We start from the raw sequence: 55,807 nt of genomic DNA, 5'->3' as shown, positions 1-55,807 counted from the left end.
TCATTTTCACCCTCTTTTACCTGTCGCTTTCCCAGAAGCTCGCAGCGAGCGGCAGCCAGTATTCGCTGGTGCTTTTGGGGCTCATCCTGCTTCTGGTCGTCCTGTTTGTCCCGAAGGGGATCATCCATTCGCTGTTTGAAATTATCGACCGGAAAGTGGTCCTGCCCCTCAAAAACGGCAAAGCGCAGGCGGGAGGTGCCGCAGAATGAAAAACCTGATTGAACTTCAGCACGCGAGCAAGCATTTCGGCGGCCTCAAGGCGGTCGACGACGTCAACCTTTCGGTGGAAGAGGGCGCGCTGCACTGCCTGATCGGGCCGAACGGCGCGGGCAAAACCACCATCTTCAAGCTCATCATGGGCATCTATCCGCCCACGACCGGAAAGGTGATCTTCGACGGGCGGGACATCACCAAAATGCCGACCTATCGCCGCGTGCGGGAGGGGATCAGCATCAAGATGCAGATTCCCGGCGTCTATCTCGACCTCACGCTCTACGACAACATCCGTATCGCCGTGCAGAAATATGTGGACTATAAGCAGATTCCGGCGGAGATCGACCGGCTGATCGAACTGGTCGGTATCCGGGACATCGGAAACCCCCTGGTGCGCAACATGCCGCACGGCCAGCAGCAGTGGCTTGAAATCGCCATGTCGCTCGCTTCAAAGCCGAAGCTTCTGCTGCTCGATGAACCGGCCGCGGGCCTCGGCCCGGAGGAGACCGAGTTCACCGCAAATATCGTGCGCCGGATCAACGAACAGGGCACCACGATCATTTTCATCGACCACGATATGGATTTTGTGGCGCAGATCGCCCGCCGGACGACCGTGCTGCACTATGGAAAGATTTTCGCGGAGGGCACCTTTGAGGAGGTCCACAACAACCAGGACGTCGTCAACATCTACCTGGGCAAGGTATAAATCGGCAGTCACAAAGGACGGTGTTAGTATGTTACGTATTGAGCAGCTCACTTCCGGGTATGGGGAAATCTCCATCATCCGGGATATCTCATTTGAAATCCGCAAGGGCGAAATCGTCTCGGTGATTGGCCGCAACGGCGTGGGCAAAAGCACGCTGATGAAAACGCTGATTGGGCTCATCCGCAATAAATCCGGGAAGATCTATTTTGAGGAAAAGGACATCACCGCCGCCAAGGCGCATGAACGCGCCCAGATGGGTATCGGCTACGTCCCACAGGGGCACGGCGTGTTCCCGCTGTTGAGCGTGGAGGAAAACCTGCGCATGGGTTCGATGATCAACCGCGCGGAACTCGACAAGAGCCTGGACATCGCCTATGAATATTTTCCGCGCCTTGGCGAACGGCGCACCCAGAAGGCGGGCACCCTCTCGGGCGGCGAGCAGGCGATGCTTTCGATCGCCCGCGCGCTGGTCGGACGGCCGAAGTTGATCCTGCTCGACGAGCCTTCGGAGGGCATCCAGCCGAACCTTGCGCAGCAGATCGGTGAAATTGTGCAGCGCTGCAGCCAGGACATGGGCTTTACCATCATGCTCTGTGAACAGCATATGGGTCTTATTCAGCAGGTTTCCCAGCGCTGCTACGCGATCGACAAGGGTACGATTGTCGGCACAGTCGAAGGGGAAGAGATTAAGGACTACAACAAGATCAAAAAATATCTCACAGTATAAAACAAACGCAAAATGACAAGGAGGATTCGTTATGCGCGTTATCGAGCAGGTTGGGGAACACAGTTTTGCATTCAACCGTTATCTGGAACCGATCGCCCATGTCAAGCCGGGCGAGGAGATCATGCTTTACACCGAGGACTGCTTCAAGGGCTTGGTCAAATCTGAAAGCGACCTGCCCTGCGAGGTGCTCACCAACGCCGGATATTTAAATCCGCAGACCGGCCCGATCTACATCGACGGGGCCGAGCCGGGCGACACGCTGGCGGTGCACATCCTTGCGATCGAACCAAACCGCGACTGGGCGGTCAGCTGCATCCAGAAGCCGCTGGGCGGTCTCACCCCGAATAAGTTCACCCGTATGCTCAACGAACCCATCGGGGAAAAGACCTGGATCTACAAACAGGATGAAAACGGCAACTTCACCCACGACAAATATCTTTCCTTCCCATGGGAGCCGTTTTTGGGGACAATTGCGACAGCTTCCGCCCTGGAAGTTATTTCCGCGTTGACACCGTACGAACAGGGTGGTAATATGGACACTCCGGACACCTGCCCCGGAAACATCATCTACCTGCCGGTTGAGGTCGATGGCGCCTATTTCTTCACCGGTGACGTCCATGCCAAGCAGGGGCAGGGAGAGCTGTGCGGCGTGGCGCTCGAAATCGCGGCGAAGGTAAGCCTTCGGTTCGAGCTCATAAAGGGAAAGAAGATCAAATGGCCCCGCATCGAAAGCCCGGAGGAACTGATGGTTGTGGGCAGTGCGAAGCCGATGGAGGACGCCGCGCGCATCGCCTATGCTGAGCTGATCGACTGGATGGCCGAATACGGCTGGGATAAGCTGGAGGCGTATCAGGCGCTCACCCAGGACGGAAAACTTTACTGCGCCAACATGGTTGACACCGTCTATTCGATGGTGGCCAAGGTCAATAAAAAGCTCGCGCGCCGCGAATAAATCGGTGGAAACCGAAATACATATCCCATTGAGCTCCCTGCCGGCCTTCGCCGACGGGGAGCTGCGGCATTGCTGGAGATCCTGCGGATGCCGCGGCTGTTTCAAATGTACGGACAGATTGGAGGGAACACATGTATACCCTTTTCATTGTGGATGACCGGGAAATTTTCCGGCGGCAGTTTAAGCGCTTTCGCATCTTCCAGGACAACAGCCGGTTCCAGGTGCGTTTTGAGGCCCAGAACGGACAGGAGGCGCTGGAAATCCTGCGCCGGGAACAGGTGGACATCATGATCACCGATATCCGCATGCCTGTGATGGATGGGCTGGAGCTGCTCAAAAAAGCGCGGGAGGAAGCGCTTTGTCCCTGTATCATCCTGCTGAGCGAATATGCGGATTTTGCTTACGCCAAGCAGGGGATCGTGCTGGGCGCGTTTGATTATGTGGTCAAGCCGATCAATCAGGACACGCTCACTGAGCTGCTCGACCGGTGCGCCGCGCATCTCGCGTCGCTGGCGCAGGGAGCGGGGTACGACAACAACGCCCTGCGCATTCTGCCGTCGCTCATCCTCAAAAACGACGACTACTCCGCGACAATCAGCCGGCAGATTGCCGGCCGGGTTTGCAGCCTGGAGGGGGAGGAGCCGGAAAAGGCATGGGCGTCCTTGGAATCGGTGCTGACGGAAATACGGCAGCAGGTGCTGAAAACACAGCCGCATATGGAGGATTACTGTGATTTCGACGCGTTGTTTTCACTCGATAAGACAGCGGCGCCGGAAAAGATGGCGGACAGCTTTTGCGGCAAGGTGGCGGAAATTCAAAAGGAGATCAACAAATTCTCGGTCAGCACCAAAAGCGAGCTGATCCAGTCGGTTTGCAACACGGTTGTCAAAAATATCGAAAACAATCTTTCGCTGCAGGGGGTGGCCGACCTGCATTTTGTCAACAAGGCGTATCTCAGCCACCTGTTTAAACAGGAGCTGGGGATGAGCTTTGTGGATTACCTGACAATGGTGAAGATGGAACGCGCCAAGATCCTTTTGGGACGCAGCAACCTCAAAATCTATGAGATCAGCGCGCGGCTCGGCTACTCGGACACCGAATATTTCAGCCGGGTGTTCAAGCAGTTCACCGGACTCACCTCCACCGAATACCGCCAGCTTTGCTCAAACGGGGAGGAGGATGCCTGATGCGCGCGGCATGGAAGGAGCTCCAGCCGAAAAAGGTGGCCGTTGCGCTGTTCTGCGGGTGGCTCGCCCTGCTTGCGACACAGTTCCCCATTGTGCTCGACAATGTGTACGACACGCAATTCATCTGGCAGCTCGTCTTTCCCATGCTGGTTGCAACCGCTTGGGAACCGGTTTACGCCTACATCACCGGGATCGGCGGGCTGGTGTTCCTGCTGCCTTTTGGGGAAATGCCCGGACGCGGGCTTGGAAACCTGCTCATCGGGCTGCTTTACCTGTTGCTGCTTCTGGTATGCGGGCACTTTTGCAACCGCGGCAAACGGCGCTGCAACTATTACCTGGTGCATGTGCTTTACGCGGCTTTTTATTTTGTTGTCATCGTACTGTTTTATAAGGAAGCGCTGCTGCACAATCCGCCGGGGCGGTATCTGGACCGCTTCATCTCCCCGGTCATCCTGCGGGTGCAGGCAATCACCGTGGTGTTCTGCATCCTGGCGCTCGCAGCCTTTGTCAAGGTGCTGATTTCCCAGCCTGCGGTGCGAAAGCTCCTGTGGATGCCGCCGCTTGCCTATTCCGACCGCAATAGCTCCCTCTTTTTTATTTCCTTTATGGTTGCGTTTGGGTTCTTTATTGTGGACGGCTTTTTCGAGGCTTTCTATTTTGAAAGCCGCGGAATTCACACCTCGCTGCTTTCCAGCAGTTTTGGGCAGATCATCAAGCTGCCGATCGTTTTTGCGGTCGCCTGTATGATTTGCGACGCAATCATCAGCAGCACCATGCGCAGCCAGGAGTCCCACGATAAGCTGATGAAGAGCGAAGAACGCTATCGGATGATCTTTCAGCATACGGCGGACGCCTATTTTGAAATCGATGCTGACGGCGTGGTGCTCAATGTGAACCCTGCCATCTACACAAATCTCGGTTTTACGCCAGGATATATTCTGGGGCAGCATATCAGCCTCCTGTTTCATGACAAAGAGGAGATCAATGGCCTGCTCACCCGCCTGTTCACCTCGGAGCAGGTCACCAATATTGAGATCAAAGGGATGCTCAGCAACCGGATGAACTGCAGCCTGCTGGTGTCCGGAAATGTGATGCGCCTCGGGAAACAGCGGCTGGCGGTCATCACCGCCCGCAATATCTCCGATTATAAAAAGGCCGAGGAGAAACGCTGGGAGCTTTCCGCGCTGCTCAACGCGATTTTTGAAAGCAACAAGGATTTCATCTGGACGGTCGACTGCCGCACCTTTGCTCTGATTTCCTTCAACCAGGCGTTCAGCCATTATATCCGGGACAATTTTGGACGGGCGATCCGCCCGGGCAGCGCGCTGGAGGAGGTCTTTTCCGGGGAGGACCAGGTCCTGTTCGCGCATTATTACCGGCAGGTGCTGGAAAAAGGGGATTTTTCAGTGGAATATACCGCGCTGGGCGGCGCGCTTATCCTGAATCTCAATTTTTATCCGGTTAAACTGAACCGGGATATTGCCAGCATTGCGGTCTTTACCAAGGACGTCACCGCCCAGAAGCGCGCGGAACGCAAGATTGTGGAGCTTAACGCGGGCCTCGAGCAAACGGTGGAGGAGCGCACCCAGGAGCTGCGCACCGCCTACCATGATCTCGAATCTTTCAGCTACACCGTCACTCATGAATTCAAAACCCCGATCCGCGAGATCGACGCCTATCTGGAGATCATTCAGGAGGACAATTACGACACGCTCACCGCACAGTCGAAGGAAGATATCCTCTCGGCGAAAAAGGTCTGCACCCAGACGCTTGATATGATCCAGAAGATGATGATCTACACCAAGGCAGGCTTCGTGGTGCTCAATATCGAAAAGATCGACATGAAGAAACTGGTGCTCGAATGCTTTAACGATATCCAGCAGGCCAACGAATCCAAAAACCTGGAGTTGGAGCTCTACGAACTGCCGTCCCTGTATGCGGACCGGTTCCTGATGCGCGTCGCGGTCATGAATGTGATGTCCAATTCAATCAAGTTTTCGCAGACACGCGAACGGATTGCGCTGGTTGCCGGTTATATGAGCGGGGGCGGGCAGGTCACCTATTACTTCAAAGACAACGGCGTGGGGTTTGAACGCGCGCTTGGCAACAATCTGTTTGAGCTTTTCAACCGCGCGCACAACAGCAGCGAATATGAAGGCAGCGGGATCGGCCTGGCGCTGGTCAAGCGAATCCTCAACCGCCACGGCGGACAGGTTGGCATTGTGGGGGAAGCCGGACGGGGCTGCGTGGTATTCTTCACCTTTCAGCATCCGGCAACCCCACGGCTGCCGGATTCATAAAAAGAGCCGCTCATTTTTGAGCGGCTCTTTTGACAGCGGCAGTTTCTATTGATGCAGCAGGCAGGAATCGATGACGGAGAGCAGCTGCTTTGCAGCCTCATCGGGGCCGAGCTGTCCGGTTGCGGTTTTGCGCAGGAGGGGAAAAGAACGAACTTCCAGCGCGTGCGAATCGATGAAATTCCAGACCTCGCGCCCGCAGCTGCGGGATATGATTTCGGGAAGCTGCTGGTACCATGGGAAAAGGCTGAGAATATTGGGGTTGCGGTAGATTTCAGCATGCGGTGACAGGCCGCCCAGTGTGGTGAAAAGCTCGGCCTGCTGCGCGCCGCAAGCCCAATGGATGTACTGTTTGGCAGCTTCAGGATTTTTGCAGTTGGCATGAATCGAGAGGGCTCCGCCCGTGATGTAAGTGTTGCCGCCGGGCAGCGGCGCGAAACCGAGGAGCCCTCCCACGGTGTTGGTGTGCAGCTGCACAATATTGGAGGTGTAGTTGAGAAAGACCTGTTCCATCGCCGTCTGGCCATGGATGAAATGATCGAGCGTGGCGCCGATCCAAGCTTTCTGGCGCATGGGAGCGGCATGTTTCCCGTAGGCATGCAGCGTCCGCAGGCTTTGGAGCACCGCGTCCGGTTCGATCCGGGCGCCTGGCCGGGAAAAATCCGGATTCTCCGCATGGTTGAGATAGAGCAGGATAAAGTTGGAACAAAGCTCGGCGGCGGAACCGAGCGGGACGCTTGTGCCAGCCCGCAGGGGGGATTCCGGGTTGGCGGCCCGGTCGAAGAACCCGGCGATCCGGACAAATTCCATATAATTCTGCGGGGCGGCCAGTGCCGCCCCATATTTTTCATAATAGGTGCGCCGCAGGACGAGGTCCTCGAACAGGTCGCGCCTGAAGAAAAGCATCCCGGCGCCGATGTCGAAGGGAATAGCCAGCCGTTTGCCTTCGATGCGCGAAAAATCCCGCACGACCCGCGGGAACATCCCGGCGGTCAGACTGGAGAACTCCTCTTCAGTAAACGGATAGAAAAGCCGGGCAGGCAGCAGCGAAAGGATGCTCATATTGTTGCGCACAAGATCGAACTGCTCGTCCGCCCCGGAAGCAAGCACCGTTTCGAGCATTTCGCTGGGGATCTGCTGGATGTATTCCACTTCAATTCCGGTGCGCCGGGTAAAATCCGGCGTGATGCGCAGGAGTGCGTCAGTGGTCTGCCCCTTGGTGATCAGCACCCGCAGGGTGACGGGCTTTGCAAGGCGCGGCGTCGATACGACGGGTAGATCACGGCCGAATCCGCGTGCGGGCAGCAGCGTGCGATGCCGTCCGTTCGGCCGCGTATTCCGCCTGAGAAGCTCCAGCATACGTGACGCGGCCGCGATCCCGGCCCCCAGATAATCGAGGCAGTAGCGGGCTACCTGCGGCGCCTGCAGATGCAGGCCGTCCCGGGACAGGACAATGACCGGCGGACAGTCCCCGGTCGAGCCGACCCGCGCCGCGAGCTGGACATGCGCAAGGTAGCTGCTGTTGGTCAAAACGAGCGCGTCCGGACGCCTGCCGTCGCGGAAAAATTCGAACGGCGCGGTGGAGGAAGCCGTGCGATCGGCATAGATATACTGGATTTCGATCGGTTGCGCATCAGGGAGGTTGACGGCCTGCTGAAGCCCCCTTACGAGTTCCCGGTCGTCCGGATAGTAATGCGGGCCGGCCAGGACGCCGGCGCAACGGTAGCCCTGCGAGAGCAGGTAACGGCCAAGCTCATGCCCGACCCGCCGCAGGTCAAAGCCGATATATTCATCCGCGCCTTTCACCTCACGCAAGGCGTGTACGACCCGTCCCCCATTGACCAGCACCGGTTTATAAAGTGTGGGATGATCGATGCAGCAGGAGATGGTGATCGCGCCGGAAAGACGCAGGGCAGCGATCTGGCGGACGATCTTTTCTTCGGTGTAAGGGCAGCTGTCGGTCAAAAAAAGCTGCACGGAATAACCCTGCTGTTCAGCATGGGTTTTTGCGCCGGAAAAAAAGGCCGCATAGCGCTCATCCTCGATATTCGGGAGGATGACGGCGATTTCGGGGGAGAGCGGCGCGTCCTTGCGCAGCTGCTTGGCCTGGGCGTTTGCCACATAACCGAGTTCACGCGCGGCTTTTTGTACCGCTAGGATCCGTTCCACGCTGACATTGCCGCGTTCATTGAGCACATTGGAGACGGTACCCTGGGAAACCTTGGCCAGCCGGGCAATATCTTTGATGGTCGCCATGCGATCCCTCCTCAATGCCAAAAGCATACAATAGATTTCCTTTCGCGTCAACCACAAACGCCCGACTCATGCAAAAAATTGAAACGTTATATTGACACGTTTCAATTATTGTGTTATTGTAAAAAAACATCAGCGGTTTAGCAGGACAAAGCATCCCGGCCGCTCATAAAGGAAGGTGCAGCATTCATGGAACAGGATATCGTCCGTATCGCACAGGACGCCATCATGACCTATTACAGCACGGATGACCCGGAAAACAAGGCGTATGCGCTTGCGGTCAACGCGCAGGTTTCGGATGAGGCCCGGCGGATACATAAGGAATCAACCATCATCGATATGTGCAGCTTCTATCTGGAGGCTGACAACTGGCATCTGCGGGAATCGGGCGTCACAGCCCTCAATCTCACCGTCCCCGGCGTCTTCGACGGGATGGAACAGGCGCTTTCCAACATGATCTACCACTATGAGGTCATCAAGAACAGTCCGAACCTCTTCGCGCTGATGGAGCGCCCGGACGATATCCGAAATGCCAAGAAAGCGGGCAAGATCGGCGTCATCATCGGCGCGCAGTCCTGCCGCTTCATCGAGCATGCGGATCTCGAATCCGCGTGCGAAGTCTTTGCAAAAGTCGGCCTGCGCGTCATGCAGATCGGTTACAATATGCGCACCTTTGCCGCGGACGGCTGCCTGTCAGGTACCGACGCGCCGCTGAGCCGGGAGGGCAAAGTCCTCATCAAGGCAATGGAAAAGGCCGGCATTACCGTCGACTTGAGCCACATCGGCGCGCGCTCCTCGCTCGACGCGATCGAAGCGTGCGAGAAACCCCCGATCTTCAGCCATTCGAACCCGCTTGAGCTCTTCAAGCATCCGCGAAACATCACCGCCGAGCAGGCAAAGAAATGCGCGGCCAAGGGCGGCGTCATTGGCGTTTGCTCGTATGTGCCGATCCTGTGGGATGAAAAACATCATCCGAGTATCGAAAATTTTGTCGACGCGATCTCCTATTATGCGGATCTGGTCGGTATCGACCATGTGGGCATCGGCATCGATTCGAATGCGGAGCCGGCTGCATATGACCGGCATGACACCCGCCATCTGATGCAGCTCGTTTCCCCGAACCGGGAGGTCTATCTCGCGGGCGCCGAAGCGAGACTCGGCAAACGGTGCGCTTTCCCGGAAGGGCTTTACAGCCTGGCGAACATTGTCAACATCGTCGAGCATATGCTGAAACGCGGTTTTGGCGAAGCGGATGTGAAAAAGGTCATGGGCGAGAACTTCCTGCGGGTTTTTGACCAGACCTGGCGTAAATAAGCGGAAACCCCGCCTCTTTTTGACAAAGATGTCCATCCAAGAGGTTGTCCAATTGAACAGCTTTCCGGATGGACATTTTTATACCCGGAAACTCGGCGTACATCTGTACACGACCCAAAAACAGTTTTAGGAGGATTAAAACATGCGAAATCTGAACACTTTGAAGAAGTGCCTGGCCTGCCTGCTGGCAGTCGTGCTGTGCTTTGGCATGGCGTCCTGCTTCGGCCCCAGCTCCGGCTCGAACAGCACGGCGGGGACCGCGTCCGGCGGTGCGTCCGGAGATGCGTCTGCTGTGCGCACCGACGTAAACTATGGACTGACCAGTGACATCGCGTCCCTTGACCCGACTTACGCGACCGACCAGATCACCACCATCGTCTACCGCCAGCTCTACGATACGCTGGTCGACAAGGACGAAAACGGCAATTGGGTCGGCAAGCTGGCCGAGAGCTGGGAGATTTCCGAGGATGGGAAGACCTATACGTTCCATCTGCGCCAGGATGTCATCTGCCACGACGGCAGCAAAATGACCTCCAAAGACGTTGCCACCTCGATCAACCGTCTGGTCGAAGCGCCGGCGTTTGGCGCCGCGATGGTCAGCATGATCGACTGCACCGAAGTGGACGACTATACCGTCGAAATCCACCTCTCCGCTCCGTATGCCCCGACCCTTGAGGTCCTCTACGGCTTCGGACGCATCAGCAGCGCGAACACCACCGACTACGACAGCGCGCCGATCGGAACCGGCCCGTATAAATATGTCTCCCGCAACTCGGGTGACAATATCGTTCTGGAGGCTTTTGACCAGTATTATCTGGGCGAAGCCGCAATCAAGAACCTGACCTTCAAAGTCATCACCGACACCACCACCCAGATCGCCGCCCTGCAGAAGGGTGAGATCGACTTTTTGACCCACTGCCCGCTGACCGCGAAGGCCACCGTCGAGGATGACGGGAATCTGGTCTGGCAGGAGACGATGTTCCGCGGGAACATCTGGGTCAGTATGCGTGAAGACAAAGCCCCGTTTGATAATATCCTGGCCCGCCAGGCCGTCCAGTACGCGGTTGATAAGGACGCGATGCTGATCGGAGGTTCCGAAGGCCTCGGACAGATCCTGAAAACCATCTATCCGGCAAGCGTCGGCGCTTCTCCGGAGGAGGAATATACCCAGCCGTATACCTATGATGTGGAAAAGGCAAAACAGTATCTCGACCAGTACAAGGCCGAAACCGGCGTCAGCGATGTGAAGATCTCGATTCTTGCCCCGGATACCGCCATGTACCTCAACCCGGCGATTACCCTCGAGGGCATGCTGCGCGAGGTCGGATTCGACGTCACCACCGAGCAGATTGACCGCGCCACCTTCTGGGCTTCGCTTTATTCCGGCAACTTCCAGATCGCGGTCAGCGGAACCTCCTGGCCGGTTGCGGATTCGGATGCGAACTATCTGTATTTCCACAGCACCGCTGGCCAGAACTATTTCGGCGTGAAAGACCCGATCATCGATGAAAACCTCGAACTGGGCCGCTCCTCCAGCGATGAAAACGAGCGTCGGGAGGCTTATAAGAAGATTCAGGAAGAGATCGACGCGCAGGCCGTCTGCGTGCCGCTGCTTCAGCCAGCGAACGCCGTCGCTTACAGCGCCAACCTGAAAGGTGTTGACAAGACGAACGATATCTATCAGCACTATGTCTATGACTGGTCCTGGTAAATCCGGCTCCGGCTCTTTGCAGACAGAATTCTGAACACTTTGGATGGAGCCGCATGTTTTTTGCGGCTCCATCCTGCATATAAGGGGGAGAACCGTGCTTAAATATATTGCCAAAAGGCTGCTGATCCTGATCCCGGTGCTTCTCGGCGTGTCCTTCCTGGTGTTTGGCATCCTGGCGCTGATGCCGAGCGAGGTCGCCGCGGTGCAGCTGGGCGTTTCCGCCACCCCGGAGGGGATTGCGCAATGGAATCTGGATCATGGGATGAACGATCCGTTCCTCATTCGGTATTTTAACTACATGAAAGACCTGCTGACTGGAAATCCCGGCATCTCCTGGTCCACAAATACGCCGATTGCGGTGGAGTTTGCGCAGCGCATTCCGGCGACGATTTCGCTTGCCGTGGGCACCATCGTACTGGTCATTCTGATCGGCGTGCCGGTCGGGATTATCTCTGCGGTCAAGCAGTACAGTATTTTCGATAATGTCACCCGTCTGCTCGCCATGCTGCTCACTTCGATCCCGGCCTTCTGGCTCGGGCTCGTGCTGATTTTGAAATTTTCTCTCGACCTCAACATCTTCCCCGCGACCGGGGGAGGGTCGATGATGCATTTCATTTTGCCCTGGATCACCTTGTCGGCGGCGATGTCGGCACAGATGATCCGTATGACCCGGTCCACCATGCTGGAGGTCATCCGGGCGGACTATGTGCAGACCGCGCGTGCCAAAGGCGCGAAACCGATGCGGGTGGTTTTTGTGCATGAGCTGCGCAACGCCCTGCTGCCGATGATCACTGTCGTCGGCATCATTCTGGGGCAGACGCTGGGCGGCGCGATCGTCACCGAGACGATCTTCGCGCTGCCTGGCGTGGGCACCTACCTTTTGCAGGGCATCAACAAATACGATATGCCGGTCGTGATGATCAGCGTGCTGTTTATCGCCGCGATGATTGGGCTCATCAACCTGGTGATCGATATCCTTTATATGTATGTCGATCCGCGGCTGCGCAGCCAATTTGTCAAGAATTGAGGAGGGCTATATGAAAAGAAAACAGGAGAACCCCCTCGCCGCCCCGAAACGCAGGGGGCAGTTTGCATCGATCTGCCTGCGCTACAAAAAAAATAAGATGGCCATGTTCGGGCTGGTGGTCTTTTTGATCGTGGTCTTTTTCGCGGTTTTTGCGGACGGTTTTGCAAACTATGAGACCGATGCGATCAAACAGAATGTCGTCGAGCGCCTACAGGCGCCGGGCGGTGAGCATCTGTTCGGGACCGACGCTTATGGGCGCGATTTATTCGCGCGCATCATTTTCGGCGCGCGGCTGTCGCTGATGATTTCGCTTTCGACCGTTACCCTGTCGCTTGTGGTCGGCTGTTTGCTCGGCGCGGTCTGCGCCTACTATGGCGGCTGGCTTGACAGCATCGTCATGCGGCTGGTGGACGTCTTTCTGGCAGTCCCGATGACCCTTATGGCGGTCACGGTGGTGGCCGCGCTCGGCACCAGTATCCCGAACCTGATCCTTGCGCTGACCATCTCGATGATCCCGCCGTTCGTGCGGATCGTGCGCTCGGCGGTGCTGCAGGTCAAAGGCTCCGACTACATAGAGGCGGCTTTCGCCTATGGTTCGAAGGATTTGCGGATTATCTTCTCGCATGTGCTGCCCAACGCCATCGGGCCCATCATCGTGCAGGCGACGCTCAACCTTGCCTCGGTGCTGCTTTCGGTGGCGGCGCTGGGTTTCATCGGGCTTGGCGTGCCGAGCCCCCAGCCGGAATGGGGAACCATGCTGGCGGAAAGCAAGTCACAGATGCGGTATTACCCCTACCTCGTCATGATCCCCGGCATCGCGATCGCGGTCACTGTCCTGGCAATCAATCTGATCGGCGACGGCCTGCGTGACGCGCTGGATCCCAGACTGAAAAATTGAGGTGCGGCTGATGGATAATTTACTCGAAATCAAAGATTTACATGTCGAATATAAAACCGACGACGGCCATGTTTACGCGGTCAACGGAATCGACCTTTCAATTGCCAAGGGCGAGACGCTCGGGCTGGTTGGGGAGACCGGCGCGGGCAAAACCACCACGGCGCTTTCGATTCTGCGGCTGCTGCCCGACCGGATCGGTTCGATCAAACAGGGAAGTATCTTCTTCGACGGGCAGGATGTCACAAAGCTGAGTGAGCCGCAGATGCGTGAAATCCGCGGCAACCGCATCTCGATGATCTTTCAGGATCCAATGACCTCTTTGAATCCGATCCTTCCGGTCGGCCAGCAGATAGAGGAAGCGGTGCTTCTGCACACGAATATCTCGAAAGAGGAACGCGGCCGCCGGGTTGACGAGATGCTTGAAGCGGTAGGCCTGCAGCCCTCGCGCAAGAACGAATATCCCCACCAGTTTTCCGGCGGTATGAAACAGCGGATTGTCATCGCGATCGCGCTGGCCTGCAGCCCGGAACTGCTGCTCGCCGATGAACCGACCACCGCGCTCGATGTTACCATCCAGGCCCAGGTGCTGCACATGATGAACGAGCTCAAGGAAAAGCTTGGCACCAGCATGATCCTGATTACCCATGATCTTGGTGTGGTCGCACAGACCTGCGACCGGGTCGCGATTATGTATGCGGGCCGGGTTGTGGAGGTCGGTACAGCCAAAGACATCTATGAATCGGAGGAGCACCATCCCTATACGATCGGTCTGTTCGGTTCGATCCCGGAGATGAACCGGGATGCGCGCCGCCTTAACCCGATTCCCGGCCTGATGCCCGACCCGATGGTGAAACCGGCCGGATGCAGCTTCGCGGAACGCTGCGCCCATTGTACCGAGCGGTGCAGGACCGAGCAGCCCGGAGCCTACCGGAACGGTTCGCACACGATCAGCTGCTTCCTTTACGACGGCCTGTGGGAACCGGTTACGGAAGCGGACGAAACAACGGAGGAGGGGGATCATGCCTGAAGCGAACACACCGATCATTGAAACACGCGGCCTTGTGAAATATTTTAGAACCAAGCGCGGCCAACTGCACGCGGTTGATCATGTCAACCTTTCGATCCCGCGCACCAAGACGCTCGGTGTCGTGGGCGAATCGGGCTGTGGTAAATCGACCCTCGGCCGCACCATTCTGCGGCTGATCGAACCGACAGGCGGCGAGATCCTCTATAACGGGGAAAATATCGTCGGCTACAGCGCCGAACAGATGCGCGAGATGCGCAAAAAGATGCAGATTATTTTTCAGGACCCGTACGCGAGCCTCAATCCGCGCAAAACGGTCAGCGACCTGATCGCGGACCCGCTCAAGGTCTACCATGTCCCCGCGCAGGAGCGGCGGGAGCGGGTATCTCAACTGATGGAGACAGTCGGGCTTGCCGAACGTTTTGCGCAGGCATATCCGCATGAACTGGACGGCGGCCGCCGCCAGCGCATCGGCATCGCACGGGCGCTTTCGCTGCGGCCCGAGTTCATCGTCTGCGACGAACCGGTTTCGGCCCTTGACGTATCGATCCAGGCGCAGATCTTAAACCTGCTGATGGATTTGCAGGAGCAGCGCGGACTCACCTATCTGTTTATCACACACGACCTTTCGGTCGTGCGGCACATTTCAGATGAGATTCTGGTCATGTATCTTGGCGTGGTGGTCGAACGAGCGCCTTCGAAGGAGCTCTTCGCAAATCCGATGCACCCTTACACCAAGGAACTCATCAAGGCGATCCCGATTCCGGATCTGAAGCCGGAGCACAAGCTGGTAAATTCCCTGCGCGGCGAGGTTTCCGACCCGATCGAACCGCCAGCACGCTGCCGGTTCGCACCGCGCTGCAATTACTGCACCGAAAAGTGCATGCACGCGAATCCCGCGCTCAAAGACATGGGCGGCGGACATTTTGTCGCATGCACCTTGTACCATGAGGAATCGATCAAGGAATAAAAGAGAAAGCGCCGCCCGCGGGCGGCGCTTTCTTATGTAGGTTCCCTTCAGACAGGCTTCGCAGGCTGTTTCGTGGATATGGTGCTATTATGACAATGGGGGGTGCCATTGCGGCCCCCATATTGTTTGCGTCGGTGATGCCAAGGTCTTCGATCGTGCCGACGGTAGCGGCGCGGATAAACGGCGGGGAATCGCCCTTTTCGAGGACGGCTGCACCGGCCGCTGTGGCGGTCCATTGGGCGGTTGGGGTGCGCTGCCCGCCATATTCAAGCGGGAGGCGGAACTGACGCTCGGCGGAACAGAAGTGTGAGGAAGTCACCGCCACGCCCTTGGTGATCGCGCCCGCATCGAGAAAGACCGACGCGACTTCGAGCGATTCCGCCATGGTGGAACAGGCGCCGTAAAGCCCGACAAACGGGATGCCGAGCGAACGCAGGCCGTAGCTGCTGCCGGTGCACTGGTTGAGCAGGTCACCCGCGAATACACATTCGATGTCGGCGGTGGAGAGCTGCGCCTTTTCGAGCGCTTTGGCCACCACCTGGCTCTGCATCTGGCTTTCGGCTTTTTCCCAGCTGGCCTGCCCAAAATAAGCGTCGTCGTTGATCACATCGAACGAATCTCCGATGGGGCCTTCCGCTTCCTTTTTGGTGCCGATGGAAGCCGACGCGCGTACACTCGGCGGGTCATCGAACACGATGGTATATTTTCCTTTTCTCTGAGCCATCTGACAGCCTCCTTTAATACAGCCCGAACAGGTAGATAATGAGTCCGTAAATGATGCTTGCCGAGGTGCCGTAGACGATGACCGGCCCGGCAATGATAAACATTTTGGCGCCAAGCCCAAGGATCAGGCCTTCGCTTTTGAATTCCATTGCGGCACAGGCCATCGAATTTGCAAAACCGGTGATCGGCACCAGGGTGCCGGCGCCGGCAATTTTTGCGATATCGTCGTAAATATTGAGGCCAGTCAGCAGGACTGAAAGAAATACAAGGCTCACTGAAGCGGCGGTCGCGGCGACTTCCTTGTCAAGGCCGGCGTTCTGGTAGATCATCACGAAAACCTGACCTAGCATGCAGATGAGCCCGCCGAAGAGAAACGCCATCGAAACGTTTTTGAGAAACGGCGAGGGCGGGGAAGCTTTTTTTGCCAGCTTGTCATATTCTTCAGGCGTCATATTCATATGGAATCCCCCATTTCATTCTGGATTGTAAAAGTCACATCGATAGGGTTTGCACAAAAATAAATATTATACAGCAGTTGCTATTCGACAATGTTTTTGCTATACTAAATGATGGCTTTTTATGGGGCTTGGGAATTTACAGAATTTTTTGTGAAAAATAGACAGGAGGTCTGCAGCATGTCTGCTAAAGTAGTCGTCGGTGTCCAGTGGGGGGACGAGGGAAAAGGAAAGATCATCGATATCCTGGCTTCCCGCGCCGAAGTGGTGGTCCGCTCACAGGGCGGCAATAACGCCGGCCATACGGTGGAGAATAACGGCGAGGTTTATAAGCTCCAGCTTATCCCGTCCGGCATCCTTTACCCCAATACGCTGTGCCTTCTGGGCAGCGGCGTCGTCATCAATCCCAAAGGCATCCTTGGGGAGATCGATGGGCTCACTGCCCGCGGCATCTGCTGCGACAACCTGCGGATCGACCCGCGCGCGCACATTATCATGCCGTGGCATCTGGAGATTGACGGCCTGAGCGAAAAAATGCGCGGCAAATCCGAAATCGGCACCACAAAAAAGGGCATCGGCCCCTGTTATATGGATAAGGCAGAACGTTCCGGCCTGCGCATCTACGACCTGGTGCATCCCGAAGTGTTTGCGGAGAAAGCCCGTCTGGCCGGTGAAATCAAAAACCGCCTCCTGACCGATTTCTATAAAGCGCAGCCGCTTGACCTCGACGCGATCATTGCGGAATATACCGAATACGGCAAACGCCTCAGACAATATGTGGCCGATGTTTCGGTGCTTGCCTACAACGCGATCCGGGAGGGGCGGGAAGTGCTCTTTGAAGGCGCGCAGGGAACCCTTTTGGACATCGATTACGGCACCTATCCGTTCGTCACCAGCTCCCACCCGATTTCGGGCGGCGTCTGCGTGGGCAGCGGCATCGGCCCCACCCTGATCGATGAGGTTTATGGCGCGGCAAAGGCCTACACCACCCGTGTCGGCGCGGGTCCGTTCCCGACCGAACTGTTCGACGAGATGGGGGACACCATCCGCAACCTTGGCCATGAATTCGGCACCGTGACCGGCCGTCCGCGCCGCTGCGGCTGGTTCGATTCGGTTATCATGCGCCATTCGGTCCGTGTGAACGGCCTCACAGCGCTCGCAATCAACAAGATCGATACCCTCTCGAACCTTGGCAGCCTCAAGGTCTGCGTCGCCTACAAAAAGGCGGACGGCACCATCACCCGTGATTTTCCGCCGACGATCGAAGAACTGGCAGAATGTGAGCCGGTTTATGAAGAGATCGAAGGCTTCTCGGGCGATTTGGAGAACTGCAGGAGCTATGATGAACTTCCCGATTCCTGCAAGCGTTATATTGAGAAACTGGAGGAGCTCTGCGAATGCCCGATCAAGATGGTTGGCGTTGGCCCGGCCCGCGACCAGAATCTTGAACGCTGACAAATAGAATGAAAAGGCCCGGCAGCTGATGCTGCCGGGCCTTTTTGACTGTTCATTCCCCGATCTGGAAGTCCTCCGAATGGAAATTCGCGTAATACCGTCCGTCATAAGCGGTGAACCGCAGGACGCAGTAATCCGGATCGGTCACGCCGCCGGGATAGTAGAGGGTGTCTCCATCCCGCCAGATGAGCTCCTTCGCGGCGGGGTCCTCCAGCACTTCCACCGTGCCCCGCAGCATCACGCCGCGGAAAAAGCGCCGGTCGCAGAAATAGATGCAGGCTTTTGGGTTTTCCCGGAAATGTGCCGTCCGGCGGGAGGAGGTGTTGGTGGTGAAATAAAAGGTTTTGATCCCCTCGCGCAGACGCGGTGCAAGCATCGCCTTGGTGTTTGGAAAACCCTGTTCATCCACCGAGGAAAGATAAGCAGTGTTCTGCTTATCGATCAGGTTGCCGATGCTCTTATCCGGGTCCCGCATCATATGCAATTCCTCCTCACAAAAATGAGAGCGTTTCAAGCGCGTGCTCAAAATATTTCTGACAGGCCTCCAGGCGGCTTGCCTCAAAGCAAAATACAATGGAAACGCACAGTTCCGGACTCACGACGACATGCGCCATCTGGCCGTCAAGCGTGTCACCCACGCCGATGCGGGTCATCCGGTCCTCCTCCGACAGAGTGATGTCCCCATACTGGAACGGGATCTCCTTCATCACCTGCGCGGGAGTTTTACCATCGGCATTTTTGTAAGCGGTGACGGTGCAGACGAGGTCGCCTTTTTCACTTTGAAAGGACGCCGTCCCGTCCGACTCCGTGAGTGCTTTCAGTTCGGTCGGGATCTCCAGGGAAAACCCCGGGCCGCCGTCGTAAACTTCGTACTCCTCAACCGCTGGCGCGAACTGTCCGCTTTCCTCGGAAATGGGAGCGGTGCCGCGTGTTTCAGAGCTGCACGCGATTGCGCCGAAGATCAGAACGGCGATTGGGAAAATTGCGGTCCAACGTTTCATGTCGTATGTACCTCCGTAAACGCATGGTAAGTTTTCTATAAAAAAGTTCCACGCTGAAATGGACGCAGAGGTATTGTACCACACTCCAACTGTAATGTCCAATCGAAAGATGACAAATCCCGCCGGGCAATCGAGCCGCAGCGGGATTTGGATGTTTTTTCGATTTTGATTTAGAATACAGGAATCACAACGCCGCCGTAGGTGTTTGTGATGTAGTCGCGGATGGTGTCGCTCTGGAGCGCTTCGATCAGTTTCTGGATTTCCGGACGGCTTTCGTCTCCTGTGCGCACCGCGATGATATTCGCGAATTCCTGCGCCGCTTCGGATTCTTTATCCTCCGCGTCCAGTACAGTGTCGGCAATGCCTGCTTCGACCGCGTAGTTGCCGTTCACGACCGCGATATCGACGTCGGGCAGCAGGCGGGGGAGCTGTGCGGCTTCAATTTCCTGGATGTCAAGGTTCTTTGCGTTCTCGATGATGTCGAGCTTGGTGGCATTCAGGCCAACGCCTTCCTTGAGCTTGATGAGGCCGAGCTTTTCGAGCAGCTGCAGGGCGCGGGCTTCGTTGGAGGGGTCGTTCGGGACGGCCACCACGCCGCCGTCAGGCAGGGCGTCGAGAGAAGCGGTCTTGCCGGGGTAGACGCCGAGCGGTTCAAAATGGATGAAGGCCGCGGCAGCGAGATCGGTGCCGTTTTCGGCGTTAAAGTTGTCGAGATAGGGTTTGTGCTGGAAGTAGTTTGCGTCGATTTCGCCCGCGTCAAGGACCTTGTTGGGCATGACGTAATCGGTGAATTCCTTGATTTCGAGCTGGATGCCTTCGGCTTCGAGCAGCGGTTTCACCTGCTCAAGGATTTCCGCATGCGGAGCCGGAGACGCGCCAACCGTAAGAGTGATGGTCTCGGCGGGCGCGGAGGACCCGTCTGTCGCCTCAGAGGAAGCCGGGGCGGACGCCGCCGGAGCTGCGGAAGAAGCGGGCGCGTCGCTGCCGCCGCAGGCGGCGGCGCTCAGGCAGAGAGCCAGCGCAAAAACAAGCGCCAGAGATTTTTTTAAATAGTTCATGGTTATTACCTCACTTTTTAAACTTTAGATCTATGTGAACAGGGTTTGTGGCCACAAACCCCGCGGGGAGTTCCCGGATGGGAAAACCGCGTATCAGCGGTTTCGTTTGTCGATGTGGTTGGCCGTATGGTCGAAGATGAGCTGGATGAGACAGACGATCACGATGAGCAGAACGATGGTAATCATCATCACATCGGTCTCGTAGCGGTGCAGGCCGTAGCGGATGGCGATGTCGCCCAGTCCCCCGGCGCCGACCGCGCCGGCCATGGCGGAATAGCCGATCAGGGTGATGGTGGTGATCGAAAGCCCACGCACCAGCGACGGAACCGATTCGGTCAGCATGACCCGCAGGATAATCTGGCCGGTGGTCGCGCCCATGCATTTGGCGGCCTCGATCACGCCGGCGTCGATCTCAGCGAGCGAGGATTCCACCAGCCGCGCGACAAACGGCGCGGCGGCGATGACCAGCGGGACGACCGCGGCGGTCGGCCCGTAGATTTTTCCCGCGATGAGCCGGGTGAAAGGTACGATCGCAATCATCAGGATCACGAACGGGAAGGAACGCAGGATGTTGATGATCCAGCCAAAAACGGTATTGAACGGGCGGTTTTCCAGGATGCCGCCCTTGTCGGTGATCGAAAGCAGCACGCCCATCGGCAGGCCGAGCAGATAAGCAAAGAAGGTGGAAAGCACCGTCATATAAAGGGTGTCGACCGTGCCTTCCCAAAGCATGGGGGCAAGCTCTTTTAACATCTCCATCATTATGAAATCACCTCATATCCCAGCAGAAGTTTGGTAATGTCGCTCTTGGGCGCTTCGAAGATTTCCCTGGTGCCGCCCCATTCGACAAAATTCGCGGCGTCGATGACCGCGACCTTATTGCAGATCGATTTGACCACCGAAATTTCATGGGTGATGATGACGATGGTGACGCTCATCTTCTGGTTGATATCCTTGAGCAGCTCTAGCACCGCCTTGGTGGTCAGGCTGTCGAGCGCCGAGGTCGGCTCGTCGCAGAAGAGAACCTCCGGGCTGGTGGCGAGCGCCCGCGCGATTGCAACGCGCTGCTTCTGGCCGCCGGAAAGCTGGGAAGGATAGCTGCCAGCCTTATCGCCAAGCCCCACCAGATCGAGCAGTTCGGCCACCCGCTTTTTGATGGCGGCTTTATCCGCGCCGGCCAGTTCGAGCGGGAAGGCGACATTCTGCGCGACGGTGCGCTGCATCAGCAGGTTGTAGCCCTGAAAAACCACGCCCATTTTTCGGCGCGTCTCGATGAGCTGCCGCCCGGCCAGGCTGGAGAGGTTCACGCCGTCGAGCTCCACCGTGCCGGATGTTGGGGTTTCCAGGGTGGAAAGGCAGCGCAGCAGGGTGGACTTTCCAGCGCCGCTCATGCCGATGATCCCGAAGATATCCCCTTTTTCGATGGTGAGGTTCACGTCGTTCAATGCGACGACCTCACCGGATTTGTCATGGAACCTTTTACACAGATGCTTGATTTCGATCACGGCTGAATCCCTCCTGTAAATTTAACCTTCCCAATAAAAAAACCCCCGCCATTGGAACTGATCCAAGGACGAGAGCCGAAGCTTCGTGGTACCACCTTGCTTTACCCGAATCTTTACAGAAACGAGCCTCAATGACGGCCGGCTAAAATCCGAACGCCCGGCACTGTAACGGGTGCGCCCGCCGCAGACTAAAGACTTTCGCCTGCGGGACTCCAAGACCATGTTCGGCAATCTTTGCTTTACCCCTTTTCAGCTGCCGGGGCTCTCTGCAAAAGCATCCAAAGCTTACTCTTCTTTTCAGCGTCTTTCACAAGTATGTTAAAAAGATTATGTAAAAATATTATAGCCTAATTTTTGAAATAGTCAATAGCAATTCTTTCAAATTGGGCAGGATATACATTGCACCCGGGCACGGACTGTGCTATAAATAAATAGAATTGACAAAACTGGGAGGGAAAATCATGACGCAACGGGAAAAAGCGCTTGCACGGCTGGACGAAGCCGGGGCGCCGTATGAATTGATCGAACATCCGGCGGTATTCACCATTGAGGAGATGGATAAACTCGGCATCACGCTTAGCGGGGAGGTATGCAAGAACCTCTTTCTGCGCGATGCAAAAGGCCGGCGGCATTTTCTGGTCGTGGTGCAAAAGGATAAGCACGCGGACCTGCGCGCTCTGGAAAAGGAGCTGGAATCCACCCGGCTGAGCTTTGCATCCGCCGAACGGCTGGAAAAATATCTGGGGCTGCATCAGGGGGAAGTCACGCCGCTTGGGGTGGTAAATGACGCGGACGCGGCGGTGGAAGTCGCGTTTGACAAGGATCTGGTAGGAAATCCAAAGCTGGGCGTGCATCCGAACGACAACACGGCGACCGTTTGGATTGCATTTGACGACCTTCGCAAAGTGATCGAAGCGAACGGCAATGCCATCCGGTTCGTAACGGTTTGAATGGAAAAAACACCGGGCGTCACGTTTCGTGGCGCCCGGTGTTTTCTGTTTCCGGGATATGAAGCGCGACCCGCATGGCGGAAACGCATTCCTCAAAGGAATTGGAGGGATCTTCAATCAGTTGGAAAAAAAGCTCGAGGGTTTCGAGCAGACCGCTTTCCTGCACATACACAAGCTCTTCCGGCGTAAGCTGTTCGTTGGCAGGGTCCATAATCGACATGACCAGTTTCACAAATAATTTGACTTCCATAGCTTCCTCCGGACGCGTTATTAAATGACAAATGCGATTTATTATATCGATTTGCGATTATAATAGTAACATAAGTAATTTAAAATTGCAATATATGAGGGCGAATATGGGAACGATTGTGAATTTCGGAATAAAACTGAAAAAACTGCGTACTACGCAGGAATTGTCACAAGATGACCTTGCAAAAAAGCTGGGACTCAAACGTGCGACAATCAGTTCCTATGAACGCGGCGCGATGCTGCCGTCGGTCGAGGTGTTGCGCGACCTGTGCAATTTTTTCAACGTCTCCGCCGATTATCTGCTCGACCTCAGCGATGTGGAACATATGGACCTCGACCACCTGGAGGACGACCAGATCGTCCTCATCAACGAGCTGGCGGAACAGTTTAACTTCCTCAACCGCCGCGCGAAGGGCCTCGAAAAGCCTTGAGCCCGGATCGCCGCCCTTCGGCGGCGATGACGCTATCGTGTCCTGCTGGACAACGGGAAATGTAACGGCATCTGATCCCGGCGCGATATGCCCGGTGCAAAACAATTGCTATAAAAAATGCGCGGCCCGCAGGGCCGCGCATTTTTTCATCGGTTTGTCCTTATTCGGCGAAGCCGGTTTTCGCAATGGTTGCGAAAACCCGTCCCGCGTTCCTTATCCCGAATCCGCCGCCAAAGGTGGCGGGTCGTCGCAGACGACTCTTTACCGGGGGACACAGGGGCGGAAAGCCCCCGTGAGCAGCCGTCGCGCGTTAGCGCGCTTCGCCGCCAGGCGAGCAGGCTACCAAACGCGGCAAGCCACGTTTTGTCTCAGCGGACGTTCCCACAGGGGATTTTCAAGGGGGCTGTCGGAGGCCCCCTTGAACGTCCTTCTTTGGTGACTTTCTTGGACGCGCAAAAAAGTCACATCAGGATTTCTCTACAAGCTCGCCGGCTTCATTGAATTCCAGCTCGATCACGTGCGAACGCGTGTAACGGATGATGTTGTCGAGCCGCTTGCGGTCGTCCGGACCATAGAAAACATAGGCGGTGCCGGCCTTTTTCGCGCGCCCTGTGCGCCCGATGCGGTGGGTATAATATTCGTTTTCCAGCGGGATTTCATAGTTGAAAACCGCGTCTACGTCGGTTACGTCGATGCCGCGCGCCGCCACATCGGTGGCAACCAGGATTTCAATTTCGCCCGCCTTGAATTTCGCCATGATCCTGTTGCGTTCGCCCTGCTGCATATCTCCGTTGAGGCAGGCCGCGTCGAAACCGCGGTCGGTGAGTTGCCCGGCAAGGCTGGCGGTGGAATATTTTGTGTTGCAAAAGATAATTGAACGGTGATAGTCGTTCGCGCGCAGAATATAAACCAGGTCGGCCAGCTTTTGGCGGCCCACGCTTTCGATCATATACTGGGAGATTCTCGGCTCGCTGTCCTGCACAGGCTCGACGGTCAATTCCACAGTATCACGCTGATAGATCCAGCCAATGTCCATGACTTCGCGGGAAATGGTGGCTGAGAACATGACCATCTGCTTTTCCTTCGGCAGCGCGTCAAGGATTTTGCAGACATCCTTATAAAACCCCATATCGAGCATCTCATCCGCCTCGTCGAGTACGGCGATTTTGGCTTTGGAGATATTGATTGTGCGCCGGTGCATGTGGTCGAGCAGACGTCCCGGCGTGGCGACAACAACCTGCGCGCCGCGTTTGAGCGCGCCGATCTGCTTATCGATCGGCTGGCCGCCGTAGACCGCAACCACCTTGAGCCCGTGTTTGAAAAATGCCAGGTTGCGCAGATCCTCTGTGATCTGGGTGCAGAGCTCACGGGTGGGGCAGAGGACAATCGCCTGTACCTGGAGCAGGTCGGGATCGACCTTTTCAATGAGCGGGATGCCAAAGGCACAGGTTTTTCCAGTGCCGGTGGGCGCTTTGGCGATGATCTCGTGCCCTTCGAGCATGACAGGGATTGCCTTTTCCTGAATTTCGGTCATTTCTGTGAAGCCCATCCGCTCCACCGCCTGCAAAATTTCAGGCGACACATTTTGAAGTTCGCTGTAGTTAGCCATTTATCGATTCTCCTTCATTTTAAACAGAAATATTATAACATAGGAAGCCTGTCCGCGTAAAGGGGCATTTGCCGGGCTTTCCTGTGAAAATGCGGATGCATGGCGCGCCGCCGTCGCTGGAAACAACAATTTACAAAAAAACACGGAAAAATTCGGCGGAACGTGCTATAATAAACCCCATAAAGATTCTATCGAAACGGAGTGCAAACCCTATGAAAGATTCTGCGGAAATTTTATGTATCGGCACAGAAATCCTGCTTGGGAACATTGTCAACACCAATTCGGCGGAGATTTCCCGCGGGCTTGCCGACCTTGGGATCAACCTGTATCATCACACGGTGGTTGGGGACAACCCGGAACGGCTTAAAGATGCGTTGGAGATTGCCTTTGCCCGCAATAATATCGTCATCACCACCGGCGGCCTCGGCCCAACCTATGACGACCTGAGCAAGGAGACAATCGCCGCTTATTTTGGGCTGCCGCTCGAACTGCATCAGCCGTCGGTCGAAGCGCTCGAACGCTTCTTTAAAAAATTTGGCCGCAAGATGACCGAAAACAACCTCAAACAGGCCATGATGCCCAAGGGCTGTATCGTACTTGAAAATCCAAATGGCACCGCGCCCGGCGCGATCATTGAAGGTAAGGGGAAGATCGCGATTATGATGCCCGGACCGCCGCGCGAGATGGCCCCGATGTTCCAAAACCAGGTCATGCCGTATCTGGCAAAGCGTTCGGACCATGTACTGCGTTCCCACTGCGTTTATTTCTTCGGCATCGGAGAAAGCACGCTTGAGGCACAGCTGCGCGAAGAAATGCAGACGATGGAGAATCCGACCCTTGCGCCGTATGCAAAGGACGGCGAAGTGATGCTGCGTGTGACTGCCGCGGGGAAAAGCGCGGCGGAAGCCGAGGAATTGATGGCGCCGGTATTGCGGATGCTCCGTGATCGTTATCCGCAATACATCTACGGCGTGGATGTCGATAATCTCCAGACCGCAGCTGTACAGGCGCTCAAAGAGCGTGGGCTCACGGTCGCCACGGCGGAAAGCTGCACCGGTGGATACCTTTCCAAACGGATCACCGAAGTTCCTGGCAGCTCGGAGGTGTTTGGCTGCGGCGTGACTAGTTACGCAAACGGGGTGAAGGAGAAGCTGCTCGGCGTGAAGCGCGAAACGCTCGAAAAATACGGCGCGGTTTCACCTGAAACCGCAAAGGAGATGGCCGACGGCGTGCGCCGGATTTCCGGTGCGGACATCGGTATCTCCACCACCGGGATCGCGGGCCCCGACGGCGGAAGCGACGAAAAACCGGTTGGGCTTGTGTATGTGGGAATCAGCAGCGCATGGCATAATGAAGTGGCCGAACTGCGTCTTGCGCGCGGATACCGCGACGGCCAGCGGGAACTCATCCGCTATCTTGCCGCGTCGAACGCGCTGTCGCTGCTGCGCAAAACCGCCGAAATGAAATGATGGATTTGCGGGAAAAATTCCTGGAAATGGAGGGATTCCCATCGCTGAAAAGCTCATCCACACCATCTCCCCGGTCTACGACGAAAATTCCCGGGTGCTGATCCTCGGGAGCTTCCCTTCGCCAAAATCGCGGGAATATGGCTTTTTTTACGGGCATCCGCAGAACCGCTTCTGGAAGGTGCTCGCGGCGGTACTGGAGAAACCGCTGCCGCGGACAAACGAGGAAAAACATGCTTTTCTTCTGGAAAACGGGATTGCCCTTTGGGATGTGCTGCATGCCTGTGAAATTGAGGGCGCGTCGGATGCGAGCATCGCGGCCCCGGAGCCGAATGACCTTTCCCCGATCCTTTCGGCGGCGAAGATCCGTGCGGTTTTCACCACCGGCGGGACGGCTGCGAAACTTTATAAGCGCCATATCCAGCCGGCTGTGGGGAGGGAGGCGATCCCGCTGCCCTCGACCAGCCCGGCAAATTGCGCCCGGTCGTTTGAATCGCTCTGCGAAAGCTACCGGGTTATCCAAAATTATCTGGAGGACTGAAGATGAAACGGATCGCCAGCTTCTGCGTTGATCACACCAAGCTGAAAAAAGGCCTTTATATTTCCCGCGTTGACGGAGATGTTTTTACCTATGATATCCGCATGTGCACCCCGAATGCGGGCGACTATCTGCCAAATGCCGCGTTGCACACAGTGGAGCATCTTTTTGCAACCTATGTGCGCAACGGGGTATTCTCCGACCAGATCCTTTATGTCGGGCCAATGGGCTGCCGAACGGGTTTTTACCTGCTCACGCGGGACAGCCTTTCAAAGGAGGATGTGATCCGGCTGCTGCAGGATACCTTTGCCTTCATCGCGGGTTATGAGGGGGAAATCCCCGGCAGCACCGAGCCGGAATGCGGGAATTACCGGGAGCACGACCTTGCCGGCGCCAAAAAAATCGGAGCGGACATGTGTGGGGTGCTGTGTGGCTGGACACCTGAAAAAATGGCCTACGAGGTGTGAGCCATGACGCGGCGGGAATGGATTGATCACTGCCTGACCTATGCGGATGCCTATGAGGACTATCCGTTCGACGCCGTTTCGGATGGGGAGGCCTGGACGGTTATGCGCCACAAAAGCAACCGCAAGAGCTTTGCGCTGATTTATGAACGCGATGGTCTCTGTATAAACCTCAAATGTGAACCGATGCAGGCGGATTTCTGGCGCAGGGTTTACCCCCAGGTCACACCCGGCTACCACATGAATAAGTCGCATTGGAATACGGTGCGGCCAAACGATGGGCTGGATGATCAAATTATCCGGGAAATGATTGACCACAGCTTTGCGCTGACCGCGCCGAAGGGAAGGAAAAAGCAATGACTGAAGCGGAGTATCAGGAACTGGCAGAGCGCCTGCGGAAACTGGCCGATCCGGCTTTTAAAGCGTTCCATCAGAAGCTGGTGCCAGGGGAAGAACACCTGCTCGGGGTACGGCTGCCGGTGCTGCGTAAAGTTGCCAAGGAGCTGGCCAGGGAGGATTGGCGCGGGTATCTGGCGGCGGCCAAAACCGGCACCTATGAGGAAACGATGCTGCAGGGGTTGGTGCTCGGCTATGTGAAGGCGTCGGCTGATGAACTTTATGAACGGCTTGCGGCGTTTGTCCCGAAGATCGCCAATTGGGCAATCTGTGACAGCTGCTGCGCAGGCTTCAAATTCCTGCAAAAAGACCGGGAACGTACGCTGGAGTTCCTTGCTCCGTACCTCGCCTCACAAAAGGAGTTTGAAACGCGGTTCGCAGTGGTGGCGCTGATGGATTATTTTGTGGATGAGCAGCATCTGCGGTATCTTTTCAGCCAATTCGAACGGCTTGCAGGGCGGCAGTATTATGTGCGCATGGCGGTTGCGTGGGCGATTTCCGTGTGTTTTGTGAAGTTCCCGGACGAAACGATGCGGTATCTGCGTGAAAGCAGACTGGATGCGGACACTTATAACAAAGCGCTCCGCAAAATCGTTGAATCCGATCGGGTGGACGGGAAGGCCAAGACAGTGATCAGATCGATGAAACGTACAGCGTAAATAGAAAAAGCCGCTTCAAAGCGGCTTTTTTGTTTGGCATATTCAATGTTCCGTATTTTGGCGGGTGCGGAATTCCGCGAGCAGTGTCCGAAGAATTTCCTGCTGGCGCTCAGATATGCCGTCAATCAGCAGCAGCGGGCGGTTTTCGATGCCAAGCAGGTAGTCGGTTGAAACGCCGTAGAGACTGGACAGCTGAATCAGGGTGTCCACCGAAGGGGTCTTGGTGTTGTTCTCATAGCCGCTGATGGTGGTTTTGGAAAGGTTTAAGCGGGAAGCTACCTGCGTCTGGGTAAGCTTTTTTTGTTTTCGCAAAGCACGCAAACGATATCCGAAGTCGAAAACCATCAAATCACCTCCTCATAGAGTGTACTGGAAGGAAGTACCTGTACGGAGGAATTTTGAAATATTTTGACGACTAAAAGTTTACAAAGCGCGGTAAATATGATAAACTGAAATAAATTGTTGGTTTATAAAGATTTGATCGGGGTGAACCGGATGCAGGAGAGTATGCTTGAGACGCTGTCACAGCAATGCGGCTGTTATATCTCGTCCCTGCCGGCAAAAGCGGATACGCAGGAACTCATCCAGATGGTGCTGGACTTGGACCGGGAAACCTATAGTCTTGCGGAATGGGCGTATTGTCTGTCCTATCTCTATCGGGAGGACATTGCGTTTTCCAGTTACGATGAGATTTCCGTTTTTCTCAGCCGAAAAAAAAAGAAGGATTAAACACCGGGCTTGCCTGGTGTTTTTGTTTTTGCGCTTGTGGTATAATGGTTTCATCGGGAAACATCGATATCGGAGGAATTGGAAGATGCAGCAGAAAAAAATAGAACGGATCAATGAATTGACGCGGCTGGCCGGACAGCGGGAACTGACCGACGCCGAAAAGGAGGAACGGCTCGCGCTGCGGCAGGAATATCTCGCGGCGATCAAGGCAAGCCTGCGTTCGTCACTCGACAATACCTATCTTGTGGATGAGAAAGGCAACAAGACAAAATTGCAGAAGAGGAGAGAATGATGAAGATGGAAAGGAATATTAAATGAAAATATTACGACTAGTAATCTCTTTGTTCGTGATTCTGACTCTGTTGGGTGGCTGTGCCGGGAATCCGCAGGCACATATTTCGCAGCTTGAGGAAAAGGTTGCCGCGCTGACCGCGGAGAATGACGCGCTCAGGCGGCAGGTGCAGGAGCTGGCCGCTGCGGCGGAGGAGCCGCCATCACAGCTGGAAGAGGCTGACCCTGCAAAGGCGGAAAAACTGGAAAGTCTGCTCGCGCGCACCGATCTCATCCCGGTTGAAGCGGCGCTTGGCGGAACGATGCGATATTTTCCGGGAGAAGCGAAGCTGCTCGGCACCGATCTTGCCTATGCTTATGCGGAGGATGGGCACAATGCGGTCGAGATGCTTTTGCGCTGCACCGGCGGCCCGGCTTATGACTGGACGCTGATCGCTTACGATGCGGGAGGCGGCTGGCAGCTTCAGAGCTGAGGGAGGTAAAATGGATGCGGGAAGCAGAAGCTTTACAGGCGTTGATTGACGAAAGCCGTCATATCGTCTTTTTTGGCGGGGCGGGTGTTTCGACCGAAAGCGGTATCCCGGATTTTCGCAGCGTGGACGGTCTTTACCGGCAGCGTTGGAAGTATCCGCCGGAAAGGATGATCAGCCACAGATTTTTTGTGCACAACACCGCAGAATTTTTCGAATTCTACCGGGCGAAGATGCTCTGCCTTGATGCAAAGCCGAATGCCGCGCACAAAAAACTGGCTGAGATGGAAGGGGCGGGACGGCTCGACGCGGTAATCACCCAGAATATTGACGGGCTGCATCAGGCGGCGGGAAGCAAAGTCGTCTATGAGCTGCATGGTTCGGTACACCGCAATCACTGCACCGCCTGTGGAAAGTTTTATGATGCGCACTTTATAAAGGAATGCACAGGTGTGCCGCGCTGTACCTGCGGCGGGCTTGTGAAGCCGGATGTGGTGCTATACGAGGAGCCGCTCGATTCTGATACGGTCGGCCGGGCGGTTCGCGCACTCGAACGGACGGATCTCCTGATTATCGCAGGCACCTCACTGGCGGTCTATCCGGCGGCCGGGCTGATCGATTACTGCCGCGGCAAAATTGTGCTCATCAACCGTTCCGCCACGCCGATGGACAGCCGTGCGGATCTGCTGATCGCGGGCAGTGTCGGAGAAGTGATGGCGCGGATACGCGTCTGAAAAATCGGAGAAAACCGGGTCAAAAGGCCCGGTTTTCTCATTCACAAAAAAGACACCGTTTTCCATAAAAGATATGGTATACTTTAGATGCAGGAAGTTCCTGCTTTTCCAGCACTCTATAGATGTACAGGCTGTGATACATCCGGCTTTAAAGCCGGTGGTGATACCCCTGTCTGCAGGAGCGGCTCTTCCGCTCCGGAAGGAGGTTTCCTTATGAAAAAATTTGCAATGCTTTTGGCTCTGCTTCTGGCGCTGGCCGGCTGCGATACTGTGTCTGTAAACGGGCCTGTCGGCGCGGGATCTTCCGCGGAGGCGCCGTCCGCATCAGGGTCGGCTGATGCGTCCTTAGAATCGAACGATCCGGCCGGCTTGCCCAAGACAAGCGCTTCCGCCGCGGTCGAAGCGCCGATGCCTGACGCCCCGCCGTCAACGACCGTGGGCGCCATTGAGCTGCCAAAGACCCTTTACACCACTTCGGGCGACTATTCGCTTGAATTGCTCACCCCCGCGCAGTATGATATGTATCTGCCGCTCAACCGGGGCGGCCCGCGCGGCTATCTGACCTGTGACTATTTTGCACCCGCGCAGGGCGGCAAATATGCCATTGCCAACCCGAACGGCAAGATCGTGACCGATTTTGTGTTTACCTCGGACGATTCGGGCTGGTACACCGCATTTGGCGATGCGCTGGCGTCGGTGCAGAAGGATGGCAAATACGGAGTGGTCAACACGCTGGACGGTACAGTGGTGATCCCGTTCGAATATGACTCCACCTGGCCGCTCTACGGCGGAAAGCTGATCGAATGCACCACCGGCGACGACACCGAGCTCAAAGACCTTTCCGGCAAGACCGTCTTTACGGCTGAGCGCGGCGACGATGTTCTCGCACTCAGCGAAACCCTTGCGATTCTGCAGAACGACATGATCAAGTTCTACAGTCTCAAGGACTTTTCCCCGATCCAGAATTTCGGCTGCGACGAGGCAAAGATTGGCATCCGTTCCGAAATTTCGGCGCAGGAGGACCGCGTCGTTTTCACGGTGGACGGTCGTTACGGCATGGCCGACGGCAGCGGGAACATTATCGTCGAGCCTTCGTATGACGAGATCGGATATTTTAACAAAAGCAACGAATTTACCGATTTCTCCCAGGACGGCAAGAAAGGGATCATGGACATCTTTGGGAAAATCACCTGCAAGGCCCAGTGGGAGGATCTGGTGATGGGTGAGACGAGCGCGAGCGTCTGCAAAGACGGCCGCTGGGGCGTGATCACCGGGCTTGACAACGGCAAGGTCGGAATTGAACCGTTTTACGACTATGTCACCCCGTTTTCGGGTGAATATGCCTGTTTTGAACGCAACGGCCGGTATGGCCTGATCGACCGGGAAGGCAACGAGATCATGAACTCGAAGTACGAGGGGTTGCTCACCGGAGACGCCGCGCATCTCGACAAAGGGTACGTACTCTTCGACGGGGACAACGGCCCGGGTTCCTATGGGATTATGACCACCGGAGGCAAGGTGATCCTCTCCTCCAGCAATTATATTACGCGGGGCGAGGATCAGCAGTATATGCTCGTGATGACCCCGCAGGAAAAATGGGGTTACATCGACCGGACCGGAAAATTTGTGATCGACGCGAAATTTGACTACGCAGACAACTTTATGCCGGATAAGGATCTTGCATTTGTCGAGCGTGACGGCAAGATCGGCCTCATCGACCGCAAGGGCAACATCGTGCTCGAAACGGTGTTCAGCGACCTGATTGGCTACAATCCGGAAACGATGGTCTGTGCGATGGAATATACCAACGACAAGGGCGAAGTCAAGAGCTGCCTTGTCAAATTGAACCTCTGAACCACCAAAAAAACAGGGTCGTCCGAAGAGGATGGCCCTGTTTTTTGGTTAATTTCCCATTCCCGGGGGCATCCTATCTGTGAGGTGAGTGCCATGTCCTATGTTTCCGATCAGGTCCGTCCGCAGTTTGAATCCCTTTCGATCGATCTCAAAAATGAGATCCTGCGGAGGGATGTGCAGATCCATTCGCTGACCGACTTGATGCGCTGCCTGCAGGAAATTATTGACGAGGGAGAACGCTGACCCCTGCGGGGCGTTCCCACAGACGGAACCCTAATCCCGGAGGTGAAAATATGCCGAAAGATTCGCAGCCGGACAAGAAGGAAGTCCGGGAACAGAAATGCAACGGTCAGACCCCGTTGACCCGTGAAAACCAGAACCAGAATAAAAACGCGAAGAAACAATCGGTCAAACGGAACGACGTATGAAAAAAGCCGCCCAATTGGGCGGCTTTTTTCATGGTTTTTTAGCTGTTGAGGATCTGCATGAATTCTTCTCCGGTGATGGTTTCTTTTTCGAGCAGGTATTCCGCAAGCTCGTGCAGCTTTTCAGCGTTTTCCTTGAGGATACCGACCGCCTTTTCGTGCGCCGCCTTGATGATCCGGAGCACCTCTTCATCGATCTGCGCCGCCATTTCGGGGGAGCAGGCGAGCGAAGCGTCGCCGCCAAGGTACTGATTCTGGATCGTCTCAAGCGCCATCATGTCGAATTTTTCGGTCATGCCCAGCCGCGTCACCATTGAACGGGCGAGCCGGGTGGCCTGTTCGATATCGTTTGACGCGCCGGAGGTCATCGAGTTGAAGATGAGCTCCTCGGCCGCGCGCCCACCGGTGAGAGTCGCAATCTTGTTAAGGATTTCTTCACGGGACATCAGCACCTTTTCGCCTTCATCCACCTGCATCGTGTAGCCAAGCGCGCCGGAGGTGCGCGGGATGATGGTAATCTTGTGCACTGGCGCGGAATCGGTCTGTTTGGCCGCGACGAGTGCGTGCCCGATCTCGTGGTAAGCGACGATCCGTTTTTCTTTGGGCGGGATGACCGCGCCCTTGCGCTGATAACCCGCGATAACTACCTCGACGCTTTCCTCGAGATCCGCCTGCGCGACCGCTGTACGGCCATATTTGACCGCCCGCAGCGCGGCTTCGTTCACGATATTGGCAAGCTCGGCGCCGGAAGCGCCCGCAGTCGCCAGCGCAACCGCCCGGAAATCGATATTGGGCTCCATCTGAATATCCTGTGCGTGCACCCGCAGGATCGCTTCGCGTCCCGCGAGATCGGGCAGCTCGACCGGGATGCGCCGGTCAAAGCGGCCGGGACGCAGCAGCGCCGGATCAAGCGATTCAGGACGGTTGGTGGCTGCGAGGATTACAACACCCTTACGTCCGTCAAAACCGTCCATCTCGGTGAGCAGCTGGTTAAGGGTCTGCTCGCGCTCATCGTTGCCGCCGATGGCGCCATTGTCGCGCTTTTTGCCGATCGTATCGATTTCATCGATAAAGACGATGCAGGGAGCTTTCTCCTGCGCTTGTTTAAAAAGGTCGCGCACCTTGGCGGCGCCCATGCCGACAAACATCTCAACGAACTCCGAACCGGAGATCGAGAAGAACGGGACGTTTGCTTCCCCCGCGACCGCCTTGGCAAGCAGGGTTTTGCCGGTTCCGGGAGGGCCGACGAGCAGAGCGCCTTTTGGCATCGACGCGCCGATTGCTTCGTATTTGGCGGGGTTGTGGAGGAAATCCACGATCTCTGTGAGCGCCTCCTTGGCTTCATCCTCGCCAGCCACGTCCGCGAAGGTTTTGCCGGTCTGCGCGGCGACATAGATCTTTGCGTTCGACTTGCCGAACATCATCGCGTTGCCGCCGCCCATTTTTTTCTGCATCGAACGCATCAGCATCTGCCCGATAAAGATGAACAGCAGCATCGGCAGCACCCAGGTGAGCAACGCGCTCATCAGCGGGGACAGCTCTTTCGGCACGATCTTGTCAAACTTGACGCCCGCTTCCCAGAGCCGGTCGACGATACCCGGATCGTTCCAGGCGCCGGTGGTATAGATCGTTTTGCCGCCGTCTTCCTTGGTGGTGTAGGCGATAGTCGTTGCGCTGTCGTTGAGTTCCACCGTGTCGATCTTACCGTCGCCCAACATGGTGAGGAAGGTGCCGTAATCGACCTTTTCCACCTTTGATTCGTTCATCATCGGCATGAAGAACAGGTTGAAGAGGAGGATTCCAATCAGTACGATGCAATAATAGTATATAAATGGTTTTTTGGGAGTTTTCTGTTCCTGCATGTTTATACCTCCTGTTTCGGATGGGAAATTTCAAATTCGGTGAAGAGCTTGGACATTTTTTGGAACCCGCAAACGATCTGCGAAAGTTCCGCTTCGCTCATGCTGGAAAGCATCCGGGCGAATGCCTCTTCAAAATGCGCGTCAACCGGACGGATGATGTCTTCGCCCGATTCGGTGAGCATAACCTCGACGATGCGCTCGTCACCGGCACGCCGGGCGCGCCGGAGCAGCCCCTTTTTTTCAAGCTGCTTGCACATGGCGGAGATGTTGCCGCTTGACATGCTGAGCATCCGACCGAGCTCTCCGACGGCCTGCGGCTGATGGATACTCAGCTCCATCAGCACCCGGGCCTGCATGCCGGTCAATCCGTACGGCTCGCAGCAGCAGTTGAGAACGGTGTTCATTTTAGTGGCTGCGCTTCGGAAAAAATCGTAGAGCGCGTTTTTCAGATTTGGCGTTGTCACGGCATCCCCCTCCTGAATTATCTATGATAAATAGATAATATTCTTAATAAATAATATGATCAATAGATATTTTGTGAACAGATTGTTTTATTTTTGCGAAGATCGTGGTATCATGTCAAAAAGAGGTGGTATGGATGGAAAAGATCGGCATGCCCGCGTATGCGCGCCAGGTGCTGGACCAGCTTGCGCAGGCCGGATACGAAGCGTTTGCGGTGGGCGGATGCGTGCGGGACAGCCTGCTGGGGCAGGAGCCCGCCGACTGGGATGTCACGACCTCGGCGCTGCCGGCGGAAACGATCGCGGCCTTTGCAAAAACGTGCAAGGTGATCGAAACCGGTCTGCGGCACGGCACTGTAACCGTCCTGATGGACGGCCATCCGGTGGAAATTACCACCTATCGGGTTGACGGTGCCTACTCGGACGGGCGGCATCCGGACACGGTGTCCTTTACCCGGAATCTGCGGGAGGATCTTGCGCGGCGGGATTTCACCATCAATGCCATGGCATATTCCCCCAGCAGCGGAATCGCCGACCCATTTGGCGGGCGGCAGGATCTTGCCGCCGGGCTGGTGCGGTGTGTCGGCGAACCGGACCGCCGCTTCAGGGAGGATGCGCTGCGCATCCTGCGCGCGCTGCGTTTTTCCGCCGTGCTTGGCTTTGCGATTGAGCCAAAAACTGCGAAAAGCTTGCGGGAGAACCGGGATCTGCTCTGGAAAATTGCCCGGGAACGGATTTTTGCGGAACTTTGCCGGCTCGTCTGCGGCCAAAACGCGCGGGAAGTCCTGTGGGAGTACCCGGAGGTGGTTCGCGCGGCGGCGGGCATACCGCTTGCGCCGTCAGAAGCGCTTGCAAAGCTGCCGGCTGATCCGCGTCTGCGGCTGGCGGCCGTGCTGGAGGAGCTTTCGCCAAAGGAGGCCGACGCGGTGCTATCCGGGTTCAGAAGCGACAGGGAAACCCGCCGCCTGGTACGGATGCTGCTCACCCATCGGACGGCGGATCTGCGGCCGGAACGGCCGCTCCTGCGCCGCTGGCTTGCGCGTATCGGCCCGGCGGATCTGCAAAAGCTGATCACGTTTCGCAGGGCGTATGGAGAAGCGCTCCTCAATGTGAGAAGGATGCTTGACGAGATCCTAGCGGATGGCGACTGCTTTTGCCTTGCCGGTCTCGCGGTCGATGGGAGCGACCTTGCGGCGCGCGGTTACAGCGGCAGGGAGATTGGTAAAAGTTTGGATATGCTGCTTGATTGGGTGATCGACGGCAAACTGCCAAACGAAAAAGAGGCGCTGCTCAAATCTCTTTGAGCAGCGCCTCCGTCCCTGAATCCCCCGCGATTTTTTGAAAAAATCGCGTAAAACTTTTGGAATTTTCGCCGTTACAGCAATTCCACGCCGTCTCTGGTGACACGCGCATAGATAAGGCGATGCGGCGCGGGCGGCGCGTCCGCGATCTCGACTGCGCCGAGCAGCAGCCGTTCGGCCCGCGGCAGCGCTTCGGGCCTGGCTGTGTGCAGCACCGCCAGCGTTTCGCCGGGCGCGACCGCGTCGCCGGTCTTTTTATATAGAATAAGGCCCGCACGCGGGTCGATCGGATCGTCCTTGTTTTCGCGGCCCGCGCCGAGCACAACCGAAACCTCGCCAATCTGTTCGGTCTGCATCCGGGTGATGCGGCCGCCGCGCGGCGCCTGTACGGCGTGCACAGCCGGTGATTTTGCAAACTTTTCCGTGGACTCCAGCACCGAAATGTCGCCGCCCTGCGCCGCCGCCATCGCGCAAAGTTTCTGGAAGGCTTCGCCGCCTGCGAGCGCCGCTTCCGCCGCCGCGCGGCAGGCGGCGATTTCTCCTTTCCCGGCGAGGAACAGCATATTGGAAGCAAGCTGCAGACAGACCTCAGTGAGATCCGCCGGCCCGCGTCCACGCAGGGTTTCAACCGCCTCGATCACTTCGAGGGAGTTTCCAATGGCGTGACCGAGCGGAATATCCATATCGGTGATGAGCGCCGCGGTGCGCCGGCCGTTGCGCTCCCCGATCGAGACCATTGCCTTTGCAAGCGCGATCGAATCATCCAGCGTTTTCATAAATGCGCCGGACCCGGTTTTGACGTCGAGCAGGATCGCGTCCGAACCTGCCGCCAGTTTTTTGCTCATGATCGACGAGGCGATCAGCGAAAGATTGTCCACGGTTGCGGTCACATCGCGCAGGGCATAGAGCTTTTTGTCCGCGGGCGCGATGTTGCCGGTTTGTCCGATGACCGCGAGGCCGGTTTCCCGGACGATCTCAAAGAACCGTTCACGGCTGACCGAGGTGCAAAGCCCGGGGATCGATTCGAGCTTATCGATTGTGCCGCCGGTGTGCCCCAGTCCCCGGCCGCTCATCTTCGCGACCGGCACGCCGCAGGCCGCGACAATCGGTCCTACGATGAGGGTGGTCTTGTCGCCCACGCCGCCGGTGCTGTGTTTATCCACCTTCACGCCAGGAATGGCGGAAAGATCAACCATATCGCCTGAATGCGCCATCCGGTCGGTGAGCAGGGCGGTTTCATGTTCGTCCATGCCGCGAAACCAGATCGCCATCAGCAGGGCGGACGCCTGATAGTCCGGAATGGAGCCGTTTGTGTAACCTTCGACGAACCAGCCGATCTCTTCATCGGAAAGCGGCTGTCCGCCGCGTTTTTTCAGGATGATATCATACATGCGCATTTCGCAGACCCCTCCCGGTCAAAATTTTCCGCCAGGCCCGAAGGCATGCGGCAGCAGTTCCTCCAACGTGTAAACGCGGTAATCCTCCGGGCTTTTTGCCACGATTACCGGGAAATCCGGCGGACAGAATTCGGCCAGCGCCTGCCGGCAGACCCCGCAGGGATAACAATATTCGGATTGTGCGCAGTCTGTTTTTCCGCCGGCGATAGCGATCGCGGAGAAGGAGCGTTCCCCTTCGCTGACCGCTTTGAAAAGAGCGGTGCGCTCGGCACAGCAGGTGACAGAATAGCTCGCGTTTTCCACATTGCAGCCGTGGAAGACCCGTCCATTTTTAGAAAGCAGCGCGGCGCCCACGGCAAAAGCGGAATGTGGGGAGTAGGATTTTTCCCGCGCGGCGAAGGCCTCCCTGACGAGGGTTTCCCATCCGGAGCGGAGATCCTGGGTGTCAGGCCGCAGGATGAGCCTGGCAAGCGGGGTTCCATCACAGTTTCCAGCCACGCCGAGCAGCGCGGCGGCGGTTTCACCCGCGTCCGCGAAGGTTGGCCGGGTGCCGAGGTTCACCGGCTCAATCCCACCGCCCCAGATGAGCAGCGGGACATATTCCCGGGAGTGGTCGGTCGAGGCGGTTCCGGGGTCACAGCCATGGTCCGCGGTAATCATAATGGCGTCGTCCGGGCCCATCAGGGCCATCAGTTCGCCAAGCTGCCCGTCGAAGCGGGAAAGCGCTTCTGCATAGCCGTCCGCGTTGTTGCGGTGGCCGTAGACCATATCGAAGTCGACCAGGTTTACGAAACAGAGCCCGGAGAAATCCTCCTTTGCGTGGGCGATGGTCTGTGCCATGCCGTCGTCGTTGCCTTGGGTTCGGCTGGTCCTGCTGATGCCCCGCCCGGCAAAAATATCAAAAATTTTTCCCACGCCGATGGTTTCAAGCCCTGAAGCCTGGATCGCGTCAAGTACGGTTGGGCGCGGGGGCGCGAGCGAAAAGTCGTGACGGTTGGAGGTGCGCTTATAGTTCGGGTATTTGCCTGTGAACGGCCGCGCGATGACCCGCCCGACGGCATTTTCACCGGTGAGCAGGGCGCGGGCGATTTTGCAGTATTCATAAAGCTCCGAGACTGGGATGACCGACTCATGGGCCGCGATCTGGAAAACGCTGTCCGCGCTGGTGTAGACGATGAGCGCGCCGGTCTGTTCATGCTCCTGCCCGTAATCAAGGATCACCTGGGTGCCGGAGGCAGGCCTGTTGCAAAGCACACGGCGGCCTGTCCGCCGTTCAAACTCCTGGATGAGCTCCGTGGGAAAACCGTCCGGATAGGTGGGCATCCGCTTTTGGGAGATGATGCCCGCGATTTCCCAGTGGCCGCAGGTGGTGTCTTTGCCGGCTGAAGCCTCCCGCATCCGTCCGTAGGCGCCGCGCGGCCGGCTGGCCGGCTCCCCGCAGCAAATCCCGTCAATATTGAAAAGCCCCAGTTTTTGCAGGTTGGGCACCCGCAGCTTCCCGGTCTCAAAGCAGGAACGCAGGGTGTTGCTGCCGGCGTCGCCATATTCAGCGGCGTCGGGCGCTTCTCCGATGCCAAAACTGTCCAGTACGATCAAAAAGACGCGTTTCATAGCTAGCTTCCTTTCCGGCCCGCACCCGGGCCTGGAGATATCATAAAAGTTCGGCAAATGCCAAGCGGCTTTGTGCCGTCAGACGCAAAGCCGCAGGGTGACAGATTTACTTGTCCTTTTTAAGAAGGTCGCGGATTTCGGTGAGCAGGGCGATATCCGCCGGCGGCGCGGCTGGTTCCGCGGGCTTTTCCGTCTCTTTTTTGCGGTGCAGGGAATTGATTGCCTTGACCATCACGAATACAACAAATGCGATGATCAGGAAGTTGATGATCTGGTTGAGGAAGCTGCCGTAAAGGATTGCGACCTCGGGGGTTTCACCCACAGCGGGGGAAAGCACGATCTTGAAGTCGGAGAAGTTGATCCCGCCGATGAGCCACCCGACAAACGGCATGATGACTTCCTTGACAAGCGAATTGACGATTGCGGTGAAGGCGGTGCCGATGATGACGCCGACCGCCATGTCCATGACGTTCCCACGCGAAATGAATTGTTTGAATTCTCCCCAAAATCCTTTGGCTTTGTTCTCCATTTTCTAGATCCTTCCTTTGCGATGATGTAGCGGGCGGCCGCGAAACACCGGGGGCCACCGGCGCCGATGGAGTAAGTCCCGCGCCACCCCGGCAGAGGGTCCGCTCTGCGCGGGAAGGCGGCCGCTTTTGATTTATTATAACATAAATCCGACAAAAATCCATTGCAAGAATTCACAAATCATGGGATAATAAACGCAAAGCAAGCGGCAGCTGCCGCCTGCGCCCGCCACAGACAGGCTTGGCGCGGCTTGTAGCCTATGCCAGGCAGATCCGCCGGTGTTGCCGGTTTCCTGCCCAATGGCCCATTATCCAACTGCGCGCTTCGCGCTTGTGGTATCATAGCCGCAAAGCGACTACGATACCAGTTTATGCGCAGGACGATCCGCGCCAAGAGCGCTGCCGTCCCAATGCGCAATTATACCACTGCGCGCTTCGCGCTTGTGGTATAATGACAAAGAAGGGAAAGCAGCCCCAATGTGGGCGGTATGTGTGAGCGATATAAAAGGAGTGTGGACAACATGAAACAGCCAATGCGCGCCGAGATCACCGAACACCGGTATCTGCAGATGCTGGCGCGCCAATATCCAACGGTACAGGCGGCAAGCACGGAAATTATCAACCTGCAGGCGATCCTTAACCTGCCGAAGGGCACCGAGCATTTCATGTCGGACCTGCACGGGGAATACGAGGCATTCCTGCATATCCTCAATAATGCCTCCGGCGCGGTGCGCGAAAAGGTGGATATCCTTTTTGAAAACAGCGTCCCCAAAGACGCGCGCGATCAGCTTGCGACCCTTATTTATTATCCCGAGGAAAAGCTGGAGGAGGTGCGGGGAACGGTCAGCGACCTGACCGAATGGTATAAAATTACCCTGAACCGGCTTTTGGAAATCTGCCGGCTGGTTTCCTCCAAATACACCCGTTCCAAAGTGCGTAAGGCGCTGCCGAAGGACTATGCCTATATCATCGACGAGCTCCTCAATACCAATTATGAAATCCATAACAAAAAGGATTATTACGAGAACATCATTTCGACCATGATCGATATCGATAAAGCCGAGGATTTTATCATTGCGGTCTGCAGCGTTATCAAGACCCTTGTAGTCGACCATCTGCACATTGTGGGCGATATCTTTGACCGCGGCCCGCGCGCCGATATTGTGATGGATTCACTGATGACCCACCACTCGGTGGATATCCAGTGGGGCAACCATGATGTCTTATGGATGGGCGCCGCCACCGGCAGCCGCACCTGTATTGCGACCGTACTGGTCAATTCGATCACCTATAACAACCTCGCGGTCATCGAAACCGGCTATGGCATCAGCCTGCGGCCGCTCGCGCTCTTTGCAAATGAGGTCTACATGGATGTGGATACCGCCTGCTTTGCTACCCGCGTAACCGATTCCACCACCTACAACGCCAAGGACATTGAGCTCGGTGCGCGTATGCACAAAGCAATTTCAGTGATTCTCTTCAAGCTCGAGGGCCAAACAATCCTGCGCAATCCGGAATTCGGCATGGACGACCGGCTGCTGCTCGACAAGATCGATTATGAGAAAAAGACGGTGAAAATCGGCGGAAAGGATTACCCGCTCAGCGACACCGATTTCCCGACGGTCGACCCGGTGGACCCCTACAAGCTTTCGGATGAGGAAACCGAACTCATGGCGCAGCTGAAGGACGCGTTCCTTCGCAGCGAGAAGCTCCAGCGGCATGTTAAATTCCTCTATTCAAAGGGCGGCCTTTACAAAACCTATAACGGCAACCTCCTGTTCCATGGCTGCATCCCGATGAATCCGGACGGCACGGATATGAAGTTCAATATCGGCTGCAAGGGCCTTGGGGGCAAGGCGTTCCTCGACCACGCCGAAACGGTTGCCCGGCAGGGCTACTATGCCAAGCCGGATACCCTGGAAAAACAGTTCGGGAAGGATTTTCTGTGGTTTCTCTGGTGCGGCAGGCACTCGCCGCTCTTTGGCCGCGACCACATCACCACGTTTGAACGCAGACTGGTTCCGGATAAATCGGTTTGGGCGGAGGAGAAAAACCCGTATTACACCTATTACGAGGACCCCGAGGTCTGTATCCGGCTGCTGCGGGAATTCGGGCTGGAAGGCCCGCATTGCCACATCATCAACGGCCACGTCCCGGTCAAATCGAAGGACGGCGAGAACCCGGTCAAGGCCGGCGGCCGCCTCATCGTGATCGACGGGGGGTTCTGCCGCGCATACCAGCCTACGACCGGCATCGCGGGATATACGCTGATTTACAATTCCTGGGGTATCCGCATCGCTTCCCACGAGCCGTTCGGCGGTCGCAAGCAGGCGATCAAGCAAAACACCGACATCATCTCGACATCGGTCGTGTTTGAGCGGATGGAATCCCGCATCAAGATCGCGGAGACCGATACCGGCGTGAAGCTGCAGCAGAATGTCGATGACCTCAGGCGTTTGCTGCGCGCTTTTAAAATGGGTGAAATCACCGAGGAACATGAAAAATAACCGAAAATACAAAAAAGGGGCCGCCCATGGGCGGCCCCTTTTTTGAACACATCAGAACTGTCCGGCGAGCGCTTCCACCTCGTCCATCCAGACGGTGCCCTTGACATCACCGGGATTGGTCACGCCGCAGGCCGAAACCACGCCGCAGTCCTCCCACCCGGCATAGTCGCAGATCAGCTCGTAGGTGCGGATGGCGCCTTCAAAATCGTCCTCGTCCTCCGACGCGCCGCAAAGGAGCAGGACGCACTGCTTGCCGCCGAACGCGGGCAGCTTGTCATCTTTGGTGAGCGGGTAAAAGCGGTCGATGACTGCTTTTAGCTGAGCGGAAAGACCATAAAAATAAAGCGGCGACGCAAAGACGATGATGTCCGCAAGGTTGAGCTGCGGATAAAGCTTCTGCATATCGTCCTGCTGGATGCAGGGCTTGCCGCCGGTCCAGCATTTTTCACAGGCGCGGCAGCCGCCGACCCTGAGCTGCGCGGTCTTGACAAGTGTGGCCGCATGGCCATTTTTCTGTGCGGCTTTGGCGAATGCCTCCGCCATGATGAGGCTGTTGGCGCCCGGGCGCGGGCTGCCGGTGAGGATGAGAATATTTTTGCCCATGGAGAAAACGCCTCCTTTGTCAGAATGCGATGACCACGCCGCCGTCGTCGGCATACATGCTGGCCAGTCCCCGGGTGGGCATCACACAGATATCCTTAAAATTATAGAGCTTCTGCGCTTCGGCTTTGATGAAGCTGGCTTGCCGTTCGTTGTTGCAGTGGGTAATCACCAGCGTGCGGTCGGAGAAATCCTTGTGGCATTCCCCGATGAGTTCGACCAGACGGGTGAAGGCGCGCACCGAGCCGCGCGCTTTTTCAAAGAGCTTGATCTCGCCGCCCGGAGCGGTCATAATTGGGCGCAGGCTCATGGCGGACGCCACATAGCCGACAATTTTGTTCATGCGGCCGTTTTTGATGAGGTTATCAAGGCTTTCGAGGATGAAGAAGGTACGCATCCCATTGCGGAATTCGGTGACTTTTTCAACAACAGCATCGTAATCCATATGCGCCTCGATACATTCTTTAATCTTGATGCAGATCGCGATTTCTCCGGCGGTTGCCGACCAGGAGTCGAAAATATGGACCCGGTGTCCGCCCTCCTGTTCCACCATTTCCTTTGCGAGCATGGCGCTGTTGTAGCAGCCACTCAGATGGGAAGAAATCGTGGTGCAGAAAACATTTTTCGCTTTGCGGAATTTCTCCGCGAATGCCTCGGGAGACGGGCAGGCCGATTTCGGCACATGTTTGCTTTGTTTCATCGCTTTTACGAAATTTCTCACGTCGAGATGATCATCGTCAATATAGTTCACATTTTCGAGCATCATCGAAAACGGAACCGTCTCCGCGTCGAAAAATTTGATCAGGTCGTCGTCCAGTTCACAGGCGCTGTCGGTCACAAGTTTAAAATTATCCATCATTTTAATTCCCTTCATATGACGGCCGGGTGCCGCGGATGATATGTTTCAATAATAGCGCATTGCATTATAAAATGTCAATGTAAATCCATCTATTTGTGCAATCTTTCAATATTTATACAAAAGGATGCCGGAATACAGGCGTAGTCCCCGCCGGGCGATATTGACAAAGATATTGAAAAAAGGTAATATGTAAGCTGTGGCTAACAACGTGTTTTCGAATAAAATGAGCGTAGGTTAGTGGATGCTAACATACATAAGGAGAGGACCAAAATGACACTGGACCAGCTGAAGGTCGGGGGCAGCGCGGTGATCACCCGCGTCGGCGGCAGCGGCGCTTTGCGCAGGCGGCTTCTGGATATGGGGCTCACGCCCAAAACCCGGGTGATGGTGCGCAAGGTGGCGCCGATGGGAGACCCAATTGAACTGCATCTGCGCGGATATGAATTGACGCTGCGCCTGGAAGATGCGCGCGAAATCGATGTGGAGGAGGAATCTGTCCAATGATTTTTGCGTTGGCGGGCAACCAGAATTGCGGCAAAACGACCCTATTTAATCAGCTGACCGGCAGTAACCAGCATGTCGGGAACTTTCCGGGCGTAACGGTCGAACGCAAGGTCGGCGCCATCCTGCGCCGGGAACACGGCCGGCAGCGCCCGGGCCATGGCTTGCGGCGGGCGCGGGAACGGATGCGGCAGGGTCACGAGTGGAAGTATAACGGCAAGCCTGTTGAAGTGGTCGATCTGCCGGGGATCTATTCGCTTTCTCCGTATACAAACGAGGAGATTGTCACCCGCGATTTCCTCTTAAACGGGAATCCGGATGGGATCATCAATATTGTCGACGCGACCAATATCGAGCGCAACCTCTATCTGAGCATGCAGCTTATCGAGTTGGGTATCCCCATGGTGATCGCTTTAAACATGATGGACGAGGTGCGCGCCAACGGCGGCACCATCAAAATCGCGGGGTTGGCGGAGGATCTTGGCGTGCCGGTCGTGCCGATTTCAGCGGTCAAGAACGAAGGCATCGGGGAACTCATTGACACGGCGATCGCTGTCGCGGCCGCCCGGCAGAAGCCGAAACGGATGGACTTCTGCTCCGGCGCGGTGCACCGTGCGATCCACGCGACCGCCCACCTGGTCGAAGACCATGCCGAGCGGGTCGGTGTGCCGTCACGTTTTGCAGCAACCAAGCTGGTCGAGGGCGATACGCCAATGATGGAGCTTTTGCAGCTTTCTGAGAATGAAAAAGAACTGCTGGAGCACAATGTGGCCGAGATGGAGCAGGAGACCGGCACCGATCGGGAGGCCGCGCTCGCGGATATGCGCTACACCTTTATCGAATCGCTCTGCCATGACTGGGTGGTGAAATCCGGCGAGAGCAAAGAACATCTGCGCAGCCTAAAGATGGACGAGTGGCTCACTCACAAGTATTTTGCGCTGCCGATCTTTTTATGCATCATGATGCTGATCTTCTGGCTGACCTTTGGGGTGATCGGCAGTTTTCTGAGCGATCTGCTCGCGGCGGGCATCGACACGGTCACAGCGGCTGTATCCGCGGGGCTGACCGCATACGGCATCAATCCGGTGGTGCATTCGCTGGTGATCGACGGCGTGTTCGCGGGAGTAGGGAGCGTGCTTTCTTTCCTGCCGATCATCGTGGTGCTTTTTTTCTTCCTGTCGATCTTGGAGGACAGCGGCTATATGGCCCGCGTCGCCTTTGTAATGGATAAACTGCTGCGTAAAATCGGCCTTTCCGGCCGTTCGTTTGTACCGATGCTGATCGGATTCGGCTGTTCGGTGCCTGCCATTATGGCGACCCGGACGCTCGCCTCCGAACGGGACCGCCGGATGACCATCCTGCTCACGCCGTTCATGTCCTGCAGCGCAAAGCTGCCGATCTATGGTATGTTTACGGTGGCGTTCTTCCCGGAGCATCGCGCGCTGGTGATGATTGCGCTCTATATCCTTGGGATGCTGGTCGGCATATTAAGCGGGCTCATCCTGAAGAACACCGTCTTTCACGGGCAGCCGGTGCCGTTCGTCATGGAGCTGCCAAACTACCGGCTGCCGGGTGCGAAGAGCGTCTGCCTGCTTTTGTGGGACAAGGCAAAGGATTTTTTGACCCGTGCCTTCACGGTGATCTTCGTGGCGACCATTATTATTTGGTTCTTGCAGACCTTTGACACGCGGCTCAATGTCGTGGCCGCGGGCGGCGAAGCGAGCATGCTCGCTTCGATCGGACGGTTCATCGCGCCGGTATTCGCGCCGCTCGGCTTCACCGACTGGCGCGCCTCAACCGCGCTCATCACGGGATTCTCCGCCAAAGAAGCGGTGGTCAGTACGCTGGCCGTGCTCACCGGAACCAATCCCGCCTCCCTGCCGGTGGCGCTGCAGGGGATCTTCACGCCGCTCGCGGCCGGGGCGTTTCTGGTGTTCACCCTGCTTTACACCCCCTGCGTGGCCGCGATTGCTGCGGTGCGGCGGGAGCTCAACACCCGTTCTGCCATTCTGATGGCCTTTTACCAGAGCGGCATCGCATGGCTGGCGGCATTTGTATTCTATCAGCTTGCAGGACTGTTCATCCACTGAGGAGGTGTTTTTTCTTGAGTATTGGAGACTGGCTGATTTTGGGCCTTCTGGCGGCGGCGCTTTTTTTCGCGGTGCGCTACAGTATCCGCAACAAAGGAAAGTGCGGCGGATGCGCTGGTTGCCCGCATGCGGAAGGATGTACAAAAAAAGAAAAGGAGGAGCCTTAAGGCTCCTCCTTTTCCCTTTGATAGACCATGGGGGTGTAGCGGATGCCGTCGGTGAGCTGTTCAGGCGCGGTGGCGGAAAAGCCGAGCCGTTCATAGACCGGGACCGCATAGGGGGAGGAATTGACCGTAATGTGCGGCGCGGCAGACTGTGCGAGATAAGCCGTGAAAATCGCTCTGCCGATACCCTGCCGTTGAAATTCCCGCCGGACAAAAAAGAGGCTGATATGGCTTTTCTCTTTTACCGCCAGCATGCCTGCGAGTGTCCCGTTTTTATAAGCGCCATAAAAATCGAGCGCGGCCATGGCTTGCGGATTGTTGAGATAGCCGCGAAAAGACGCGACCCCTTCCGGCGGGTACTCCGGCGCCTCAAATTCGAGAAAGACCTCCCAGGCCAGCGCCAAAGCAGCGCGCCGGTTTGCGATGATTTTTTGGATTTCCATAAGCGATGCCCCCTTTTGATCTGTTTGTCCCAGTATAGACGTTCCATCGGCCGGATGCAAGCACCGAACGGCAGGAGGCCCCGCCTTCCAGTGGGACCTCCTGCCGTGTTGTGTTTATCAAAAATGAGGGGTCGATCGGAAAAAGGGAGCGGCTGCCGGGCATGGAATAGCGCGGCAGCCGCGGGTGGGAGAACCCGCCCAGGGGCTTTCATGGAATATATAGGAGGCAGATTGGGGCGCTGTATAGGAATTGATCGGTCAGTCCTCATCCTGCAGGGCGTCGTAGCCCTCTTCGCCGGTGCGGACCTTGACTACATTTTCAACGTCGTAAACAAAGATCTTGCCATCTCCGATGTGCCCCGTATAGAGCGCTTTTTTGGCGGCTTCGATGACTGTGCGGACCGGCACTTTGCAGACGATGATCTCCACCTTCATTTTGGGCAGGAGATTCATCTCCATCGGGATGCCGCGGTAATATTCGGTGGAACCCTTCTGCATACCGCAGCCGATGACCTGGGTGACCGTCATGCCGGTCACGCCGATTTCGTTCATCGCGGCCTTGAGCGGTTCGAACCGGTTCTGCCGCGCCACGATCGCGATCTTGGTCATTTTTACATCGGAGGCGAGCTTCCCGGAGGAATCGGAAACCAGCTCGACCGGCACCGCCTGCGCGATGGGGATTTCGCCGGCCGGCGCGTCGGAATCGAAGTCGCGCAGAGAATCGATCGTGGGCATGAAGTCGGCATAGCTGCTGACCAGGCCGTGTTCCTCAATGTCGAGGCCGACGACCTCTTCGTGTTTTGTGACCCGCAGGCCGACCGTATGTTTAATAATCTGGAACACAATGGTCATTGTGACCACGACCCAGGCGATGACCGAAACAACGCCGAGTGCCTGAATGCCCAGAGAGTGGAAGCCGCCGCCGTAGGCAAGGCCGCCGTCCAGCGCGAAAACGCCGGTGAGGATGGTGCCGAGCGCGCCGCAGACGCCATGAACGCCGATCGCGCCAACCGGGTCGTCAATTTTGCAGGTCTTGTCGATGAATTCGATACCAAAGACCACCGCGATACCGGCACAGATACCGATGACTGCGGCGCCCGCAGGTGAAACCGCGTCACATCCGGCCGTGATCGCCACCAGGCCCGCGAGCGAACCATTCAGGGTCATCGAGACGTCCGGCTTTTTGTAACGGAGCCAGGTGAGGATCATGGTGGTGCAGGTCGCGACCGCTGCTGCAAGGTTAGTCGTGACAAAGATGTTGGAAGCGCTCATAAGCGTGTCGTCGCCGGTCATCGAAACGGTCGAGCAGCCGTTGAAGCCGAACCAGCAGAACCACAGGATGAACACGCCGAGCGCGCCAAGGGTGAGGCTGTGCCCGGGAATCGCCTTCGGGGTACCGTCCTTCGCATATTTGCCGAGGCGCGGCCCAAGGATCTTGGCTCCCACGAGCGCCGCGGCGCCGCCGACCATATGTACCGCCGTGGAACCGGCAAAATCATGGAACCCAAGCTGCGCAAGCCAGCCACCGCCCCAGATCCAATGGCCGGAGATGGGATAAATCACCGCGCTGATAATGGCGGAATAGATGCAGTAGGCGGAGAATTTGGTGCGTTCCGCCATCGCGCCGGAAACGATGGTTGCGGCGGTGGCGCAGAAGACCGTCTGGAAGATAATGAACGCGGCGGTTGGGAAGCTTCCGCCAAGGTCGTAGTTCAGGATGAAAGGGTCGAATCCTCCGATGAGAGGGCCGGAACCCGCAAACATCAGGCCAAATCCGACGATCCAGAAAATCGGGGTGCCGATCGAAAAATCCATCAGGTTTTTCATGATGATATTGCCTGCGTTCTTCGCGCGGGTGAACCCGGTTTCGACCATGGCGAAGCCCGCCTGCATGAAGAATACGAGTGCCGCGCCGAGCAGCACCCAAATGGTGTCAACAGATGAAAACATAGAACTTCCTCCTCAAAACAGATCGGGCGCGCATCCCCGGGGACGAACCGGGGATACACGCCCTTGTGCATTTTTCGGGATCTGTGCTTGTGATCTATAAAAAACAGTAAGGGGACAAAGGGATCAGACGCTGAAGAGCAGCGCGCCGTAGGTTGGATACGGCCAGTATTTTTCTCCGACCATGCCTTCGATCTCATCCGCGACCGCGCGCAGTTCCTGCATGGCCGCGAACACATACTGCCGGTAATAGCTGGCGGCCTCCGCTGGATCAGCATAGGTTTTGGCGCCAATCACCGCTTTATCGAGGTTGTCGGCTTTGACATACAGGCAGTTGCAGAGCGAGGAGAGTTTTGAAACCATTTTAATCTCGCTTTCGCAGGTGAGGTCCGGACAGAGGCTGCGCGCCGAAGCCGCGGTGTCGCTGAGCCGCTTGATATAGGAATAGGTCGCGGGGAGAATGTCCTTCTTGACCATTTCCAGCATGGTGAGCGCTTCGATGGAAAGCACCTTACAGTAGTTTTCCAGCATGATTTCACACCGGGAGCGCACTTCCTGCCTGGTGAAAATATGGTGCTTTTCGAAAAGCGTCAGATTCTTGTCGGCACAGAAGTAAGGCAGCGCGTCGGCGGTGGAATGCAGGTTCAGAAGGCCGCGGCTTTCCGCTTCTGTGATCCAGGCGTCGTCATATCCGTTGCCATTGAAGATGATCCGCTTATGCTCCTTGATGGTGCGTTTGATCAGACCGCCCAGGGCCGCCTTGAAGTCGGAGGCATTCTCAAGCTCGTCTGCGAACTGCCCGAGTTCCTCCGCGACGATCGTGTTGAGCACAATGTTCGGGCCGGAGATCGAAAGGGTCGAGCCGAGCATCCGGAATTCAAATTTGTTCCCGGTAAAGGCGAACGGGGAGGTTCGGTTGCGGTCGGTGGTGTCCTTGGGGAAGTGCGGCAGGACATCCACGCCGATTTCCATCTCCTCCTTGACCGTCCCGTTATAGGCGCTGCCGCTTTCGATCGCTTTGAGGATTTCAGTCAGTTCGTCGCCCAGGAACATCGAAACAATGGCCGGAGGAGCTTCGTTTGCTCCGAGACGGTGGTCGTTTCCCGCGGTTGCGACCGACAGGCGCAGCAGATCCTGATATTCGTCAACCGCCTTGATGACCGCTGTGAGGAAAAGCAGGAACTGCGCGTTCTCATACGGGGTTTTGCCGGGGTCGAGCAGGTTGACGCTGGTGTTGGTGCTGATCGACCAGTTGTTGTGCTTACCCGAGCCGTTTACGCCGGCGAATGGCTTTTCATGAAGCAGACAGGCCAGCCCGTGGCGGTCGGCAACCTTTTTCATCAGCTCCATTGTGAGCTGGTTGTGGTCGGTGGCAATGTTGGTGTTTGTGAAGATGGGAGCCAGCTCGTGCTGGGCGGGCGCGACCTCGTTGTGCTCGGTCTTTGCAAGGATGCCGAGCTTCCAGAGTTCCTGGTCAAGATCAGCCATGAACTGCGCGACGCGCGGCTTGATCGATCCGAAATAATGGTCCTCCAGCTCCTGGCCCTTGGGCGGTTTCGCACCGAACAGGGTGCGTCCAGTGAAGCGCAGATCCTTGCGCTTCAGATAAAGCTCCTTGTCGATGAGGAAGTATTCCTGCTCCGGGCCGACGGTGGTGAGAACCCGGGTGGCGGTGGTGTTGCCGAAGAGCCTCAGGATGCGCAGCGCCTGGGTATTGATCGCTTCCATCGAACGCAGGAGCGGGGTCTTTTTGTCGAGCGCCTCGCCGCTGTAAGAACAGAAGGCGGTCGGAATGCAAAGAACGTTTTCCTTGATAAAGGCGTAGGAGGTGGGGTCCCAGGCGGTGTAGCCGCGGGCTTCGAAGGTGGCGCGAAGCCCTCCGGACGGAAAGGAGGATGCGTCCGGTTCGCCCTTGATGAGCTCCTTGCCGGAGAACTCCATGATGACATTGCCGTCATCGAGCGGGGAGATGAAGCTGTCGTGTTTTTCCGCCGTGATACCGGTCATCGGCTGGAACCAGTGGGTGAAATGGGTGACGCCCTTTTCGACGGCCCAATCCTTCATTGCGTTTGCGACCACATTTGCAACGGTGATGTCCAGGATCTTGCCTTCGCGGACGGTTTTTTTCAGCGCCCTGTAGGTCTCCTTGGGAAGGCGTTCCTTCATGGTCGCATCGTTAAAAACCATGCTGCCAAAGATGTCCGGTACGGTGCTCATATAAACACAACTCCTTTTTCAAATAGCAACGGCGCCTGCGGACCAAGGTCCACAAGCGCCGTTGCTTTGCATGCTCACAGTATAGACGTGTAAAAAACAGATGTCAAGTATATTTTGCAAGATTTGTGAATGTGTCCTGCGAAATTCGTTCTATAAAGGCTGGAAATGTTTGTTTTATACAACATTTCGGGGAAAGCTGCATTTTTTGATTCAAAATTCTTGACAGTGTGTCCACTTATAAGGTATCATTGCCACATTGGACAAAGACGTTCAGAAAATGGCGCCGCCCGCGCGGCCGCCGTTTTCTGAACGTCTTTTGCGTTAAGCTGTTTATCTGAAATGATGGAGGGACTTTACTATGTTGCAGGAGGATCTGAATCCGCGGCAGCGCGAAGGGGAAATCCGAATCCCTTCCGGCTGTGCCATCAGCGGCATCTTCCAAAAGGACGGCAAACGCGTTTCGGGAGACGCGATCATCCGCTCAATCGCCACCATGCACGACCGTTCGAACGGCTTGGGCGGCGGTTTCGCGGGCTATGGCATCTATCCCGAATATAAGGACGCGTACGCGTTCCATGTCTTTTATGACGACGCTGATGCAAAGGCGGCCTGTGAAAAATATCTGGAAGCGCATTTCGACGTGGTGAACCTTTCGAAAATCCCAGTGCGCAAATCCCGCAGGATTGTGAACGAGCCGCTCATCTGGCGGTATTTTGTCCTGCCGCAACACAACCGCCTGGCGGACAGCCAGCTTGACGAGGCGGAATACGTCAGCCGCTGCGTCATCCGCGTGAACACCCGGATCGCGGGCGCGTATATCTTTTCCTCCGGCAAGAATATGGGCGTGTTTAAGGCAGTTGGTTTCCCGGAGGACGTGGGCGAATACTACCGGCTTGACGAATACGCGGGCTACTGCTGGACCGCCCACGGACGTTATCCGACCAACACACCCGGCTGGTGGGGCGGGGCGCACCCGTTCGCCATGCTTTCCTATTCGATCGTGCATAACGGCGAGATAAGCTCCTACGACGCGAACCGCCGCTTTATCGAAATGTTTGGTTACAAATGCACCCTGCTCACCGACACCGAGGTCATCACCTATATCATCGACTATCTCGTGCGTAAGCAGGGACTGACACTGGAAGAAATGGCCAGCGTCATCGCCGCGCCCTTTTGGTCGACCATCGCGGGCTACCCGCCTGAAAAGCGGGAGAAATACACCTACCTGCGGAACGCCTTTTCAAGTCTTCTCATCACTGGCCCGTTTTCCATCCTGCTCGGCTTCGACGGCGGCATGATGGCATTAAACGACCGCCTCAAGCTGCGTTCGATGGTCATTGGCGAAAAGGGACAGACGGTCTATGTTGCGAGCGAGGAATGCGCTATCCGCGCACTGGAGCCGGAGCTTGATAAAATCTGGTCGCCGCGCGGCGGCGAACCGGTCATTGTACGGCTTAACGAAGGAGGCGCGCGGTAATGCCTGTGAATTTTCTCTATCCCGAATATGAACTCGTGCGCAATCACGACAAGTGTATCACCTGCCGCGTCTGCGAACGCCAATGCGCGAACGAAGTGACGCGCTATGACACCGAGCTGGGCCGTATGATCAGCGACGACGCGAAATGCGTCAACTGCCACCGCTGCGTTTCGCTCTGTCCAACCCACGCGATCAAGATTGTGAAGAGCGATCACACCTTCAAACAGAACGCCAACTGGACCGGCGCGGCCATTTCGGCAATTTACCGGCAGGCGGGCACCGGCGGTGTGCTGCTCTCTTCGATGGGAAACCCCGAGCCGTTCCCGGTCTATTGGGACAAGATACTCATCAACGCTTCCCAGGTGACGAATCCGTCGATTGATCCCCTGCGTGAGCCGATGGAAACCAAGACCTTTCTGGGCAAGAAGCCGGACCGTATCGAACGGGATGAGAGTGGGCGGATCGTAAACAACCTCACTCCACAGCTCGAATTGTCGGTTCCGGTCATGTTTTCGGCCATGAGCTACGGTTCGATTTCCTATAACGCGCATGAGAGTCTCGCGCGCGCGGCCTGTGAACTTGGCACCTACTATAATACCGGCGAAGGCGGCCTGCATGAGAATTTCTACCAGTACGGCCCACACACTGTCGTGCAGGTGGCGTCCGGACGGTTTGGCGTACACCGTGACTACCTTGAGGCGGGCGCTGCCATCGAGATCAAGATGGGACAGGGCGCGAAGCCGGGCATCGGCGGGCACCTGCCGGGCGAAAAGATCGTGGGTGACATCTCCTCTACCCGGATGATCCCCGAAGGTTCCGATGCGATTTCACCCGCGCCGCACCACGACATCTATTCGATCGAGGATCTGCGCCAGCTGGTCTATTCCTTAAAGGAAGCTACCGCCTACCAAAAGCCGGTCATCGTCAAGATCGCGGCGGTGCATAACGTCGCGGCCATTGCGAGCGGCGTGGCGCGTTCGGGCGCGGACATCATCGCGATCGATGGTTTTCGCGGGGGCACCGGCGCGGCCCCGACCCGCATCCGAGACAATGTTGGCATCCCGATCGAGCTCGCGCTCGCGGCGGTCGACTCCCGTCTGCGCGAGGAGGGCATCCGCGGAAACGTCTCGGTGGTGGTGGGCGGTTCGATCCGCTCCTCCGCCGATATCGTCAAAGCGGTCGCGCTCGGTGCGGACGCGGTCTACATCGCGACCTCGGCACTGCTCGCGCTCGGGTGCCACCTCTGCCGCAGCTGCCAGGCGGGCCGCTGCAACTGGGGCATCGCAACCCAGCGTCCGGAGCTGGTCAAACGTCTGAACCCGGACATCGGCTATAAGCGCTTGGTCAATCTTGTCACCGCCTGGGATCATGAGGTCAAGGAGATGATGGGCGGAATGGGCATCAATTCGATTGAGGCGCTGCGGGGCAACCGGCTGATGCTGCGCGGCATTGGACTCACCCAGAAGGAGCTTGACATCCTCGGCATCAGACATGCCGGCGAATAAGCGCGTCTATGAAAGTTTCGAAAGCCTTCTCAAAGGCTGCGGGGCTCCGGAACGGAGCCCCGGTTGCACGACGTGGCGCGCGGAAGCCTTCTTGGGCCCGCAGGCCCCACTTTAAACACATTTTTTCTTTGGTTCTTTCTTTTTTGCGGGAGAAAAAAGAAAGAAAATGGATTGAGAAAACCGAGGGGATAGGAGCTGGGTTATGAAACGGATCTATGTCAACGAAAAGTGGTGCCTCGGGTGCCATCTGTGCGAATACTACTGCGCGTTCGCCAACTCCGGGCAGGACGATATGGTGAAGGCGCTCAAGGATATCACGATCAACCCGCGCATCCAGATCGAACAGCGTGGGAACATCAGCTTCGCGGTTTCCTGCCGCCACTGCGACGAACCGCTCTGCGTCAAGGGCTGTATCACCGGCGCGCTCACCATTGAGGGCGGAGTCATCACCATCGGGCAGGAAAAATGCGTGGGCTGTTACACCTGCATCATGTCCTGCCCGTATGGCGCCATTATGCCGTCAAGCGACCACCGCGCGATCCAGAAATGCGAGCTCTGCACCAAAAACAATGCGGGAGAGCCTGCCTGCGTCAAGGGATGCCCAAACAAGGCGATTGTGTATGAAGAGAGGGGCACGCGTGGATGAAATATGTCATCATCGGAAATTCGGCGGCGGCCGTCGGCGCGGTCGAAGCGATCCGTACCCGAGACCAGGACGGCCTGATCACAGTGGTCGCGAAGGAGCCGCACCACGTCTATTCCCGGCCGCTCATCTCCTACCTGCTGCGAGGGGAAACCGACGGGGAGCGGATGAAATACCGCCCGGACGACTTCTATATAAAAAACGGCGTGCATGCCCTTCTTGGCGAGTCCGCCTGCGCCATCGACCCGGATAAAAAGGAGGTGGCGCTCAAAAGCGGTGGGAAACTTCTTTATGATAAGCTCCTTGTTGCCGCTGGTTCGCAGCCGTTTGTGCCGCCGGTGCAGGGCGCGGCAAAGGTGAAACGGAAATTTACCTTCCTGTCGCTTGACGACGCGCGCGCCTTACAGCAGGCGCTGTTCCCCGAGGCGCGGGTGCTGATTCTGGGCGCAGGGCTCATAGGCCTCAAGTGTGCCGAGGGTATTGCGGACAAGGCTGCTTCAGTCACAGTGGTTGACCTGGCCGACCGGGTACTGCCGTCGATCCTCGACGAACGCGGCTCCGAGATCATGCGCCGCCACATCGAGGCACAGAATGTGGATTTTCGTCTTTCGGACAGCATCGCCTCGCTCACCGGGGGCACCGCGCTTTTAAAAAGCGGGGAGGTGATCCCGTTCGACATTCTCGTATTCGCGGTGGGCGTGCACCCGAACACTGATTTGGTGCGCGCAGCGGGCGGCGCGGTGAACCGCGGTGTCGTCACCGACACCCGCTGCTGCACCACTCTGCCGGACGTCTACGCGGCAGGCGACTGCGCCGAAAGCCACGACATCACCACCGGCACAGACCGGGTGCTGGCGCTTTGGCCAAATGCCTACATGCAGGGCGAATGCGCGGGACTCAATATGGCGGGCGGCGACAGGATATTCGACCGCGCCATGCCGATGAACGCGATTG

57 protein-coding genes and 1 other annotated feature (2 of these 58 cut by a window edge) are annotated in these 55,807 nt (G+C 56.7%); of the genes, 36 read left to right on the top strand and 21 right to left on the bottom strand.

What is annotated here, in order from left to right; translation table 11 throughout:
- The 6 genes from DWV16_RS01125 to DWV16_RS01100 form a co-directional block, all read left to right on the top strand.
- A protein-coding gene (locus tag DWV16_RS01125) for an urea ABC transporter permease (protein ID WP_066457198.1) crosses the window boundary here: on the top strand, positions 1-209 show its 3' end. The gene continues 829 nt to the left of window position 1, outside the view; the window shows 209 of its 1,038 coding nt (coding positions 830-1,038); its start codon lies off the left edge, out of view; the stop codon is at positions 207-209.
- A complete protein-coding gene (locus tag DWV16_RS01120) occupies positions 206-919 on the top strand; it encodes an ABC transporter ATP-binding protein (RefSeq protein ID WP_118477587.1) in 714 nt (237 codons plus the stop codon). Before DWV16_RS01125 ends, DWV16_RS01120 begins: the two co-directional genes overlap by 4 nt.
- Positions 920-947: 28 nt before the next feature.
- A complete protein-coding gene (locus tag DWV16_RS01115) occupies positions 948-1,646 on the top strand; it encodes an ABC transporter ATP-binding protein (RefSeq protein WP_066457204.1) in 699 nt (232 codons plus the stop codon).
- 31 nt (positions 1,647-1,677) lie between these two features.
- A complete protein-coding gene (locus DWV16_RS01110; protein ID WP_066457207.1) occupies positions 1,678-2,598 on the top strand; it encodes an acetamidase/formamidase family protein in 921 nt (306 codons plus the stop codon).
- Positions 2,599-2,729: 131 nt separating this feature from the next.
- Complete coding sequence (locus tag DWV16_RS01105) at positions 2,730-3,785, top strand: response regulator (protein ID WP_118477586.1); 1,056 nt, start codon at positions 2,730-2,732, stop codon at positions 3,783-3,785.
- Positions 3,785-6,085, top strand: coding sequence for a PAS domain S-box protein (locus DWV16_RS01100; RefSeq protein WP_118477585.1), 2,301 nt, complete (start codon positions 3,785-3,787; stop codon positions 6,083-6,085). Before DWV16_RS01105 ends, DWV16_RS01100 begins: the two co-directional genes overlap by 1 nt.
- A 45-nt stretch (positions 6,086-6,130) precedes the next feature.
- Here the strand turns inward: DWV16_RS01100 and DWV16_RS01095 are convergent, their stop codons facing one another.
- A complete protein-coding gene (locus DWV16_RS01095; protein ID WP_158572748.1) occupies positions 6,131-8,338 on the bottom strand; it encodes an extracellular solute-binding protein in 2,208 nt (735 codons plus the stop codon).
- 186 nt (positions 8,339-8,524) lie between these two features.
- On the opposite strand from DWV16_RS01095, the gene DWV16_RS01090 reads away from it, so the two are divergent.
- The 6 genes from DWV16_RS01090 (at position 8,525) to DWV16_RS01065 (ending at position 15,279) form a co-directional block, all read left to right on the top strand.
- A complete protein-coding gene (locus tag DWV16_RS01090) occupies positions 8,525-9,649 on the top strand; it encodes a dipeptidase (protein WP_118477583.1) in 1,125 nt (374 codons plus the stop codon).
- Between the two features lie 142 nt (positions 9,650-9,791).
- Entirely contained in the window at positions 9,792-11,360 is a 1,569-nt protein-coding gene (locus DWV16_RS01085; RefSeq protein ID WP_066457226.1) for an ABC transporter substrate-binding protein, read from the top strand.
- Between the two features lie 94 nt (positions 11,361-11,454).
- Positions 11,455-12,387 (top strand): ABC transporter permease, encoded by a 933-nt coding sequence (locus tag DWV16_RS01080; RefSeq protein ID WP_066457228.1) that lies wholly within the window; start codon positions 11,455-11,457, stop codon positions 12,385-12,387.
- Positions 12,388-12,397: 10 nt separating this feature from the next.
- Positions 12,398-13,285 (top strand): ABC transporter permease, encoded by an 888-nt coding sequence (locus DWV16_RS01075; RefSeq protein WP_066457232.1) that lies wholly within the window; start codon positions 12,398-12,400, stop codon positions 13,283-13,285.
- A 10-nt stretch (positions 13,286-13,295) separates the two neighbouring features.
- Complete coding sequence (locus tag DWV16_RS01070; RefSeq protein WP_066457234.1) at positions 13,296-14,312, top strand: ABC transporter ATP-binding protein; 1,017 nt, start codon at positions 13,296-13,298, stop codon at positions 14,310-14,312.
- Positions 14,305-15,279, top strand: coding sequence for an ABC transporter ATP-binding protein (locus DWV16_RS01065; protein ID WP_066457236.1), 975 nt, complete (start codon positions 14,305-14,307; stop codon positions 15,277-15,279). The genes DWV16_RS01070 and DWV16_RS01065 overlap by 8 nt, the downstream gene beginning before the upstream one ends.
- On the opposite strand, the gene DWV16_RS01060 is transcribed toward DWV16_RS01065, so the two are convergent.
- Together DWV16_RS01060 and spoVAC are read right to left on the bottom strand one after the other, a co-directional pair.
- Positions 15,269-16,003: a hypothetical protein gene (locus tag DWV16_RS01060; protein ID WP_118477582.1), complete on the bottom strand. Its 735-nt coding sequence runs from the start codon at positions 16,001-16,003 to the stop codon at positions 15,269-15,271. The genes DWV16_RS01065 and DWV16_RS01060 overlap by 11 nt on opposite strands.
- 13 nt (positions 16,004-16,016) lie before the next feature.
- Entirely contained in the window at positions 16,017-16,460 is a 444-nt protein-coding gene (gene spoVAC / locus DWV16_RS01055) for a stage V sporulation protein AC (protein WP_066457238.1), read from the bottom strand.
- Positions 16,461-16,637: 177 nt separating this feature from the next.
- On the opposite strand from spoVAC, the gene DWV16_RS01050 reads away from it, so the two are divergent.
- A complete protein-coding gene (locus DWV16_RS01050; RefSeq protein WP_066457240.1) occupies positions 16,638-17,912 on the top strand; it encodes an adenylosuccinate synthase in 1,275 nt (424 codons plus the stop codon).
- A gap of 52 nt (positions 17,913-17,964) precedes the next feature.
- Here DWV16_RS01050 and DWV16_RS01045 read toward each other — a convergent pair whose 3' ends face one another.
- From DWV16_RS01045 to DWV16_RS01025, 5 genes are all read right to left on the bottom strand, one after another.
- Positions 17,965-18,387 carry a pyridoxamine 5'-phosphate oxidase family protein gene (locus DWV16_RS01045; protein WP_118477674.1) on the bottom strand — a complete coding sequence of 141 codons (423 nt, stop codon included), beginning with the start codon at positions 18,385-18,387 and terminating at the stop codon, positions 17,965-17,967.
- Positions 18,388-18,403: 16 nt separating this feature from the next.
- Positions 18,404-18,913, bottom strand: coding sequence for a hypothetical protein (locus DWV16_RS01040; protein WP_118477581.1), 510 nt, complete (start codon positions 18,911-18,913; stop codon positions 18,404-18,406).
- 170 nt (positions 18,914-19,083) lie between these two features.
- The gene (locus DWV16_RS01035; RefSeq protein ID WP_118477580.1) at positions 19,084-19,971 is read right to left on the bottom strand and encodes a MetQ/NlpA family ABC transporter substrate-binding protein; all 888 of its coding nucleotides are present in this window, start codon (positions 19,969-19,971) and stop codon (positions 19,084-19,086) included.
- A 93-nt stretch (positions 19,972-20,064) separates the two neighbouring features.
- Positions 20,065-20,733 carry a methionine ABC transporter permease gene (locus DWV16_RS01030; protein WP_066457250.1) on the bottom strand — a complete coding sequence of 223 codons (669 nt, stop codon included), beginning with the start codon at positions 20,731-20,733 and terminating at the stop codon, positions 20,065-20,067.
- Positions 20,733-21,476, bottom strand: a complete 744-nt coding sequence (locus DWV16_RS01025) for a methionine ABC transporter ATP-binding protein (RefSeq protein WP_066457253.1) — start codon at positions 21,474-21,476, stop codon at positions 20,733-20,735. The genes DWV16_RS01030 and DWV16_RS01025 overlap by 1 nt, the downstream gene beginning before the upstream one ends.
- Before the next feature lie 61 nt (positions 21,477-21,537).
- Positions 21,538-21,786: a binding site (T-box leader), on the bottom strand.
- Between the two features lie 151 nt (positions 21,787-21,937).
- On the opposite strand from DWV16_RS01025, the gene DWV16_RS01020 reads away from it, so the two are divergent.
- Positions 21,938-22,426, top strand: coding sequence for a prolyl-tRNA synthetase associated domain-containing protein (locus tag DWV16_RS01020; RefSeq protein WP_066457254.1), 489 nt, complete (start codon positions 21,938-21,940; stop codon positions 22,424-22,426).
- A gap of 19 nt (positions 22,427-22,445) precedes the next feature.
- Here DWV16_RS01020 and DWV16_RS01015 read toward each other — a convergent pair whose 3' ends face one another.
- A complete protein-coding gene (locus tag DWV16_RS01015) occupies positions 22,446-22,676 on the bottom strand; it encodes a hypothetical protein (protein WP_066457256.1) in 231 nt (76 codons plus the stop codon).
- Positions 22,677-22,782: 106 nt separating this feature from the next.
- Between DWV16_RS01015 and DWV16_RS01010 the strand changes: the two genes are divergently transcribed.
- Positions 22,783-23,106, top strand: coding sequence for a helix-turn-helix domain-containing protein (locus DWV16_RS01010; RefSeq protein WP_066457259.1), 324 nt, complete (start codon positions 22,783-22,785; stop codon positions 23,104-23,106).
- 466 nt (positions 23,107-23,572) lie between these two features.
- Here the strand turns inward: DWV16_RS01010 and DWV16_RS01005 are convergent, their stop codons facing one another.
- Positions 23,573-24,715 (bottom strand): DEAD/DEAH box helicase, encoded by a 1,143-nt coding sequence (locus DWV16_RS01005; RefSeq protein ID WP_066457262.1) that lies wholly within the window; start codon positions 24,713-24,715, stop codon positions 23,573-23,575.
- Between the two features lie 212 nt (positions 24,716-24,927).
- Between DWV16_RS01005 and DWV16_RS01000 the strand changes: the two genes are divergently transcribed.
- The 5 genes from DWV16_RS01000 to DWV16_RS00980 are packed head-to-tail and all read left to right on the top strand — an operon-like array spanning position 24,928 to position 28,238.
- Positions 24,928-26,184 (top strand): competence/damage-inducible protein A, encoded by a 1,257-nt coding sequence (locus tag DWV16_RS01000; protein ID WP_066457265.1) that lies wholly within the window; start codon positions 24,928-24,930, stop codon positions 26,182-26,184.
- Positions 26,185-26,224: 40 nt separating this feature from the next.
- Positions 26,225-26,722, top strand: a complete 498-nt coding sequence (locus DWV16_RS00995; RefSeq protein ID WP_066457267.1) for a DNA-deoxyinosine glycosylase — start codon at positions 26,225-26,227, stop codon at positions 26,720-26,722.
- 2 nt (positions 26,723-26,724) lie between these two features.
- Positions 26,725-27,186 carry an S-ribosylhomocysteine lyase gene (locus DWV16_RS00990; protein WP_079988192.1) on the top strand — a complete coding sequence of 154 codons (462 nt, stop codon included), beginning with the start codon at positions 26,725-26,727 and terminating at the stop codon, positions 27,184-27,186.
- 3 nt (positions 27,187-27,189) lie between these two features.
- Positions 27,190-27,543, top strand: coding sequence for an MmcQ/YjbR family DNA-binding protein (locus DWV16_RS00985; RefSeq protein ID WP_066457274.1), 354 nt, complete (start codon positions 27,190-27,192; stop codon positions 27,541-27,543).
- Positions 27,540-28,238 (top strand): DNA alkylation repair protein, encoded by a 699-nt coding sequence (locus tag DWV16_RS00980; protein WP_118477578.1) that lies wholly within the window; start codon positions 27,540-27,542, stop codon positions 28,236-28,238. The genes DWV16_RS00985 and DWV16_RS00980 overlap by 4 nt, the downstream gene beginning before the upstream one ends.
- 42 nt (positions 28,239-28,280) lie before the next feature.
- Here the strand turns inward: DWV16_RS00980 and DWV16_RS00975 are convergent, their stop codons facing one another.
- Complete coding sequence (locus DWV16_RS00975) at positions 28,281-28,583, bottom strand: helix-turn-helix domain-containing protein (protein WP_066457278.1); 303 nt, start codon at positions 28,581-28,583, stop codon at positions 28,281-28,283.
- A 162-nt stretch (positions 28,584-28,745) separates the two neighbouring features.
- Here DWV16_RS00975 and DWV16_RS00970 point away from each other — a divergent pair, with 162 nt between their 5' ends.
- From DWV16_RS00970 to DWV16_RS19735, 7 genes are all read left to right on the top strand, one after another.
- Positions 28,746-28,967: a hypothetical protein gene (locus DWV16_RS00970; RefSeq protein WP_147349408.1), complete on the top strand. Its 222-nt coding sequence runs from the start codon at positions 28,746-28,748 to the stop codon at positions 28,965-28,967.
- Between the two features lie 85 nt (positions 28,968-29,052).
- A complete protein-coding gene (locus DWV16_RS00965) occupies positions 29,053-29,259 on the top strand; it encodes a DUF896 domain-containing protein (RefSeq protein ID WP_066457285.1) in 207 nt (68 codons plus the stop codon).
- Positions 29,260-29,281: 22 nt separating this feature from the next.
- Positions 29,282-29,731: a hypothetical protein gene (locus tag DWV16_RS00960; RefSeq protein WP_147349407.1), complete on the top strand. Its 450-nt coding sequence runs from the start codon at positions 29,282-29,284 to the stop codon at positions 29,729-29,731.
- Between the two features lie 14 nt (positions 29,732-29,745).
- Entirely contained in the window at positions 29,746-30,462 is a 717-nt protein-coding gene (locus DWV16_RS00955) for an NAD-dependent protein deacylase (protein WP_118477576.1), read from the top strand.
- 213 nt (positions 30,463-30,675) lie between these two features.
- Positions 30,676-32,316, top strand: coding sequence for a WG repeat-containing protein (locus tag DWV16_RS00950; RefSeq protein WP_066457292.1), 1,641 nt, complete (start codon positions 30,676-30,678; stop codon positions 32,314-32,316).
- Between the two features lie 93 nt (positions 32,317-32,409).
- Entirely contained in the window at positions 32,410-32,559 is a 150-nt protein-coding gene (locus DWV16_RS19255) for a hypothetical protein (RefSeq protein WP_187116773.1), read from the top strand.
- A gap of 50 nt (positions 32,560-32,609) precedes the next feature.
- Positions 32,610-32,744 (top strand): hypothetical protein, encoded by a 135-nt coding sequence (locus DWV16_RS19735; protein ID WP_255420037.1) that lies wholly within the window; start codon positions 32,610-32,612, stop codon positions 32,742-32,744.
- Positions 32,745-32,782: 38 nt separating this feature from the next.
- On the opposite strand, the gene ftsH is transcribed toward DWV16_RS19735, so the two are convergent.
- Complete coding sequence (ftsH, locus tag DWV16_RS00945) at positions 32,783-34,603, bottom strand: ATP-dependent zinc metalloprotease FtsH (RefSeq protein WP_118477575.1); 1,821 nt, start codon at positions 34,601-34,603, stop codon at positions 32,783-32,785.
- A 2-nt stretch (positions 34,604-34,605) separates the two neighbouring features.
- Complete coding sequence (locus DWV16_RS00940) at positions 34,606-35,067, bottom strand: MarR family winged helix-turn-helix transcriptional regulator (RefSeq protein ID WP_066457297.1); 462 nt, start codon at positions 35,065-35,067, stop codon at positions 34,606-34,608.
- 134 nt (positions 35,068-35,201) lie between these two features.
- Here DWV16_RS00940 and DWV16_RS00935 point away from each other — a divergent pair, with 134 nt between their 5' ends.
- Positions 35,202-36,368, top strand: coding sequence for a CCA tRNA nucleotidyltransferase (locus DWV16_RS00935; protein ID WP_118477574.1), 1,167 nt, complete (start codon positions 35,202-35,204; stop codon positions 36,366-36,368).
- A gap of 71 nt (positions 36,369-36,439) precedes the next feature.
- On the opposite strand, the gene DWV16_RS00930 is transcribed toward DWV16_RS00935, so the two are convergent.
- From DWV16_RS00930 to mscL, 3 genes are all read right to left on the bottom strand, one after another.
- Positions 36,440-37,762, bottom strand: coding sequence for a pyrimidine-nucleoside phosphorylase (locus tag DWV16_RS00930; RefSeq protein WP_118477573.1), 1,323 nt, complete (start codon positions 37,760-37,762; stop codon positions 36,440-36,442).
- 18 nt (positions 37,763-37,780) lie between these two features.
- On the bottom strand, positions 37,781-39,373 hold the full coding sequence (locus DWV16_RS00925; RefSeq protein ID WP_158572747.1) for a phosphopentomutase: 1,593 nt from the start codon (positions 39,371-39,373) through the stop codon (positions 37,781-37,783).
- Positions 39,374-39,479: 106 nt separating this feature from the next.
- Positions 39,480-39,902 carry a large-conductance mechanosensitive channel protein MscL gene (gene mscL, locus DWV16_RS00920; RefSeq protein WP_066457301.1) on the bottom strand — a complete coding sequence of 141 codons (423 nt, stop codon included), beginning with the start codon at positions 39,900-39,902 and terminating at the stop codon, positions 39,480-39,482.
- Between the two features lie 519 nt (positions 39,903-40,421).
- Here mscL and DWV16_RS00915 point away from each other — a divergent pair.
- Positions 40,422-42,407 carry a fructose-1,6-bisphosphatase gene (locus DWV16_RS00915; protein WP_243007250.1) on the top strand — a complete coding sequence of 662 codons (1,986 nt, stop codon included), beginning with the start codon at positions 40,422-40,424 and terminating at the stop codon, positions 42,405-42,407.
- A 51-nt stretch (positions 42,408-42,458) separates the two neighbouring features.
- Here DWV16_RS00915 and DWV16_RS00910 read toward each other — a convergent pair whose 3' ends face one another.
- Both DWV16_RS00910 and DWV16_RS00905 read right to left on the bottom strand, forming a co-directional pair.
- Positions 42,459-43,010 carry a flavodoxin family protein gene (locus DWV16_RS00910; RefSeq protein WP_158572746.1) on the bottom strand — a complete coding sequence of 184 codons (552 nt, stop codon included), beginning with the start codon at positions 43,008-43,010 and terminating at the stop codon, positions 42,459-42,461.
- A gap of 19 nt (positions 43,011-43,029) precedes the next feature.
- On the bottom strand, positions 43,030-43,866 hold the full coding sequence (locus DWV16_RS00905; protein WP_158572745.1) for a DegV family protein: 837 nt from the start codon (positions 43,864-43,866) through the stop codon (positions 43,030-43,032).
- Positions 43,867-44,136: 270 nt separating this feature from the next.
- Here DWV16_RS00905 and DWV16_RS00900 point away from each other — a divergent pair, with 270 nt between their 5' ends.
- The 3 genes from DWV16_RS00900 to DWV16_RS19815 are packed head-to-tail and all read left to right on the top strand — an operon-like array spanning position 44,137 to position 46,624.
- A complete protein-coding gene (locus tag DWV16_RS00900) occupies positions 44,137-44,370 on the top strand; it encodes a FeoA family protein (protein ID WP_066457310.1) in 234 nt (77 codons plus the stop codon).
- Positions 44,367-46,457, top strand: coding sequence for a ferrous iron transport protein B (feoB, locus tag DWV16_RS00895; RefSeq protein ID WP_066457312.1), 2,091 nt, complete (start codon positions 44,367-44,369; stop codon positions 46,455-46,457). The genes DWV16_RS00900 and feoB overlap by 4 nt, the downstream gene beginning before the upstream one ends.
- On the top strand, positions 46,406-46,624 hold the full coding sequence (locus tag DWV16_RS19815) for a FeoB-associated Cys-rich membrane protein (RefSeq protein ID WP_118477570.1): 219 nt from the start codon (positions 46,406-46,408) through the stop codon (positions 46,622-46,624). The genes feoB and DWV16_RS19815 overlap by 52 nt, the downstream gene beginning before the upstream one ends.
- Here the strand turns inward: DWV16_RS19815 and DWV16_RS00885 are convergent.
- The 3 genes from DWV16_RS00885 to DWV16_RS00875 all read right to left on the bottom strand — a co-directional run bounded on the left by DWV16_RS00885 (position 46,621) and on the right by DWV16_RS00875 (position 51,228).
- Positions 46,621-47,064: a GNAT family N-acetyltransferase gene (locus DWV16_RS00885; RefSeq protein ID WP_118477569.1), complete on the bottom strand. Its 444-nt coding sequence runs from the start codon at positions 47,062-47,064 to the stop codon at positions 46,621-46,623. The two genes, DWV16_RS19815 and DWV16_RS00885, sit on opposite strands and share 4 nt — an antisense overlap.
- A 258-nt stretch (positions 47,065-47,322) precedes the next feature.
- Positions 47,323-49,014 carry an ammonium transporter gene (locus DWV16_RS00880; RefSeq protein WP_118477568.1) on the bottom strand — a complete coding sequence of 564 codons (1,692 nt, stop codon included), beginning with the start codon at positions 49,012-49,014 and terminating at the stop codon, positions 47,323-47,325.
- A 123-nt stretch (positions 49,015-49,137) separates the two neighbouring features.
- On the bottom strand, positions 49,138-51,228 hold the full coding sequence (locus DWV16_RS00875) for a glutamine synthetase III (protein WP_118477567.1): 2,091 nt from the start codon (positions 51,226-51,228) through the stop codon (positions 49,138-49,140).
- 358 nt (positions 51,229-51,586) lie between these two features.
- Here DWV16_RS00875 and DWV16_RS00870 point away from each other — a divergent pair, with 358 nt between their 5' ends.
- The 4 genes from DWV16_RS00870 to DWV16_RS00855 form a co-directional block, all read left to right on the top strand.
- Positions 51,587-52,705, top strand: coding sequence for a glutamine amidotransferase family protein (locus DWV16_RS00870; RefSeq protein WP_066457318.1), 1,119 nt, complete (start codon positions 51,587-51,589; stop codon positions 52,703-52,705).
- Positions 52,705-54,210, top strand: coding sequence for a glutamate synthase-related protein (locus DWV16_RS00865; RefSeq protein ID WP_118477565.1), 1,506 nt, complete (start codon positions 52,705-52,707; stop codon positions 54,208-54,210). Before DWV16_RS00870 ends, DWV16_RS00865 begins: the two co-directional genes overlap by 1 nt.
- Positions 54,211-54,412: 202 nt before the next feature.
- Complete coding sequence (locus DWV16_RS00860) at positions 54,413-54,856, top strand: 4Fe-4S dicluster domain-containing protein (protein WP_118477564.1); 444 nt, start codon at positions 54,413-54,415, stop codon at positions 54,854-54,856.
- Positions 54,853-55,807 carry the 5' portion of an NAD(P)/FAD-dependent oxidoreductase gene (locus tag DWV16_RS00855; protein WP_118477563.1) on the top strand. 275 nt of this gene lie beyond the right edge of the window, so the window shows 955 of its 1,230 coding nt (coding positions 1-955); it begins with the start codon at positions 54,853-54,855; its stop codon lies off the right edge, out of view. Before DWV16_RS00860 ends, DWV16_RS00855 begins: the two co-directional genes overlap by 4 nt.

Origin of the sequence: Anaerotruncus sp. AF02-27 (assembly GCF_003465835.1) — a bacterium.
In the GTDB taxonomy this organism is placed as follows: domain Bacteria; phylum Bacillota; class Clostridia; order Oscillospirales; family Ruminococcaceae; genus Anaerotruncus; species Anaerotruncus rubiinfantis.
The sequence above is the reverse complement of the archived record's forward strand: the minus strand, read 5'-3'. Positions and strand labels throughout refer to the sequence as shown.

Bases quoted from the DNA above. Each gene is read 5' to 3' on its own strand.
- DWV16_RS01120 (WP_118477587.1), top strand. From the start codon at position 206: ATGAAAAACCTGATTGAACTTCAGCACGCGAGCAAGCATTTCGGCGGC.
- DWV16_RS01115 (WP_066457204.1), top strand. From the start codon at position 948: ATGTTACGTATTGAGCAGCTCACTTCCGGGTATGGGGAAATCTCCATC.
- DWV16_RS01110 (WP_066457207.1), top strand. From the start codon at position 1,678: ATGCGCGTTATCGAGCAGGTTGGGGAACACAGTTTTGCATTCAACCGT.
- DWV16_RS01105 (WP_118477586.1), top strand. From the start codon at position 2,730: ATGTATACCCTTTTCATTGTGGATGACCGGGAAATTTTCCGGCGGCAG.
- DWV16_RS01100 (WP_118477585.1), top strand. From the start codon at position 3,785: ATGCGCGCGGCATGGAAGGAGCTCCAGCCGAAAAAGGTGGCCGTTGCG.
- DWV16_RS01095 (WP_158572748.1), bottom strand. From the start codon at position 8,338: ATGGCGACCATCAAAGATATTGCCCGGCTGGCCAAGGTTTCCCAGGGT.
- DWV16_RS01090 (WP_118477583.1), top strand. From the start codon at position 8,525: ATGGAACAGGATATCGTCCGTATCGCACAGGACGCCATCATGACCTAT.
- DWV16_RS01085 (WP_066457226.1), top strand. From the start codon at position 9,792: ATGCGAAATCTGAACACTTTGAAGAAGTGCCTGGCCTGCCTGCTGGCA.
- DWV16_RS01075 (WP_066457232.1), top strand. From the start codon at position 12,398: ATGAAAAGAAAACAGGAGAACCCCCTCGCCGCCCCGAAACGCAGGGGG.
- DWV16_RS01070 (WP_066457234.1), top strand. From the start codon at position 13,296: ATGGATAATTTACTCGAAATCAAAGATTTACATGTCGAATATAAAACC.
- DWV16_RS01065 (WP_066457236.1), top strand. From the start codon at position 14,305: ATGCCTGAAGCGAACACACCGATCATTGAAACACGCGGCCTTGTGAAA.
- DWV16_RS01060 (WP_118477582.1), bottom strand. From the start codon at position 16,003: ATGGCTCAGAGAAAAGGAAAATATACCATCGTGTTCGATGACCCGCCG.
- spoVAC (WP_066457238.1), bottom strand. From the start codon at position 16,460: ATGAATATGACGCCTGAAGAATATGACAAGCTGGCAAAAAAAGCTTCC.
- DWV16_RS01050 (WP_066457240.1), top strand. From the start codon at position 16,638: ATGTCTGCTAAAGTAGTCGTCGGTGTCCAGTGGGGGGACGAGGGAAAA.
- DWV16_RS01045 (WP_118477674.1), bottom strand. From the start codon at position 18,387: ATGCGGGACCCGGATAAGAGCATCGGCAACCTGATCGATAAGCAGAAC.
- DWV16_RS01040 (WP_118477581.1), bottom strand. From the start codon at position 18,913: ATGAAACGTTGGACCGCAATTTTCCCAATCGCCGTTCTGATCTTCGGC.
- DWV16_RS01035 (WP_118477580.1), bottom strand. From the start codon at position 19,971: ATGAACTATTTAAAAAAATCTCTGGCGCTTGTTTTTGCGCTGGCTCTC.
- DWV16_RS01030 (WP_066457250.1), bottom strand. From the start codon at position 20,733: ATGATGGAGATGTTAAAAGAGCTTGCCCCCATGCTTTGGGAAGGCACG.
- DWV16_RS01020 (WP_066457254.1), top strand. From the start codon at position 21,938: ATGACGCAACGGGAAAAAGCGCTTGCACGGCTGGACGAAGCCGGGGCG.
- DWV16_RS01015 (WP_066457256.1), bottom strand. From the start codon at position 22,676: ATGGAAGTCAAATTATTTGTGAAACTGGTCATGTCGATTATGGACCCT.
- DWV16_RS01010 (WP_066457259.1), top strand. From the start codon at position 22,783: ATGGGAACGATTGTGAATTTCGGAATAAAACTGAAAAAACTGCGTACT.
- DWV16_RS01005 (WP_066457262.1), bottom strand. From the start codon at position 24,715: ATGGCTAACTACAGCGAACTTCAAAATGTGTCGCCTGAAATTTTGCAG.
- DWV16_RS01000 (WP_066457265.1), top strand. From the start codon at position 24,928: ATGAAAGATTCTGCGGAAATTTTATGTATCGGCACAGAAATCCTGCTT.
- DWV16_RS00990 (WP_079988192.1), top strand. From the start codon at position 26,725: ATGAAACGGATCGCCAGCTTCTGCGTTGATCACACCAAGCTGAAAAAA.
- DWV16_RS00985 (WP_066457274.1), top strand. From the start codon at position 27,190: ATGACGCGGCGGGAATGGATTGATCACTGCCTGACCTATGCGGATGCC.
- DWV16_RS00980 (WP_118477578.1), top strand. From the start codon at position 27,540: ATGACTGAAGCGGAGTATCAGGAACTGGCAGAGCGCCTGCGGAAACTG.
- DWV16_RS00975 (WP_066457278.1), bottom strand. From the start codon at position 28,583: ATGGTTTTCGACTTCGGATATCGTTTGCGTGCTTTGCGAAAACAAAAA.
- DWV16_RS00970 (WP_147349408.1), top strand. From the start codon at position 28,746: ATGCTTGAGACGCTGTCACAGCAATGCGGCTGTTATATCTCGTCCCTG.
- DWV16_RS00965 (WP_066457285.1), top strand. From the start codon at position 29,053: ATGCAGCAGAAAAAAATAGAACGGATCAATGAATTGACGCGGCTGGCC.
- DWV16_RS00960 (WP_147349407.1), top strand. From the start codon at position 29,282: ATGAAAATATTACGACTAGTAATCTCTTTGTTCGTGATTCTGACTCTG.
- DWV16_RS00955 (WP_118477576.1), top strand. From the start codon at position 29,746: ATGCGGGAAGCAGAAGCTTTACAGGCGTTGATTGACGAAAGCCGTCAT.
- DWV16_RS00950 (WP_066457292.1), top strand. From the start codon at position 30,676: ATGAAAAAATTTGCAATGCTTTTGGCTCTGCTTCTGGCGCTGGCCGGC.
- DWV16_RS19255 (WP_187116773.1), top strand. From the start codon at position 32,410: ATGTCCTATGTTTCCGATCAGGTCCGTCCGCAGTTTGAATCCCTTTCG.
- DWV16_RS19735 (WP_255420037.1), top strand. From the start codon at position 32,610: ATGCCGAAAGATTCGCAGCCGGACAAGAAGGAAGTCCGGGAACAGAAA.
- ftsH (WP_118477575.1), bottom strand. From the start codon at position 34,603: ATGCAGGAACAGAAAACTCCCAAAAAACCATTTATATACTATTATTGC.
- DWV16_RS00935 (WP_118477574.1), top strand. From the start codon at position 35,202: ATGGAAAAGATCGGCATGCCCGCGTATGCGCGCCAGGTGCTGGACCAG.
- DWV16_RS00930 (WP_118477573.1), bottom strand. From the start codon at position 37,762: ATGCGCATGTATGATATCATCCTGAAAAAACGCGGCGGACAGCCGCTT.
- DWV16_RS00925 (WP_158572747.1), bottom strand. From the start codon at position 39,373: ATGAAACGCGTCTTTTTGATCGTACTGGACAGTTTTGGCATCGGAGAA.
- mscL (WP_066457301.1), bottom strand. From the start codon at position 39,902: ATGGAGAACAAAGCCAAAGGATTTTGGGGAGAATTCAAACAATTCATT.
- DWV16_RS00915 (WP_243007250.1), top strand. From the start codon at position 40,422: ATGAAACAGCCAATGCGCGCCGAGATCACCGAACACCGGTATCTGCAG.
- DWV16_RS00910 (WP_158572746.1), bottom strand. From the start codon at position 43,010: ATGGGCAAAAATATTCTCATCCTCACCGGCAGCCCGCGCCCGGGCGCC.
- DWV16_RS00905 (WP_158572745.1), bottom strand. From the start codon at position 43,866: ATGATGGATAATTTTAAACTTGTGACCGACAGCGCCTGTGAACTGGAC.
- DWV16_RS00900 (WP_066457310.1), top strand. From the start codon at position 44,137: ATGACACTGGACCAGCTGAAGGTCGGGGGCAGCGCGGTGATCACCCGC.
- feoB (WP_066457312.1), top strand. From the start codon at position 44,367: ATGATTTTTGCGTTGGCGGGCAACCAGAATTGCGGCAAAACGACCCTA.
- DWV16_RS19815 (WP_118477570.1), top strand. From the start codon at position 46,406: ATGGCTGGCGGCATTTGTATTCTATCAGCTTGCAGGACTGTTCATCCA.
- DWV16_RS00885 (WP_118477569.1), bottom strand. From the start codon at position 47,064: ATGGAAATCCAAAAAATCATCGCAAACCGGCGCGCTGCTTTGGCGCTG.
- DWV16_RS00880 (WP_118477568.1), bottom strand. From the start codon at position 49,014: ATGTTTTCATCTGTTGACACCATTTGGGTGCTGCTCGGCGCGGCACTC.
- DWV16_RS00875 (WP_118477567.1), bottom strand. From the start codon at position 51,228: ATGAGCACCGTACCGGACATCTTTGGCAGCATGGTTTTTAACGATGCG.
- DWV16_RS00870 (WP_066457318.1), top strand. From the start codon at position 51,587: ATGTTGCAGGAGGATCTGAATCCGCGGCAGCGCGAAGGGGAAATCCGA.
- DWV16_RS00865 (WP_118477565.1), top strand. From the start codon at position 52,705: ATGCCTGTGAATTTTCTCTATCCCGAATATGAACTCGTGCGCAATCAC.
- DWV16_RS00860 (WP_118477564.1), top strand. From the start codon at position 54,413: ATGAAACGGATCTATGTCAACGAAAAGTGGTGCCTCGGGTGCCATCTG.